Origin of the sequence: Rhodovulum iodosum (assembly GCF_041020385.1) — a bacterium.
GTDB lineage: Bacteria > Pseudomonadota > Alphaproteobacteria > Rhodobacterales > Rhodobacteraceae > Rhodovulum > Rhodovulum iodosum.
This window is the reverse complement of sequence record NZ_JBEHHI010000001.1, coordinates 1,106,682-1,162,093: the sequence shown is the minus strand read 5'-3', so window position 1 is coordinate 1,162,093 and position 55,412 is coordinate 1,106,682. Positions and strand designations below refer to the sequence as shown.

Sequence of the window (55,412 nt, the reverse complement as noted above, 5' to 3'; positions counted from 1 at the left end):
GGGATTTCGCGGCCGAAGAGGTCGGGCCGGGTCATGCCGAAATCGGCGGCGCTGTCGCGCACCTCCGGCAAAAGCGACATGGGAATATCCAGCAGGTCGCAGATATTGGTGCTCCATTCCCCTTTTCGGATGTCGTAGAGCATGGTGCGCGCGGCATTCGTGGCGTCGGTGACATGAAGCTTGCCGCCGGTCAGCCGCCAGATAAGCCAGGTGTCGACCGTGCCGAAGGCCAGCTCGCCCGCCTCGGCGCGCGCCCGCGCGCCCTCGACATTGTCCAAAAGCCAGCGCAGCTTGGTGCCCGAGAAATACGGGTCGAGCAACAGGCCGGTGGTTTCCGTCACCATCGGTTCGTGCCCGGCGGCCTTCAACTCGGTGCACAGGTTGGAGGTGCGCCGGTCCTGCCAGACGATGGCGTTGTGGATCGGCTGCCCGGTCTTGCGATCCCAGACCACGGTGGTTTCGCGCTGGTTGGTGATGCCGACCGCCGCGATGTCGGCAGGCGCGATGCCGGCCCGTTCGATCGCCTCGCGGCAGGTGCCGGCGGTGGTCGACCACAGATCGGCCGCGTCGTGTTCGACCCAGCCGCTCGCCGGGTAATGCTGGGTGAATTCCTCTTGCGCGACGGCGGCGATCTTCATGGTCCGGTCGAACAGGATCGCGCGGCTTGAGGTCGTGCCCTGGTCGATGGCGAGAATATAGGTCATGGCAGGCCCTGTCGGTGTCGGTCTGGATCGGGCTGAGGGTAGGCGAGGCGGCGCAGCGGCGCCACCCCGCACGACCGGTCTACTCGGCCGCCCGCAAACCGGTGGCCCGCTCCGCGCTCATCCAGCTGTCCAGCGCGGCGACCTGCTCTGCGCTCAGCCGCAACCCCAGCTTGGAACGCCGCCAGACCACGTCTTCCGCCGTCAGCGCGTATTCGCTGCTCATCAGCCAGGTGACCTCGCGCGCCGTCAGCGTGGCGCCGAAATCGCGCCCAAGGTCGGCGACCTGCCGTGCCCCGGAAAGGATTTGGTGCGCCTCCGTGCCGTAAGCGCGCACCAGCCGTCGGGCCCAGGCGGCATCGAGGAACGGATAGGCCGCGCGCAGGCCGTCGATCTGCGCCGCCACGCCGTCGACGGGAAAATCGCCGCCGGGCAACGGCTCGCCGGCCGTCCAGGGGCCGGGCAGCCCGTCGAAATGGGGCGCGAGGCGAGCCAGCGCGCTTTCGGCGAGGCGGCGATAGGTGGTGATCTTGCCGCCGAAGACATTCAGCAACGGCGCGCCCCCGGTGGTATCGAGCTTGAGCACGTAATCGCGCGTCGCCGCCGTGGCCGACTGCGCCCCGTCATCGTAAAGCGGCCTGACGCCGGAATAGCTCCATACCACGTCGTCGGCGGTGATCTTGCGCTTGAAATAGCGGTTGGCGAAATCGATCAGATAATCGCGCTCGGCGGCGGTGCATTCCGGGCGCGCGGACGGGTCGGGGTGCTCGGCATCGGTGGTGCCGATCAGGGTGAAGTCGCTCTCGTAGGGAATGGCAAATATGATCCGCCCGTCGGTGCCCTGAAAGAAATAGCACCGGTCATGGTCGTATAGCTTGCGCGTCACGATATGGCTGCCGCGCACCAGGCGCACCCGGTCGGCGCCGTTGTCGCCGATCCGGGTTTGCAGGATTTCGCCTGCCCACGGCCCGCCGGCATTGACCAGCACCCGGGCGTGGTGGCGCTGGGTCTCGCCGGTCTCGACATCGCGCGTCTCGACCGTCCAGAGCCCGTCCTCGCGCCGGGCCGACAGCACCTCTGTGCGGGTCCGGATGTCGGCCCCAAGGCCCTCGGCGTCGCGGGCGTTCAGCACCACCAGGCGCGAATCCTCGACCCAGCAATCGGAATACTCGAAGGCCCGCTCGAACCGGTCGTCGAGCGGCACGCCGGCGGGGTCGCTGCGCAAATCCAGGCTGCGCGTGCCCGGCAGGTGCGCACGGCCGCCCAGGTTGTCGTAGAGAAACAGCCCCAGCCGGATCAGCCAGGCCGGACGGCGGCCGCGCATCCAGGGCATCAGCCGGCCCAGCAGCCGGCCCATGGGCGTCTGCCCCTCGAAGCGCATCGAGGGATGATAGGGCAGCACGAAGCGCATCGGCCAGCTGATATGCGGCATGGCGCTGAGCAGCGTCTCGCGCTCGATGAGCGACTCGCGCACGAGGCGAAACTCGAAATATTCCAGGTAGCGCAGCCCGCCATGGAAAAGCTTGGTTGACGCCGAGGACGTCGCCGAGGCCAGGTCGCCCTTCTCGGCCAGGCGGACCCTCAGGCCGCGCCCGGACGCGTCGCGCGCGATCCCGCATCCGTTGATGCCGCCGCCGATAACGAAGAGGTCCAGCGTCTCGTGGGTATCGGTGTCCGTCGTCATGCCTCGCTCCCTGAAATCGCGCGAAATCGAAGCATGTTGAGCGCGTTTCGGTCAATGAAATTGTTCGTTATCGTTCGTTATGAAGTCACTTTACCCTCAAACGTGTTCGTCGCGCCGGCCTGAATGTTTTTTCACGCGCATCAGTCCCCCGCGCCGCGCAGATGCTTGAGAAGTATTCTGTAAAGCTTTCTCGAGGATGCTCTTTGCGAGGTCCGCCGCGCGGGAGGACGCATTCCGGCAACAATTCTGGCCCCGAGGTAGCATTGATTCTGAAACGTGCAAAATGCCCGAAAAACGCTGCAATTATGCCCTGCTTCGCTATTCTCGCCGCAATTCCGCCGTATTGTGCAAACGGAGACATGCATGCCGCCAATCAGCTTGCCGACAGGGATTGACGATTGGGCGGAGGGGGCCACGCCCCTGGGCGCGTCGGCCTTTGGCGGACGCTTTGTCACCTATCGCAACGACGGCCGGTTCTTTTCCCAGGCCAACGACCTGGGGTTGATTGTCTGGCCCGGCGGGACGCTGGCCGAGTTGCGCCCGGACCGCTACGACTACCGCTTCGAGGGACTCTACAACCCCGACCTGCCACGTCCCGATCTGACGGCGATGATGGCCACCGCCGTGGCACAGGGGGCGGGCCTGTCGGTGGTGTTGCCCACCACCAGCTATCTCGCAAATCCCTCGGGCCTGGCCGAGGGTCTGCAGGGGTTTCTCGGGCGGCTGATGGGCGGTGCCTACGGCGAGGTGCCCGAGACGCTGATCCTCGAGGTCGGTTCGGAATTCTACGACAATTACGCGGGCAGGGTGAGCGGCGCCACCGCGACGGCCTATGGCCGCATCGCCGACGCGATGGTGCGCCAGATCGCCGGGGCGCTGGACGATCCGGCGGTCAACACCGCCGGCGTCGACCTGACCATCGCGGTGCAGACCGGCCGGGACCGGGCCGAAGACGCGCTGGTGCGTGCCGAGTTGAGCGATGCGGCGCTGGCGGCGACCGACATGGTGATCCAGCACCGCTTTCCCGGCGGGGCGGGTGGTGTCGACCGGCGCCTCGACGCGGCGGCGGCGATCATGGACGACTGGGCGGCGGATGCCGAGGCGGCGGGCGCTGCCGCGCCCGAGCTATACCTTTCGGCCTGGAACGTGGCCACATTCACCCGCCAGATGGTGGCCGACGATTACCTGGCCGAGATGCGGGCCGCGGGCATAGAGATGGACCGCGCCGCGCTCGACCTCGACGGCCGCAGCGACGCCGCGTTCGAGCGCTATTGGCAGGACCGGCTCGCCGCCGCCGATTACGGCCAAGATCACCCCGCCCTGATGCTGGAGCTGTTTTCCAGCTATGCCGCGATCGGCATGACGGCGGCCGGGGTGTACGGGCTGGACGTGATCCATCCGGGCCGGCTGAGCCTGCGGGGGGCCGATGGCGAGGACTACACCTTCGTCGGCGGCGAGATGCTGTCGATGATCTACGAAAGCGTCGGCGGCACCGTGCCGCTGGCCAGCGTGCTGGAGGTCTCGGAGGCCGACCCGGTGCGCGTCTACGGCTACGAAAGCGCCGACAAGCTGGTGATCTTCCTCGCCGCGGGTGACAGCGCGCCGGGCGAGGTCAGCCTGGCGCTGCCCGATCTTGGCACGGGCTATACCGCGCTTTGGGCCGAAAGCCTCACCGCAGAGGCGATGGACGATTGGCAAACCGTCTTCGACATCCCCGACACGCCCGGCGTGGACGAAACCCCCGAGGCCGAGACCTACGCCCTGCCGCAGCGCGCGGCGACCGCGGTGGAACTGACCGAGGCGGGTATCGACATGACGCTGTCCTCACCGGGCGAGGTGGTGCGCCTGACCGTGGCCAAGACCGGGGCCGGTGCCGCCGATGCCGCCGGCTGGGCCCTGGGCCCGCGGATCGAGCGGCTGGAAGGCGGCGCCATGGCGCTCTTTGCCGGGGATGGCGGCGAAACGCTGACCGGCGGCGCCGGCAACGACAGGCTGACCGGCGGGGCGGGCGACGATCTTTTGCAGGGCGGCGGTGGCGGCGATCTGCTGACGGGCGGCGACGGGGCCGACCTGATCGTCGGCGGGCCGGGGGCCGGCGACCGGGGCGATGTGGTCTATGCCGGATCGGGCGACGACCGGGTCGACGGCGGTGCCGGCAACGATCGGCTGTTCGGGATGGATGGCGACGACGTGCTGGCCGGCGGGGCCGGGGCCGACCATCTCTACGGTCAGCAGGGCTCGGACACGATCAGCGGCGGTGCGCTGTCGGACGTGGTCGAAGGCGGGGCGGGCGACGATTTCGTGACCGGCGGGTTCGGCCATGATCGGATCAGTGGTGGCGCGGGGGCGGATCGGTTTTACCATCTCGGCGTCGATGCGCACGGGGTCGACTGGCTGCGCGATTTCTCCAGCCTCGAGGGCGACAGGCTGGTCTTCGGGCAGGCGGGCGCTGCGGCCGAGGATTTCGTCGTGCATTTCGCCGCGACCGAGGGCGCGGGGGCGGCCGATGTCGACGAGGCGTTGATATCCTACAGGCCGACCGGCCAAACGCTGTGGGTGCTGATCGACGGCGCGGCGCAGGACGCGCTGACGTTGCAGATCGCCGGGTCGGGCGATCTGTTCGACCTGCTGGCGTGACCGCCGCCCGGCGCGCGCCGGCCTAGCCGCCGGCCACCCGCGCCTGTTTCGACAGTTGCACTGCCAGGATGCCTGCCATCACCACCGCCACGCCGGCCGCGTCCATCGTGCCCAGCCGCTCGCCCAACAGCAGCGCGGCGATGCTGACCCCGAAAAACGGGCTGAGAAAGTGGAACGTCGCCGCGCGGACGGCGCCGACCCGGCGGACCAGCAAAAACCAGATCAGCGTGGCGATGAGGCCCGGAAAGAGCGTGGTATAGGCAAAGGCCGCGCCCAGTTGCCACGACCAGTCGAACGCGAGCCGTTCGCCCGTCACCGCCGCCGCCAGCCCCAGCGCCGCCGCGCCCATCAGCATCTGCAGCCCCACGATCATCAGCACGTTGCCCCCGGAGGACGCACCGCGCACCGAAAGTGTCGCCGCCGTCAGCGCGACCACGCCCATCACGCACAGGCCGAGCCCGTAGAGATCGACGCCCTGCGAGATGCGGCTGCCCATGATGATCGCCACGCCCAGAAAGCCGACCACCAGACCGGCAACGCCCAGCGGCCGCACCCGCTCGCCCATCGCCAGCCATCCGAAGAGCGCCACCAGAAGCGGCATGGTCGAGGCGATGATCGCGGCCATCGAGGCCTCGAGCGTCTGCATCGCAACGAAGTTGAGGCCGAGGTAGAGCGCGTTCTGGCTGATTCCGAAGACAGCCGTCGCCCGCCATTGCGCGGCGGTCAGCCGCCAACTCTGGCCGAGGGCCAGCGCGATCCCCACGCCCAGCAGCCCCGAGATAAGGAACCGCAGCGACAGCGCGGTCAGCGGCGGCGCCGCGGCCACGATGATCCGCGCCGAGGAAAAGGCCGAAGCCCAGATGAAGGCGAAGGCCAGGCCCATCGCCAGCGCGCGGATATCCATGGCTCCTCCCGCAAAAGAACAGGGCCGCCCGAAGGCGACCCTAGACCATTACCCATGTCGGGCAAGCGGCGCGATCAGCCGTTAACGCTGTCCTTCAGCGCCTTGGCGATGGTCATCTTGACCACCTTGTCGGCCTCTTTCTTGATCTGCTCGCCGGTGGCGGGGTTGCGCACCATGCGTTCGGGGCGTTCGCGGCAGTAGATCTTGCCGACGCCGGGCAGCGTGACGGCACCGCCGCCGGCAACCTCGCGGGTGATAACGCTGGTGATCGCGTCCAGAGCGGCCGATGCGGCCTTCTTGTCGGCCTCCATCTCGTCGGCCAGCGCGGCAACCAGTTGCGTCTTGGTCATCGGTTTCGCCATTGTCGTCTCCTCGTTCCTGCCCTCTGTGGGGTCTTATCCACGCGATTTAACGTGATCTTGGTACAAGACACAACGATTAGTAGGGACTTTGCTGCTGTTTCCACGCATTTTGCGACCCTTTTGCCGCTAGAGGAAGGCGGTTTCCTCGAAGCTGCGCAACTTGCGGCTGTGAATGCGCTCCAACGGCATCTCGCGCAGCCGCTCCATCGCGCGCACCCCGATGGCCAGGTGCCGCGCCACCTGGGTGCGGTAGAAGTCGCTGGCCATGCCGGGCAGCTTCAACTCGCCATGCAGCGGCTTGTCGGAGACGCACAGAAGCGTGCCGTAGGGCACCCGAAAGCGAAAGCCGTTGGCCGCGATCGTCGCGCTTTCCATGTCCAGCGCGATGGCGCGCGATTGCGACAGCCGCTGCACCGGGCCGGACTGGTCGCGCAGTTCCCAGTTTCGGTTGTCGATGGTGGCCACCGTGCCGGTGCGCATGATGCGCTTGAGCTCGAACCCTTCCAGTTCGGTGATCTCCTCCACCGCCTCTTCCAGGGCCACCTGGATTTCGGCCAGCGGCGGGATCGGGGTCCAGACCGGCAGGTCGTCGTCGAGCACGTGGTCCTCGCGCAGATAGCCGTGCGCCAGTACGAAATCGCCCAGCCGCTGAGAGTTTCTCAGCCCCGCGCAATGGCCGACCATCAGCCAGGCATGGGGACGCAACACCGCGATATGGTCGGTCGCGGTTTTCGCGTTCGAGGGGCCCACGCCGATATTGACCAGGGTGATCCCCTGCCCGTCGGTGCGTTTCAGGTGATAGCTGGGCATCTGCGGCAGCTTGGCCGGCAAGGGCAGCGGCGCGTCGGGCGTGGCGATCTCGGCGTTGCCGGGGCCGACCAGCGCGACATAGCCGCTGGACGGGTCGGCCAGCGCGGCGCGGGCGAAGGCCTCGAACTCCTCGACATAGAACTGGTAGTTGGTGAACAGCACGTGGTTCTGGAAATGCTCGGCAGAGGTGGCGGTGTAGTGCGACAGCCGCGCCAGCGAATAGTCGATCCGCTGTGCGGTGAAGGGGGCCAGCGGCCGGGCCCCGTCGGGAAAGGTGAACCCGGTGCCGTTGACGATGTCGTCATGGGTGGTGGTCAGGTCCGGTACGTCGAACAGATCGCGCAGCGGGAAATCGAGCGCGCCCTCCTGCGGCACGGTCACCGGCGCGGCGCCGGCCGCCACCGCGAAATGCACCGGGATCGGCGTGGTCGACGCGCCGATGGTGACCGGCACGCCGTGGTTTTCCAACAAAAGGCCGATCTGCTGGCGCAGGTAGTTGGCGAAGAGATCGGGCCGCGTGATCGTCGTGGCAAAGACCCCCGGCTCGGCCACGTGGCCAAAGCTCAGCCGGCTGTCGATCTGGGCGTGGCTGGCCGTGGCCAGCCGGATTTCGGGGTAAAAGCCGCGATAGCGCACGCCCCCGGTGCCCGCGCTTAGGCAGGTCTTGAACCGCTCGCGCAGGAAATCCGTCGCCCCGTCATAAAGTTCGATCAGCCGGGCCACCGCGGCGGCGGCATCCGAAAACGCCTCGGCGGGGGGCAGGTCGGGGGTTTCGACCGGCAGATCGGGCGGGTGCGCGTACATCGAGGTCTCCTTGGCGGGCCGGGGCGGCCCCGTGACCCCTATGTGCGGGTTTCAGGCCGGGGGGGCAAGGCCGGGGCGCCGCTGTGATTGCGGGCTCGCGCGGCGGGCCGACGCCCGCGCCGCCTTGCGGCGGCTGCGCTGTCGCGCCATGCTGCGGCCATGGCAGGTACGCTCCTTTCCATCGGGCATGGCTACACGGCGCGGGCGCTTGCGCGGCGTCTGGGGCCCGACTGGCAGGTGATCGGCACGACCCGTTCGTCTGAAAAGGCCGCGAGGCTGGCGCGCGCCGGGGTCGAGCCGCTGGTCTGGCCGGGGGCCGACCTGGACCGTGCGCTGTCGCGCGCCAGCCATCTGCTCTGTTCCGTCGCGCCGGGGCCCGAAGGCGACCCTGTGCTGGCCGCCGCGGGGGCGACGCTGGCCCGCGCGCGCCAGTTGCGCTGGGTGGGGTATCTCTCGACCACGGGCGTCTATGGCGACCATGGCGGCGGCTGGGTCGACGAGGAGACGCCGCTGACACCCGGCACCGCGCGGGGCGAAGCACGGGTCGCGGCCGAGGCCGATTGGGCCGCGCTGGACCTGCCCATGCACATCTTCCGCCTTGCGGGCATCTACGGCCCCGGCCGTTCGGCGCTGGACCAGGTCCGCGCGGGCACGGCGCGGCGCATCGTCAAACCCGGGCAGGTCTTTTCCCGCATCCATGTCGAGGACATCGCCGAGGTGCTGGCCACCTCGATGGCCCGGCCCGCCGCCGGTGCCGTCTACAACGTCGCCGACGACCTGCCCGCGCCGCCGCAGGATGTGGTCGCCTGCGCGGCCGAGCTGCTGGGGGTCGCGCCGCCTCCCGAACTGGCGTTCGAAGACGCCGATCTCAGCCCGATGGCGAAAAGCTTTTATTCCGAATCCAAGCGCGTCTCGAACGCGCGGATCAAGGAGAGGCTGGGCGTGAGCCTTGCATATCCCGACTACCGCGCGGGGCTGGCTGCGCTGCTGAAGGCGGGCTTTTAGGCCCGCTTCGCCGCCGCCTCTGTGCCCAGCACTTCCATCACCTTGGTCTCGATGTCGGGGGCGTTCAGCCCGGCGGTGGCATACATGTCGGCGGGGTTTCCGTGGTCGATGAACGTGTCGGGCAGCACCATCGAGCGGTATTTCAACCCGCCGTCGAACACGCCTTCCTCGGCCAGAAGCTGGGCCACATGGCTGCCGAAGCCGCCCACGGCGCCTTCCTCGATGGTGATCAGCGCCTCGTGCTCGGCGGCCAGCCGCAGGATCAACGCGCGGTCCAGCGGTTTGGCAAAGCGCGCGTCGGCGATGGTGGGGGTGATCCCCTGGGCCGCCAGGGCCTGGCCCGCCTCTTTCACCTCTTTCAGCCGGGCGCCGAAGTTCAGCAGCGCCACGCGGCGGCCCTCCTGGATCATCCGGCCCTTGCCGATTTCCAGCGGCACGCCCTTTTCGGGCATCGGCACGCCGACCCCTTCGCCCCGCGGGAAGCGGAAGGCGATGGGGCCGGCATCATGGGCCGCCGCGGTGGCGACCATGTGCACAAGCTCGGCCTCGTCGGCAGCGGCCATGACCACGAAACCGGGCAGGTTGGCGAGATAGGCGATGTCGAAGGCGCCGGCATGGGTCGCCCCGTCAGCGCCCACCAGCCCGGCCCGGTCGATGGCAAAGCGCACCGGCAGGCGCTGGATCGCCACGTCATGCACGATCTGGTCGTACCCGCGCTGCAGGAAGGTGGAATAGATCGCGACGAACGGTTTCTGGCCTCCGGCGGCCAGCCCGGCCGAGAAGGTCACGCCGTGCTGTTCGGCGATGCCCACGTCGAAGCAGCGGTCGGGAAAGCGTTCGGCAAAGAGGTTCAGGCCCGTGCCGTCGGGCATCGCCGCGGTGACGGCGACGATCTTGGTGTCCTGGTGGGCTTCCTCGATGAGGCTCTGGGCGAACACCTTGGTATAGCTGGGTGCGTTGGCCGGCGTCTTTTTCTGCTCGCCGGTGGCGATGTCGAACCTGGCCACGCCGTGCCCGCAGTCGGGGGCGGACTCGGCCGGTGCGTAGCCCTTGCCCTTTTGCGTGATCGTATGGATCAGCATCGGTCCGTCGGCCCGTGCCTTGACCGTGCGCAGGACCGCCAGCAACTGGTCCATGTCGTGCCCGTCGATGGGGCCGACATAGGAAAAGCCAAGCTCTTCGAACATCGTGCCGCCGACGGTGATGTGTTTGATCAGGTCCTTGGCGCGCCTTGCGCTTTCCTGGAACGGCGAGGGCAGAAAGCTGACCGCGCCCTTGGCGATCGACTTGAACTCCTGGAACGGCGCGCCGGCATAAAGCCGGTTGAGATAGGATGACATCGCGCCCACCGGGGGCGCGATCGACATCTCGTTGTCGTTGAGGATCACGATCAGCCGCTTGTCCAGGTGCCCGGCATTGTTCATCGCCTCGTAGGCCATGCCGCCCGACAGCGCCCCGTCGCCGATCACAGCGATGGCGTCGCCGATACCTTCTTCCGGCGCGCTGCCCAGTTCGCGCGCCATGGCAAAGCCCAGAGCGGCCGAGATCGAGGTCGAGCTGTGGCCAGCGCCGAATGGATCATACGGGCTTTCGCTGCGCTTGGCGAACCCCGACAGCCCGTCCTGCTGGCGGATCGTGCGGATGCGGTCGCGCCGGCCGGTCAGGATCTTGTGCGGATAGCACTGGTGGCTGACGTCCCAGATCAGACGGTCGCGCGGCGTGTCGAACACCGCGTGCAGCGCCACGGTCAGCTCGATCACGCCCAGCCCCGCACCCAGGTGCCCGCCGGTTTCCGAGACCGCCGACACCACCTCGGCGCGCAGTTCATCGGCCAGGGTCGTCAGCTCGCTGTCGCTCAGCTCTTTCAGGTCGGCGGGGCTGCTGACGCGGTCGAGAAGCGGGGTGAAGGGGCGTTGGGTCAAATTTCTGCCCTCCCGGGGCGTGGCTCGTCAGGTGTCGCGCGAGATAACGAAGTTGGCCGCCTGCCGCAAGATATCGGCCCGCGCGCCAAAGGGGGCGAGCGCGGCCTCGGCCTCGGCCACCAGCTCGCTTGCGCGGGTCTTGGCGCCCTCGAGGCCCAGCAGCGAGACGAATGTCGCCTTGCCGGCATCGGCGTCCTTGCCGACGCGCTTGCCCGTCTTTTCGGCATCGCCCTCGACGTCCAAGATGTCGTCGGCGATCTGGAAGGCAAGGCCCAGCGCCGTGGCATAGGCCGACAGCGGCGCGATATCGGCCTTGCCCAGCCGCGCCCCCGCCTCGGCCGACCAGCGGATCAGCGCGCCGGTCTTGTTGGCCTGCAGATCGGTGATCTCGTCCAGGCTCAGCGGGCGGCCGGCGGTCTCGGCGGCGATGTCCTGGGCCTGGCCCAGAACCATGCCCTCGATGCCCGACGCCTTGGCGAGCGAGGCCACGAGGTCGACGCGCACGGCCGGGTCGGGGTGGGCGGCCTCGCGCGACAGCAGGTCGAAGGCCAGCGTCTGCAGCGCGTCGCCCACCAGCACCGCGGTGCCATCGTCCCATTTCACATGCACCGTGGCCTGGCCGCGGCGCAGATCGTCGTCGTCCATGCAGGGCAGATCGTCATGGACCAGCGAATAGGCGTGCAGCGCCTCGACCGCGGCGGCGGCATGAACCGCCTGCTCGGGCGCAAGCCCGTAAAGCGCGGCGCCCTCGATCACCAGAAAGCCCCTCAGCCGCTTGCCGCCCGCGACCGCATAGCGCATCGCGTGGCTGACCGGCTGGTCGGCGGCATCAGCCAGCGCGTCCATCAGGCACGCCTCGATCCGCCCGGCCTGCGCCGTCAACGCCTCCTTGAACATCGCTCAGAGCCCTTCGACGGGCTTGGTGCCGGTGGGGTTGCCCTCGGCATCCAGCGTGATCGTGGCGACCTTTTCCTCGGCCTCTTTCAGCTTGGCCTCGCAGTGCTTTTTCAGCGCCGCGCCCTTTTCGTAGAGCGCGATGGAATCGGCCAGCGGCACATCGCCCCGTTCGAGTTGGCCGACGACCTCTTCCAGCGCCTGCATCGCCTGTTCGAAGCTCATCTCGGCCACAGGTGTGTCGCTCATGCCCCCCGCTCCATCAGCACTTGCACATGCGCCGCGACGCTCGCGGCCAGGGCATCCAGATCATATCCGCCTTCGAGTGTCGAGACCACGCGCCCGCCCGCATGGGCGTCGGCGATGTCGCACAGGCGCCCGGTTATCCATGCGAAATCGTCCTCTGACAGGTTGATCTGGGCCAGCGGATCGGCGGAATGGGCGTCGAAGCCGGCCGAGATCAGCACCAGTTCGGGCGCGAATGCGTCGAGGCGCGGCAGGATATGGCCCTCGTAGGCGGCGCGGAATTTCGCGCTGCCGTCGCCCGGCGCCAGCGGCAGGTTCAGCACGTTGTCATGGGCGCCGCGTTCCCCGGGCGCGCCGGCGAACGGGAACAGCGGCATCTGGTGGGTCGAGGCGAACAGCGTGCGCGGCTCGTCCCACAGGATCGCCTGGGTGCCGTTGCCGTGATGTACGTCGAAATCGACAACCGCGACGCGCGACAGGCCGTGGATGTCCAGCGCGTGCCTGGCCGCGATGCCGATATTTCCCAACAGGCAAAAGCCCATGGCGCGGTTCGGTTCGGCATGGTGGCCCGGCGGGCGGACCGCGCAAAAGGCGTTGGCCGCCTCGCCCGCCATCACCCGGTCGACGGCCGCGAGGTTGGCCCCGAGCCCGCGCAGCGCGGCCTTGATCGACCCGGCCGAGACATAGGTGTCGGGGTCGAGGGGCAGGGTGCCGTTGTCCGGGATCTCGGCCTTGAGGATGTCGAAATAGATCTGCGGATGAGCGCGCAGAACGTCGGCCCGGCCGGCCAGCGGGGGCTCGACATGGACAAGCGGCGCGAAATCCGGTGCGGCCAGCCGGGCCGAAATGGCCTGTAGCCGGGCTGCGCGCTCGGGGTGGCCGGGCGGCGTGATGTGACCCAGGCAATCGGGGTGCGACAAAAGGATCGTGCTCATGGCCCGAGGCTAAGGAAGGCCGCCGCGGGCGGGCAAGAGCTAATCGGGCGCCAGCATATAGCCTGCGCCGCGCACGGTTTGCAGGTAACGGGGCTGCTTGGGGTCGGCCTCGATCTTGCGCCGCAGCCGGGTGATCTGGACGTCGACCGCGCGTTCCTGCGCCTGGCCGCCGTCGCGGCCCAGGTCTTCCACCAGCCGGGCGCGGCTTACGGGTTCGCCCGGGTTGGCCGAAAAGATGCGCATCAGCTGCATTTCCGTGGCGGTCAGGCGGATCAGCCGCTCGCCCTCCCACATCTCGCCGCGCGACACGTCATAACGCACCGCGCCCAGATGCAGGATTTTCGGCCCGGCCTCTTCGGGGGCGGGCTGGGGCTGGCGGCGCAGGATCGCGTTGATCCTGAGCAGCAGTTCCTTGGGCTCGAACGGTTTGGCGAGATAGTCGTCGGCCCCGGCCTCCAGCCCTGCGATGCGATCGCCCGTCTCGCCCCGCGCGGTGAGCAGCAGGATCGGCGTCCCGATTTCCTCGCGCAGGCTTTGCGTCAGTGCGATGCCGTCCTCGCCCGGCATCATCACGTCGAGCACGATAAGATCGAATTCGAGCCCCTCCAGTATCCGCCGCGCATGTGCCGAGTCGCGCGCCGCGCTGACCAGGAAACCGGCGCGCTGAAGGAACTTGCGCAACAGATCGCGGATCCGCTCGTCATCGTCGACAATCAGAAGATGGGCCTGCGGCTCCACGCTCATGACCCGCTGTCCTTGAGCCGTTTGAAGTGGCGGCGCAGCTCGGGCTCCATCATCGCCTCCAGGACCTGGCGAAAGCCCGCCACCGCCTCGGGGCCGGCGGCGCGGTAGGCCGCGCGCATCCGTGCCCTCTGGGCGTCCGACAGCTTGCGCTCCAGCGCATCGCCGGCCTCGGTGAGAAAGAGATGCCGCTCGCGCTTGTCGCGCTTGCCGACGCGGCTTTCCACCAGCCCGTCCACGATAAGCGTGCGCAACACCCGGTTCAGCGATTGCTTGGTAACGCCCAGGATGGCCAGCAGGTTGTTGACCGTGGTCCCCGGGCTGCGGTGGATGAAATGCAGCGCGCGGTGGTGGGCGCGGCCATAGCCGTATTCTTCGAGGATGCGGTCCGGGTCGGCGGTGAAGCCGCGATAGGCGAAGAACATCGCCTCGATGCCCTTCCGGAGCTGTTCGTCGGTCAGAAAGAGGAGGCTTTCGCCGCTTTGAACATGTGCGTGTGCGCCTTCAGGCATGATCTCTCACCGGAATTCTCATTTCGTCTAATTATTGAGCGATCTTATGTCAGCCTTGTTGACTTTCCAAGAATCAATTGATAGCGATTTGTGAATTTAACGCAACTTTATGTCCGTATCGGACCTAACGCGCGCAACTTTCGCAAACAGACGCCCTGCGCGGGCCAAATCGAAAGGACGAGGGCCATGGCTGGCTATGATGATCGCGACGGATTCATCTGGATGGACGGGCAGCTCGTGCCCTGGCGCGACGCCAACGTGCATATCCTGACCCATGCGATGCACTACGCCTCGTCGGTCTTCGAAGGCGAGCGCGCCTATCACGGCAAGATCTTCAAGTCGGTCCTGCATTCCGAGCGGTTGAAGCGGTCCGCCAACATGATCGATTTCGACGTGCCCTACACCGTCGACCAGATCGAAGAGGCCAAATACGCGGTGATGAAGGCCAACAACCTGTCCGACGCCTATGTCCGCGCAGTGGCGTGGCGCGGCGCGGGCGAGGATATGGGCGTCGCCTCGGCCCGCAACCCGGTGCGCATGGCCGTCGCGGTCTGGGAATGGGGCGCCTATTACGGTGACGCCAAGATGAAGGGCGCCAAGCTGGATATCTCCAAATGGAAACGGCCCAGCCCCGAAACCATCCCCAGCCACGCCAAGGCCGCCGGGCTTTACATGATCTGCACCATGTCCAAGCACGCCGCCGAGGCCAAAGGCTGTTCCGACGCCATGATGTTCGACTATCGCGGCTACGTGGCCGAGGCGACGGGGGCCAACATCTTCTTCGTGAAGGATGGCGAGGTCCACACGCCCAAGCCCGACTGCTTTCTCAACGGGATCACGCGGCAGACCGTGATCGGCATGCTGGCCGACCGCCAGGTCAAGGTGCACGAGCGCCATATCGAGCCCGCAGAGCTGGAAGGGTTCGAACAGTGCTGGCTGACCGGCACCGCGGCCGAGGTGACGCCGGTGGGCCGGATCGGCGATTACAATTTCGAGGTTGGCGCGCTGACCCGCGAGATGTCGGAAAGCTACGAGAAACTGGTGCGCGCCGACGGCTGAGGCCCATCGGCCGGACCGTCCCGCCGCCTACGCTTGCCAAAACGGGTCCGACCTCTTGCAGGGCGGGCCCGTTGAGTTTTTGGAAACGGTCTTTCCACCGATATCCACGTTAAAGTTCTCGGCGTTTTCGTGTTTTTTTCGTAGCGTGATTGTGTCAAAGGTATGGCGTCGGTTACGCCGTCATTCCGGTAAACCGTACTCGTTATGGAGATAAGTTATGAGAAAGTACCTTTTCGCGGCTGCCGTTGTCGGCAGTGTGGCCGGTACGACCGCCACCGCCGCGAGCCTGAACGGTGAGTTCTGGGACGTTCCCGCGAACACAATCGCCAGCATCGATCAGGCCATTGCTCAGGTCAACGGCGGGACCGACACACCGACCGCCACCTTCACCTCGACCGCGGTCAACTATGGTGAATCGCCGTGGACCATCGGCTCGCTGTCCGATTTCCTCAATGCCGACGCGGGCTCTATCGTTGGAACCGATCCGGCGAACATCCAGGAATCGGTGTTCCGCCTGACGGGCGATGTCGCGCTGACCACGGGCGACACGATCACCGTGACCTCGGATGACGGCTTCCGCCTGCTGGTCGGCGGCTCGACCTTCTCGGAGTTCAACGGCCTGCGCGGCCCCGGCGGCACCACGTCGGCTGTCTGGGGCGGCGCCACCGGCGTCTACTCGGCGACGCTGTGGTATTTCGAGGGCAACTTCACCCAGGCGCAGTTGATCTCGAACCTCGGCGACTTCGTCGCGCCCGTGCCGATTCCGGCCGGCGGGCTGCTGCTGCTCTCGGGCATCGGCGCGGTTGCCGCGATGCGCCGCCGCAAGGGCTGAGACGGGCTTTTACCGAGCCATTGAATGACGACAGGCGGCGCCCCGGCGCCGCCTTTTTCCGTTTCGGGGATTGATCCGGGCGGTGGATTTCACCCACCGTACGCTCCCACTCACGGTGAAATGTATTTGACTGTTATCCAAGCGACCAGGGCTGGAAACAAGACTGATAGAAGCAACGCCCCAACTCCTGTTTTCGCAAAATTCAATGCCCGAAATACTGGCTTTCTGCTTTGGAGAAAATCGTGACCCGCGGGCGTCAAAAAAACGTAGGTTTCCTTGTAGGGAGCGTCTGGGGCACCGCCTAACCAAGGTTCGTCTCCCTTAGTGGCCGAAATCTCCAAATATCCGCGACGGACGAGTTGCTTTATTTCGTAGCTTTCTTCATCAGTCCAGTCTGGCGTAGTTACTTCCTCACAGCCTCCTACAGGATGCGTCGAGTATTCCTCAAACTTAAGATAATACTCATCAGCCTCAATTTTCTTTAAGATGTCGAGTCGGCGCCGTGCAAGAGACTTCACCCACTCAACCCCCCATGCAGCGTCGGCATGTCGAGTGCGCTGAACCCGTAGTGCCTGAGCCACCGCAGGTCGGAATCGAAAAACGCCCGCAAATCCGGGATGCCGTATTTCAGCATCGCCAGCCGGTCGATCCCCATGCCGAAGGCAAAGCCCTGCCACTGATCGGGGTCGATCCCGCCCGCGGTCAGCACCTTGGGGTGCACCATACCCGAGCCCAAAATCTCCATCCAGTCGTCGCCCTCGCCGATCTTCAGCGTGCCGTCGGCCCAGGAGCAGCGGATGTCGACCTCGGCCGAGGGCTCGGTAAAGGGGAAATGCGACGCGCGAAAGCGCAGCTCGACCCCCTCGACCTCGAAAAACGCGCGGCAGAATTCCTCGAGCACCCATTTCAGGTTGGCCATCGAGATATCGCGGTCGATGGCCAGCCCCTCGACCTGGTGGAACATCGGCGTGTGCGTCTGGTCGTAGTCGCAGCGATAGACCCGGCCCGGCGCGATCACCCGGATCGGCGCGCCCTGCGCCCGCATCGCGCGGATCTGCACCGGCGAGGTGTGGGTGCGCAGCACGTGGGGCGGGCGGTCGTCGCCCGCCGCGCGGCTCATGAAGAAGGTGTCGTGCTCTTGCCGGGCGGGGTGCTCGGGCGGGATGTTCAGCGCATCGAAATTGAACCAGTCGCTTTCGATCTGCGGGCCCTCGGCCACGGCAAAGCCCATGTCGGCGAAGATCGCGGTGATTTCCTCGGTCACCTGGGACACCGGATGCACGGTGCCGCGCGGACGGGGCCGGCCGGGCAGGGTGACGTCCAGCCACTCGGCCTCCAGCCGCTCGTTCAGCGCGGCGTCTGCCAGCGCCTCTTTCTTCAAGGCCAGCGCGGAATTGATCTCGTCCTTCAGCGCGTTCAGCTTGGGGCCCATCACCTGGCGCTCTTCGGGGCTCATCTTGCCCAGTTCGCGCATCTTCAGGCTGATCTCGCCCTTCTTGCCGACCGCGGCGACGCGCAGCTCTTCCAGCCCCGCCTCGTTGGCGGCGGCGGCGATCGCGTCGAGATATTTCTGCCTCAGATCGTCCATCCTCGGGCCCTTCCGATCAACTGTCGCGCGGTCGATAGCACAGGGCCCGGGGATTGCAAATGCGGGGTCTGAACACAACAAACCCCCGGGCAGGGCCTCGGGGGTCGTCGCTTGGGGCGCAAGGGCCCCGGTTCGCCTGTCGACGGGCTTAGAGCAGCCCTTCGCGCTGGGCTTTCTTGCGCGCCAGCTTGCGGGCACGGCGGATGGCCTCGGCCTTCTCGCGCGCTTTCTTCTCGGAGGGTTTCTCGAAATGCTGCTTGAGCTTCATCTCGCGGAACACGCCCTCGCGCTGAAGTTTCTTCTTCAGCGCACGAAGCGCCTGGTCGACATTGTTGTCGCGAACGCTAACCTGCATGTGGTTGTCACCACCTTTCTAGTCTGGAATTTCAAGTCAAAGCAGGAGGTGGCCGTATAGCAAAGCGTCACTAGCTTGTCTATAGACCGACTCGATCACGAGGAGAGCCTTTCGATGACCGATCTGCCCAACGGAATGGACGAAATCAAGGACCGCCTGCTCGACGCCGCGCTGATGCACGTGCCCTTCGACGGCTGGAGCGAGGCGGCCTTTCGCGCGGCCATCGCAGACGCCGAGATAGAGCCGGCGCTGGCGCGTGCCGCCTGCCCGCGCGGCGCCGTCGACCTGGCGCTGGCCTACCACGCCCGCGGCGACGACGAGATGGTGCGCCGCCTGGCCGAGACCGATCTCAGTGCGCTCCGGATGCGCGACCGGATCGCCACCGCGATCCGCTTCCGGCTGGAAACCGTGGATGACAAGGAGGCGGTGCGCCGCGGTGCCACGCTGTTCGCGCTGCCCCAATACGCCGCCGACGGGGCCCGCGCGCTGTGGCAGACGGCCGACCGTATCTGGACGGTGCTGGGCGACAGCTCTGACGACGTCAACTGGTACACCAAGCGCGCCTCGCTTTCGGCTGTCTATAGTTCCACGGTTCTCTATTGGCTGGGTGACGAGACGCCGGGCGCCCACGCGACTTGGGAGTTCCTGGGCCGCCGCATCGACGGCGTGATGCGGTTCGAGAAATTCAAGGCGCAGGTGAACGGCGCCAAGCTGCTCAAACCCTTCCTGATCGGGCCGAACTGGCTGGCGCGCCAGATCAAGCCGCCGCACAAGCCCGCGCAGATGGGCCTGCCCGGCACGCTGAAGCCGCAGGGGGCGGAGTGACGTCAGACCTGCCCTCCGCCATGCGCGCGGTCGAAATCTCCGCTCCCGGCGGCCCCGAGGTGCTGCGGCTGACCGAACGCCCGGTGCCACGGCCCGGCCCGGGCGAGATCGTGATCCGCCTCGCCTTTGCCGGGGTCAACCGGCCCGATGCGTTGCAGCGGGCGGGCCTATACAACCCGCCGCCATGGGCCTCTGACCTGCCGGGGCTGGAGGGCGCGGGCGAGGTCGCGGCCATCGGACCAGGGGTCAGCGGCTGGGCAGTGGGCGACCAGGTCTGCGCGCTGCTGCCCGGGGGCGGCTATGCCGAGTACGTGGCCACGCCGGCGGCCCATGCCCTGCCGGTGCCCGCCGGGCTGGGCCTGAAGGCGGCCGCCTGCCTGCCCGAGACCTTCTTTACCGTCTGGTCCAACGTCTTCATGCGCGGCGGGCTCAAGGCCGGCGAACGCTTCCTCGTTCATGGCGGGTCGTCCGGCATCGGCACCACGGCGATCCAGCTGGCCCACGCCTTTGGCGCGCGGGTCTTTGCCACTGCCGGCAGCCCCGAGAAATGCGCCGCCTGCGCCCGTCTCGGCGCGGCGCGGGCGATCAATTACCGCGAGGAGGATTTCGTCGAGGTGCTGCGCGCCGAAGGCGGTGCCGACCTGATCCTCGACATGGTGGGCGGCGAGTACCTGCCGCGCAACGTCAAGGCGCTGGCCGACGAGGGGCGCCTGGTGCAGATCGCCTTTCTCCAGGGGCCGAAGGTTGCATTGAACTTTGCCCAGGTGATGATGCGGCGGCTGACCATTACCGGCTCGACCCTGCGCCCGCAGTCGGACCTGGCCAAGGCGCGCATCGCCGAACAGCTGCGCGCGACTGTCTGGCCGCTGATCGATTCGGGCCGAGTCGCCCCGGTGATCGACTCCGATTACCCGCTGGCCGAGGCCCAGAGCGCCCACGAGCGCATGGAAAGCTCGGCCCATATCGGAAAGATCGTGCTGTCGATCTGACGCAATCCCGCCCAGAGCCTGCCATCGTTTCGCCACAGGGGCATAGTCGGCCGCTGTTTTGTAACGCATTGGAAACACTCAGTTTCGGGGCGTTTCAGGCATTAACTCGGCGTAAATGTGGCGATAAGGTGTCAGACATGTAAGCACCTGCTCGTTTCGACATGACCAATTCCTAGGTTCGGGTGTCTGTCCATGTAGGTACCGCGCTATTTCGCGCGATTTTGGTGAGGGTAATGCCGAGCCCTGTGGCTGCCTGGTGCGGCAGCAGGCCAAGGCTAAAGAGGCCGGCCACCCAGGCCGGTGCGTAACCAGTGCTTGGGTAGGGCGGCGGGCGGGGTTTCCCCGTCCGCCGTTCGGTTTTTGGGGGTCAGTCGACCGGCGGCATCAACGCGCCGTTCAGGCGGCAATCGTCGTCGATATCCTCGCCGCAGCGCCGTGGTACGAGGTCGCGGGTGAGGCAAAGCCGCGCTTCCTGGATGCGGCCGTTCTTGCAGGTGATCGTCAGCATGTCCGCGGCCCAGCCGGGATTGGCCGCGAGGAACGCGTCTTCGACCACGCGCGCGGGCAGGCGCACGGTCTTTGGCAGCTTGCGAAACACCTCTGGCCGCGTCACCGCCTCGTAGGCGCGGCGGGCCGCGTCGAAATAGGCATCGGCGGTCAGCCCCGAGCAGCGGCCGTGCTTTTTCCACTGGTGCCAGGCCAGGCCCGCGCTGCCCATGATGTCGGTCATCGCGCGGGTGTCGGCCCGCGACGGGTCGCGCCGGGGCGTGCGGCAAAAGCTTGGCCAGCCTTCCTCGTATTGCGGCCAGAGGCCGTGCAGCATCCAGCCCAGCCCACGCCCCGGCGCGCATTGCGGCGCATCGCGCCGGGCGCCTTCGGACGCGCACCAGCCCGGCGACCAGCTGAGCGACAGCACGTAATAGTCGAACCGCCCGGCCCGCTCGTCCTCGGCGCGGGCGAGCGTGGCAGACAGGATCAGCAGCACCAGCCAGCGCATTTTCTCTTTTCTCCGAACTCCGGCGTGACTATATAGCCTGACAACCTCCCCGAAAACGAGGACCCGCGCCAGACCGGCGCAGCCGTTTTCCCGGCGCGGGAGAGATGTGGTCTAAAGGAGTAGCCCGATGAACAAGCCGATCATGGCGAAAGCCACCGCCGTGTGGCTGGTCGACAATACCACGCTGAGCTTCAGGCAGATCGCCGAATTCTGCGGCCTTCACGAGCTTGAGGTGCAGGGCATCGCCGACGGCGACGTGGCAACAGGCGTCAAGGGATTCGATCCGATCACCAACAACCAGCTTGAGCAGGCGGAGATCGACAAGGGCGAGGCCGATCCGGCCTACACGCTCAAGCTCAAGTTCAACCCCGCCGCGCTGGGCGAGGAAAAGCGGCGGGGGCCGCGTTATACGCCGCTCAGCAAGCGGCAGGACCGGCCCAACGCGATCTTGTGGCTGGTCAAGTTCCACCCCGAGCTGACCGACGGCCAGATCGCCAAGCTGGTGGGCACCACCAAGCCCACGATCCAGACGATCCGCGAGCGCACGCACTGGAACATCGCCAACATGCAGCCGATCGACCCGGTGGCGCTGGGCCTGTGCAAGCAGTCCGAGCTGGACGCGGCGGTGCAGAAGGCGGCGAAGAAGAAAGAGGCCGAAGGCGCGCTGATGTCGGATGACGAACGGCGCAAGCTGGTATCGACCGAGCAGTCGCTGGAGATGGAGACCGAACCGAAGATCCCGACCGCGATCTCGGGGCTGGAAACCTTCACGCTGGGTGGCAGCGACGACGACGAGAAGCAAGACGACCTGCCCGACGCCGACAGCCTGTTCAACCTGCCCGACAACGACGACGACGACGACGAGGACGAAGACAAGGGCGGCCGGTAAGCCCGGCCCCCCTCACAGCCCCTTTCGGGCCTTGAGAGCGGCGCTGATCGTGCCGTCGTCGAGATAGTCCAGCTCGCCGCCGATGGGCACGCCCTGGGCCAGCGACGTGACGCGCACGCCGGTGCCCTCCAACTCGTCGGCGATGTAATGGGCGGTGGTCTGGCCGTCGACCGTGGCGTTGAGGGCGAGAATGATCTCGCCGATGGCCTCGTCCCGCACCCGCGCGATCAGCTGGGGGATGCGCAACTCTTCCGGCCCCACCGATTCCAGCGCCGACAGCGTGCCGCCCAGCACATGGTAGCGCCCCTTGAAGGCCTGCCCCCGCTCCATCGCCCAGAGGTCGGCCACGTCCTCGACGACGCAGATCTCGCCGGTGGTGCGGCGCGCGTCGGCGCAGATATCGCAGATATCCCCGGTACCGATATTGCCGCAAACGGTGCATTCGCGCACCGAGGCCGCGACGGCGTGCATCCTGTCGGCCAGGGGCATCAAGAGCACCGCGCGCTTCTTGATGAGGTGCAGAACGGCACGGCGGGCCGACCGGGGCCCCAGCCCCGGCAGCCGCGCCATCATCTCGATCAGCGCCTCGATGTCGCGCCCTGCATCGGCCAATGCGTTATACCGGCAGGTCCATCCCCGCGGGCAGCCCCATCTCTTCGGTCAGCTTGCGGGTTTCTTCCTTGGCGGTCTCCATCGCCTTTTCCTGCGCGTCCTTGATCGCGGCGAGGATCAGGTCTTCGACCACTTCCTTTTCCTCGGCATTAAAGATCGACGAATCTATATCGAGGCCGGTCAGCGTGCCCTTGGCCGTCGCCGTGGCCTTGACCAGCCCCGCGCCGCTTTCGCCCACAACGGTCATGCGGGCCAGGTTATCCTGCAACTCGGCCATCTTGCCCTGCATTTCCTGCGCGGCCTTCATCATCTTGGCCATGTCGCCCAGGCCGCCCAATCCCTTGAACATCTCGCTCTCCTTTTGCGTTCAGCTGTCTTCGAACGGGTCCCATTCATCCTCGACCTCGGGCAGCGCCTCGGCGGCGGCCGCCTGGGTGAGGGCGTCGGGGGTTTTTATGTCGGTGATCCGCGCCTTGGGGAAGGCGTCAAAAACGGCGCGGACCAGCGGGTGCTCTTTTGCCTCGGCCTCCAGGCTCAGCCGCTCGGCGTCGCGGGTCTCGGCGATGGTGGGGCCGCCGCCCGTGGCCTCGACCGACACTGCCCAGCGATACCCCGTCCAGGCCTTCAGCCGGTCCGAGAGGCGCGCGGCAAGATCGCGGGGCGCGTCGGACGTGGGCTCGAACGCGATGCGGCCGGGCGAATAGCTGACCAGCCGCACCCCGGTTTCCACATCGATCAAGAGCTTGGGCTCGCGGTTGGCGCGGATCAACTCGACCACATGATCGAAGCTGGCGTAGTGGGCAAGCGCCGTCTCGGGCTGGGTGGCAAGCGCGGTGGCGGGCCCGCCGCCGCCCCTGGGCGCGCGGAGCGCGGCATGGCCCTGGGCCCCGGTGGGGGGGCTGCCGCCGGCGGGCCGATGCGCGCCGCCGCCACCGCCCGGCTGCGGCGGCGGAGCGTCCTGCAGCCGCCGCACCAGATCTTCGGGGGTGGGAAGCGTCGAGACATGGGTCAGCCGGATCACCGCCATCTCGGCGGCCATCATCGCGTTGGGCGCCATCGCGACCTCTTCCAGCGCCTTCAGCAGCATCTGCCACATCCGCGTCAGCACCCGCATGTGCAGCGCCTTGGCCATGGTCTGGCCGCGCGTGCGTTCGTCTGGCGAAACGGTGGGGTCGTCGGCGGCCTCGGGCGTGATCAGGATCACGCTCAGCCAATGGGTGATCTCGGCCAGGTCGCGCAGCACGGCCATCGGGTCGGCCCCGTCGGCATATTGCGCCGACAGTTCGGTCAGTGCGCCGGCGGTGTCGCCCTTGACGATCAGTTCGAACAGGTCCAGCACGCGGCCCCGGTCGGCCAGCCCCAGCATCGCGCGCACCTCGTCGGCCGTGGTCTCGCCCGCGCCCTGGGAAATCGCCTGGTCCAGCAGGCTCATCGCGTCGCGGACCGAGCCTTCGGCGGCGCGCGTGATCAGCCCCAGCGCCTCGTCCGAGATCGGTGCGCTTTCCAGCCCGGCGATCTGTTTGAGATGCGCGATCATCACCTCGGGTTCGATCCGGCGCAGGTCGAACCGCTGGCAGCGCGACAGCACGGTGACCGGCACCTTGCGGATTTCGGTGGTGGCGAAGATGAACTTCACATGCGCGGGCGGCTCTTCCAGCGTCTTCAAGAGCGCGTTGAACGCGCTCGTGGACAGCATGTGAACCTCGTCGATGATGTAGATCTTGTAGCGCGCCGAGGCGGCGCGATAGGCGACGCTGTCGATGATCTCGCGGATGTCGCCCACGCCGGTGCGGCTGGCCGCGTCCATCTCCATCACGTCGACGTGCCGCCCCTCGGCGATGGCCACGCAATGCTCGCAGTGCCCGCAGGGCTCGGTCGTCGGGCCGCTTTCGCCGTCGGGCCCGATGCAGTTCATGCCCTTGGCGATGATCCGGGCGGTGGTGGTCTTGCCCGTCCCCCGGATGCCCGTCATGATGAACGCCTGCGCGATCCGGTCGGCGGCAAACGCGTTTTTCAGCGTGCGCACCATCGCGTCCTGGCCGATCAGGTCGGCAAAGGTGGCGGGGCGGTATTTGCGGGCGAGCACCTGATAGCCGGTGCCGGGCGTGTCGGGCATGAGCGTTCTCGGATTCGCGGACCGGGGCTCAGGGTAGGGGGCGCGGCCGCCGGCGTCCAGCGGCAGGCGCATGTCCCGGCCGCGGTCAAAGTGTCTGGGTGGCGATGGCGCCGCCGTAGATCCCGAGGATCAAGAGGCTTTCGACCCCGATCCCGGCGGGGCCGTGGCGTTGACGGTAGAGCATTCCCAGGATCAGGACCGCCGTCATCATCATGCCCACGACCAGCCAGAAGAGGTCGGGCGTGCCGATGGCGTGGTAGATCGAGCCGTCGCGATAGCCGACATCCGAAAAGGTCAGAAACAAGACGTCGAACGTGTTGCCGCCGATGATGCCGCCGACGGCCAGTTGCAGCGCACCGCGCCGGATCGCGCCCAGCGTCGTGACGAGTTCGGGCAGCGAGGTGATGACCGCGGTCATCAGCGCCCCCACCATCGAGGCGTTGAGGTCGAAACGTGCGGTAAGTTCGGCGGCCCCCAGCGACAAGGCCCAGCCAGCGGTGGCCATCGCGGCCATGAGCCCGGCAAAGACCAGCACCAGAACGGCGGTCCGGCGCGGTTCGGGGTCATCCTCGTCGGGCACGTCCTCGCGGGTATCGCGGGTGCGGACCGGTCGCCACATCGGCGCCTCGCGCACCCGCTGGGTGGCAATACTGCCCACCGCGAATAGCACGACGAGCAGCGCCGAGACCGGATGCACCGACCAGAACGAAAGCTCGGGCAAGGTGTAGGCCGCCAACGGCAGCGTCAGCATCAGCAGCAGGAGCGCGCCTTGAAAGACATTTGCCAGCTCGGCCGCCGCGTGTTCCAGGTTGGCCTTGCGGTGCAGCAGGTCGGCCAACGCCAGAAAGGCGGTTTGCGCCGCGATGCCGCCGATGCCGTTGGAAAAGGCCAGCGAGGCGTGCCCATCAAGCGCGGCGGTCACCGATACCACCGTGCCGGACAACGACGTTGCCGCCCCTAGCAGGACGCCGCCCACCACCGCCTCGCCCAGCCCGCTGCGGTCGGCCAGACGGTCGGCGAGGGCGGTCATTCTGAGCCCGCATAGCAAAATGACGAGTGCCGCGGCGGCACAGACGCCCAAGAGCGCCCCGACAGGCAGGTCTGAAATCATCGGGATGAGCATAAGGCGTTCCGCGACGCGACCACAGTGGGAAATGCCTGCCTGGGGTGCGTCGCCGGACGTGTCGGGGAAAGGTGAGAGGTTGGACAGCGACCCGAACGGGGCTCGCTACGGCTGCTTCCTTCCGGACCTGACCGGGTTGGCGAGGCGCTCGCCCGCGCCAACCTCTCGAGCGGATACATAAGCGTCACGCCACGGATTCGCAAGCCTGGGGCGCGGCCAGCCGGGCGCGTTGCTCGCGCAGGATGGCGGCCCTCCTGCGCAAACCCTCTGCCCGGACAGAGGTGCGGCGCCTGTTTGTCACGTGGCCTCGCGCTCGGCCCAGCCGGCGAAGATGCGTTCGAGGAAGACGACCACGTAAAACAGCACGATCCCGAGGAAGGCCAGCGCGATCAGCACGGCAAACATCAGCGGGTAATCGGCGCTGATCTTGCCGCTGTCGAAGAGGTGGCCCAGCCCCTTGCCGTGGGGCTCGACGATTTCCATCAGGTTGGTGCCGATGAAGGCCAGTGTCACCGCAACCTTCAGCGCCCCGAAGAATTCGGGCAGGGTTTTCGGCAGGGCGATCTTCCAGAAGATCGTGAGTTTGGATGCCCCCAGCGACCGCAGGATATCGCGGTATTCGGGCTCAAGCGTCGACAGCCCGATGGAGACCGACACCGCGATGGGAAAGAACGAGATCAGGAAGGCGATCAGCACCGTGTTCATGTCATGCTGGCCCACGAACATCAGCGCGATGATCGGCACCACGGTCGCCTTGGGAATCGCGTTGAACCCGACCAGCAGCGGATAGAGCGCGTCGCGCATGGTGCGCGAAAAACCCATGACCATCCCGAGGCCCACGCCGAACACCACGGCAAGGCTGAGCCCCGCCACCGTGCGCCAGAGCGTCTGCCAGCCGTATTCGAGAAACAGCCAGCGGAATTTCCAGAACGCGGGCCAGAGATCCGACGGCGAGGCCATCTTGTAGTTGGGCCAGCCCTGCACCCAGACCAAGAGTTCCCACAGCACCAGGACGACGACCATGGCGATGGCCGGCACGGCGACCTTTCTCAGGCTCATGCGGCACCCTCCTGGGGCGCGCGCCCCTGGGCGATGCGGATCTGGTCGCGCAGGATGTGCAGCATATCGACCGCGCGGGGTTCATAGAGCACGTCAAGCGTGCGGTCCTGCGGCAGGCCCACCTTCAGCACGTATTGCGCCGTGGCCGGGCGCCCCGACAGCACCACCACCTCGTCGGCGAGAAACACGCTTTCGCGCAGGTCGTGGGTGATCAGAAGCGCGGTGAAGGGTTCCTTCATCCGCAAATCATGCATCGTCTGCCACAGATCTTCGCGGGTAAAGGCGTCGAGCGCGCCGAAGGGTTCGTCCATGATCAGCACGTCGGGCTTGTGCACGATGGCCCGGCAGAGCGAGGCGCGCTGGCGCATGCCGCCCGAGAGTTCCGAGGGGCGCTTGCCTTCGAACCCGTCAAGCCCCACGAGCGACAGCAATTCCTCCGCCCGGGCGATGCGGTCGCGCCGGGGCATGGACGGGGCCACGATTTCCAGCGGCAAGATCACGTTTTGCAGGATCGACCGCCATTCCAGCAGCACCGGGTTCTGAAACGCCATTCCCACGGTCTTGCGCGGGCTCGTCACCCGCTCGCCATGCAGCCATACCTCGCCGCGGTCGGGCTTCATCAACCCCGCGATCAGCCGGGTCAGCGTGGACTTGCCGCAGCCCGAGGGGCCCACCACGGCACAGAAATCGCCCTCCGGCACCACAAGGCTGAGGTCGTCCAGCACAGGCAGGGGGCCTGTAGCGGTCTGGTAGGCATGGGTCACGCCCTTGATCTCGATCAGCGCCTCGCCCATCGCGGCCTCGTGTGACTTTTGAAAATCGGCGCCTCCGGCGGCGCGATCCCGACATGACGAAGGGAGGAGAAGAAAGACCGAAACCACGGTCGCCGGAGGCAATCCCGAGCGGGGGAGAGAGGCACCCGCGCGGGAATTGGGTCAGTCGAGGGGGAAATTGCCCTCGGGCAGGTAGGCGTCGGTAAAATAGAGCGACGCGTCGGGCGCGTTCTTGAACACGTAGGTCTCGGCGACCTGTTCCAGCGCCTTTTCCATGCGCTCGGGGTCGATCCCGCCCATGCCGTTGGCCTTGGTGTAGTCGGTCACCACGTTGGCCGCGATGGCCAGCTCCAGCCGGCGCTGTTCCAGCGCGACATCCGCCGCGGGGTTGCGCGCGGCCACGGCCTCGGCACCCATTTCTGGGTCGGCGATGACGTCCTTCCAGCCCGCGGCCACGGCCCCGAGGAAGCCCTCGACCAGCTCGGGGTTGGCCTCGGCGAAATCGGTATTGACGATGATCGCGTTGCCGTAAAGCGCAAGGCCGTAATCGGCCATCAGGATGGTCGAGATGTCGTCCTCGGGCACGCCGAGACGGACGAGGTTGAGATAGGACGAGAAGGAAAAACCGGTGACGGCGTCGACCTTGCCCTCGGCCAGCATCGGCTCGCGGGTCGGAAAGCCCACCGGCTCGACCGTGATCTTGCTCATGTCCAGGTCGTTGGCGGTGGCGAAGGCCGGGAACTGGGCCCAGGCGCCGTCGGGCGGCGGCGCGCCCAGCACCTTGCCCTCAAGGTCTTTCGGGGCCTCGATGCCCAGCGACTTGCGGCCGACCACGGCAAAGGGCGGCTTGTCGTAGATCATCATGACGGCGATGACCGGGGCGCCGGGGTTCTGGTCGAGGAACTTGATCAGCGAATTGATATCGGCAAAGCCCATGGGGAACGCGCCGGTCGCAACCTTCGGGATGGCGTCGAGCGAGCCTTGGCCGGCCGATACCTCGACATCGAGTCCGGCCTCGGCGAAATGGCCATTGTCGATGGCGGCGAAATAGGCGGCCGAGGGGCCTTCGAACTTCCAGTCCAGCGCGAAGGGCACCTCGGTTTGTGCCAGCGCGGGTGTGGCGGCAAGCGTCGCGGCGGCGGCCAGCGCGGCCAGGGTCTGTCTCAGCATCGGGACCTCCTCGTCACTATTTGAGCCAGACTGCGCGAGCGGCCGGGCAAGCGGGAGGGGCGGCGCGCGCCGCCTGCGGGCCGGATGCGCAAAACAAGGCGGCGCGCCGTTGGATTGAGCGCGCCGCCTGTTATTTGGGCGAAAGTTGATCTAAAGCGCGATGCGGAACCGGGCAAAGCCGTCTGGCCCGTCGCCGGCGGGCTGGACGTTCAGACCCGGCACGCCGTCGGCATAGGCCGCCGCGCGCGGGCCGGTGTCGAACAGCACGGTGGTGCCCGGCATCGGGGCAAAGCGCCAGTTGCCGTCGGCGGCGGGGTTGATCGTCCCCTGTTCCACGATGAAGCGCACGATCACGTCGCGGTTGGTATCGGGGCCTTCGAAGATCACCGTGTCGCCCTTGGCGCCGGGGAAGTCGCCGCCGCCGCCGGCGCGGTAGTTGTTGGTGGCGATGACGAATTCCATGTCGTCGGTTACCGGCTGGCCCCGCCAGGTCAGGTTTACGATCCGGCTGGCCTCGGGGTTCAGCGGTTTGCCCTTGGCGTCGAAGCGCGAGGGCTGGCTGAGGTCGATCTGGTACTCGACCCCGTCGATCACGTCGAAATTGTAGCTGGGGAAATCGGGGTTCAGCAGCACCTGGTCCTGCGCGCCCGGCGTGATCTGGTTGAACATCCCCGCCGAGCGTTCCAGCCAACCCTTCAACTGCGCGCCGTTCACCCGCACCGCGCGCACCGTGTTGGGGTAGAGGTACAGGTCGGCCACGTTCTTGATCGCCACGTCGCCCACGGGCACGTCGGTGTAATAGTCCGGCCCGCCCCGGCCCCCGGCCTTGAAGGGCGCGGCGGCCGACAGCAGCGGCAGCCCTTCGTGCGCGGTGCCCTTCAGCATCTGGGCGATGTACCATGTCTGCGCGTTCGAGACGATCTGCACCGAGGGGTCATCGGCCACCAGCGCGAAATAGCTGTGCAAGGGGGCTGCCGTCTTGCCCACGGCGCGGCGGACATAGGCCAGCGTCTCTTGATGCTCTTTTGCCACCGCGTCCAGCACATGGGGCTGGCTTTCGACCAGTGGCGTGATCGAGCGGTCTTCGTTACGGCGCGCGATGGGGCGCAGCGCGCTTTCATGGGCCACGATCCGCCATGCGCCCCCGTCGCGTTCCAGCATAAGGTCGATCACCCCCAGGTGCGAGCCCCAGAAGCCGCCCATCACCGCGGGTTTGCCATGGATCGTGCCCTTGTCGGCCTCCACGCCGGGCAGGTCCGCGAAGGCGGGGCCGGGGAAGGGCAGGTGCTGGTGGCCGGTCATCACCGCGTCGATCCCGTCGACCGCGGCCAGCGGGATCGAGGCGTTTTCCTGCCCGGCCACATGGTCGGCCTCGCCGAGGCCGGAATGGCTGAGCGCGACGATGATGTCGGCGCCCTCTTCCTTCATCTGCGGCACCCAGGCGCGGGCGGTCTCGACGATATCGCGCGCGGCGACGCGGCCCTCCAGATGCCGCCGGTCCCAGGTCATGATCTGCGGCGGGACGAACCCGATCAGGCCCACCTTGATCGGGTGCGCGTTGCCGGCGCCGTCGGTCAGGGTCCTTTCCAGGATGATATAGGGTTTCACCAGCCCGGTATCGGCGGTGGGGCTTGCCCCCAGCGTCTTGGCGATATTGGCCGAGATCACCGGGAACGCGGCCCCGGCCAGCGATTTCATCAGGAAATCGAGCCCGTAATTGAACTCGTGGTTGCCCAGCGTCGAGGCGTCGAAGCCCACCGCGTTCATCGCCGCGATCACCGGGTGCAGGTCGCCCTCGCGCATCCCCCGCTCATAGGCGATGTAATCGCCCATCGGGTTGCCCTGCAGGAAATCGCCGTTGTCCAGCAGCATCGAATTGGCCGCCGCGGCGCGGATATCGGCGATATGCGCCGCAGTGCGGGCCAGCCCCACCGTGTCGACAGGCCTGTCCGCGTAATAGTCGTAGGGAAAGACATGCACGTGCAGGTCGGTCGTTTCCATCAGGCGCAGATGGGCCTGGTTGGCGGCAGCCAGGGCCGAGAAGGGATGCAGCGCGATCAAGGATGCCCCCGCGGCGGTGCCGGCCAGAAAGGCGCGGCGGTTGACGGTCGATGTCCGGTGGGTGGTCATTGGGTGCTCCTTCGGTGTGCGGCTGCCGAGCAGACCTAGAGTACCACCATCACGGGTGTTTGACATAGAGCAGGCGGCGGCGGCCGTGCGCGGGGCAAATCGTCCCCCCACGCGCGCCTCGGCGATTGCCCTGCGCCGCCCCCCGTGGCAGGGACAGGGAAGTCAGCGCGAGGGACAGGCAAGGGTGCGGGCGGCAGAGACGGTGACATTCGGGGGCGGCGGGCTGGATCGGGCGGCGCATCTGCGCAGCGACCCGGGCGCGCTGGCCCGGTCATGGTCCAACGCGGCGGCGCGGGTGCTGCCGCTGTGGCGCGACAAGCCGCTGTTCGCGGGCGGGGCGCTGGGCTGGATCGAACCGCGCCACGCGCTGGTGCGCGACCGGCGCAACGGCGCGATCTTTCTGGGCCTGGCCGGCGGGGCGGCCCGTTTCGCCATCGACATGTCCGACTGGCAGCCCGAAGAGATGCCCGACACGCTGGGCGCTTTTGTCGACATCTCCGAACAGCACCATCCGGACCTGCCCGACGACCATCGCTTTGCCGAGCTGCGCCGCGGGATGACCTGGCTGACGCCGCTGGAGGCAGAGCTTGCCGCCACCGCCCGCGGGCTGATCGCCTGGCAGAAGAGTCACCGGTTCTGCGCGCGCTGCGGGGCTGACAGCGCGCTGGCGCAGGCCGGCTGGCAGCGGGTCTGCCCGGCCTGCGGCGCGCATCATTTCCCGCGCACCGACCCGGTGGTGATTATGCTGATATTGAGGGGTAATTCGGTGCTCTTGGGCCGCTCTCCCGGCTGGCCCGAAAGGATGTATTCGCTGCTCGCCGGTTTCGTCGAGCCGGGCGAGACGGTCGAGGCCGCGGTGCGCCGAGAAGTGTGGGAAGAGGCGGGCATAAAGGTGGGGCCTGTCGATTACCTGGCTTCGCAGCCCTGGCCCTTTCCGGCCTCGCTGATGATCGGGTGCCGCGGCGTGGCGACGAGCGAAACCATCACCGTCGACCCGGTGGAGATCGACGATGCGCTCTGGGTCAGCCGCGAGCGGATGCTGGCGATCTTTGCCGGCGAGGACGACACGATCCTTCCCGCGCGCCAGGGCGCCATCGCGCGGTTCATCCTGTCGCACTGGCTTGCCGACCGGCTGAGTTGACGCGAAAACGGTGCGGGGGAAAACTCTGCATGCAAAGACGCCAAGGAGAGAAGGCATGAAATTCTCGACCCGCGAAGATATCGAGGCACCGATCGAAAAGGTCTTTGCGCATCTGTCCGATTTCGAGACCCACGAGCGTGCGGTGCTGCATCGCGGCGCCCAGGTGACGCGCATCGACTGCCTGGCCGCGCCCGGCGCCGGCATGTGCTGGCTGACCAGGTTCGAGTTTCGCGGCAAGCCGCGCGAAGTGGAAACCGAACTGACCGAATACACCCCCGACGAGGCGATGGAGCTGAAGGCCGAAAGCAGCGGCCTCGTCGGCATCACCCGGATCGACCTCGTCGCGCTGTCGCCGCGCAAGACGCGTTTGGCGGTCAGCCTCGATGTCAAGCCGCAGACCATCTCGGCACGGCTGGTTCTTCAGGGCCTGCGACTGGCCAAGTCGAACCTGAGCGATCGGTTCAAGACCGGCATTGCCCGCTACGGCCGCTATATCGAGGGGGCATAACGGCAGGGCCTGTGGCCCTGTCGCGGCGCGCAAAAATATGGCGCGCGCCCTACACGATTCGATCGAACCGTTTCAACTGAACTATCTGCGCTGGGCGGTCGCCGGAGTGATCCTGTTGCCGTTTACGATACGGCATTGGCAGCCAATCGCGGCGGCTTGGGCCACGCACCCGTTGAAGTTGCTGATCCTCGGCTTTCTGGCGGTCACGGCTTTTAACTGGCTGCTCTATTCTGGCCTTCAGCACAGCAGCGCCTCGGCGGGGGGCGTCATGTTCGCACTGTCCGCTGTCATCATCGTATTTTTTTCCAGGCTGTGGCGGGGTCGCCTATTGCGCCAACGCGACATTGCCGGCGCGGCGCTCGCGGTCCTTGGCGTCGGTCTTGCCATGCTTGATGAAATGGCTCGGCTTGCCTCGTCCCATCGGCTGTACGGGCCGATTTTTTTGTTTGCGGCCTCGACAGTCTGGGCGCTCTACACGGTTTGCCTTAGGCGATGGAGCATTCCGCTGTCGCCATCTGCCTGTCTGGCCACAACGGTCTTTTCGGGCCTTGTCATCATGACCCCCGCCGCCGTTTTCATGGAGATGCCGGATCCCCGCGCCCTGCTCGACCCGGCATTGGCGAGCGGGATTTTGTTTCTGGGTGCCGGGTCTTCGGTGGCGGCGTTCTGTGCCTGGCAGGCCGGCGTCGCCCGGTTTGGGGCCGCTCGCGCGGGTGTTTTCCTGAACCTCGTTCCGGTTTTCGCCGTTCTGCTCGGTCTGGTCTTTCTCGACGAGGCGTTGACCTTGCCCAAGGCGGCAGGGGTGGCCTTGGTTTTGACTGGCCTGACATTGAATCAAACGGGAAATCGGCCCCTGTAGCCCAGGCCCCGATGCGGGCGCGCGATGGGCTCTGATCCAAGTGGCATGGGATTGTGAACGGCAAGCGGGCCCAGGCCACGCTCGCCCATCGGGCTCAATGCCCGCATCTGCGGCCAAGATAACCGTCGGCCGCTGCCCTCAGCGTCGCTTCGGGTCGGCCGGGTAGACGCCCAGAAGCGCCATGTGCGAGGTGAAATAGTTCAGCTCTTCGAGCGCCAGCCGCACGTTGCGGTCGTCGGGGTGGCCTTCGATATCGGCATAGAACTGGGTGGCGGCGAAGGTGCCGTCGACCATGTAGCTTTCCAGCTTGGTCATGTTTACGCCGTTCGTCGCAAAGCCCCCCATCGCCTTGTAGAGCGCGGCGGGGATGTTGCGCACCCGGAAGACGAAGGTCGTCATCATCCCGGCCTTGCCGCGGCGCTTGAGGTCCATCTCGCGCGACATGATCAGAAAGCGCGTGGTGTTCTTGTCGTGGTCCTCGATATGGCGGGCCAGCACGTTCAGGCCGTAGATCTCGCCTGCCAGTTCCGAGGCCAGCGCAGCTTGGGACGGATCGCACAGATCGGCGATATGCTTGGCCGAGCCGGCCGTGTCGGCGGCGCTGACGGGTTGGATGCCGTATTCGCGCAGGAAATCGCGGCACTGGCCCAGCAGCACCGTGTGGCTGAGCGCACTGTGCACGTCCGACAGCCGCGCGCCGGGCACGCCGAGCAGGTTGATATGCACCCGCACGAAGGCCTCGTCGATGATATGCAGCCCGGAATCGGGCAATAGCTGGTGGATGTCGGCGACGCGTCCGTAGGTGGTATTTTCCACCGGCAGCATCGCCAGATCGGCCGCGCCCTTGCGGACGGTTTCGATCACATCTTCGAAGGTTCGGCAGGGGATCGCCTCGTGATCGGGCCGCGCCTCGCAGCAGGCCTGGTGCGAATAAGCGCCGGGCTCTCCCTGAAAGGCGATGCGTCCGGTCATGTTTCCCCCCTTGCTGTCGGCCGCACCCGGAGGCGCATCGGCCGGGTAAGTACACCTTGCCAAGTCGAAGGGGAAGCGCATAGGTATTACCCGGGAAAAGACGCCAACGGGAACGCGACATGTTCGACACAATGACCTTGACGAAGGTCGTGGGGGCCTTCTGCGGGGCACTGCTGATCTTTCTGCTGACAAGCTGGGCCTCGGACGGGCTTTACCACGTTGGCGGGCACGGCCACGAAGAGCCGGTTTATCCGATCCTTGCCGAAGACGACGGGGCTGAAGAGGCCGCCGAACCTGTCGAAGAGGTGCCGATGGCAGAGCTGCTGGCCGCGGGCGACGCCGGCGCAGGCGCTCGGGTTTTCGGCAAGTGCAAGGCCTGCCACAAGCTGGAAGAAGGCGCCAACGCCGTCGGACCGTCGCTTTACGGCGTCGTGGGCCGCGCGGTGGGCTCGATCTCGGGCTTCAACTATTCCGGCGCGCTCGACGGCACGGCCGAGGCCTGGACCCCTGAAGAACTGTACGCGTTCCTCGAAAACCCCAAGGCCTATGCGCCGGGCACGTCGATGAGCTTTGCCGGGCTGCAAAAGCCCGAGGACCGCGCCGACGTGATCGCCTATCTTCAGGCCGAGGGCAGCTGATCCTCCGGACGCGTTGAAACGGGGGCGCGCCCGGCGGGCGCCGCCCTTTTGCGGGCCTGCTCGCGCTTCGCTCACATATTCTCAACTTGAACACTCGACCTCGCGCTCTTTAGCTTACATCCCAAGGAAGGCCGGGCATTCGCCCCGGCAGATACAGGGGAGTGACGCCATGAAAGAGTGCCGTTCGGCCCGCGCCGCCGCGATGAGCCTGCCCGACATCAGGCCATGGACCGTTCTGGGGGCGCTGTTGCTGGCGCTCTGGGCGTCGGTGGCGGTTGCACAGGATGGCGTGACACGGGCGCACGGCATCTCCACCTTCGGCGATCTGGCATACCCGGCCGATTTCGCCCATCTCGACTACGTCAATCCCGACGCGCCCAAAGGCGGCGAGATCTCGGTCTGGGCCTTCGGATCGTTCGACTCGATGCATCCCTACACCACCAAGGGCCGTGCCGGCGGGCTGGCCACGGTGTTCTTCGAGTCGCTTCTGTCGGGCACCGCCGACGAGGTGGGCGCGGCCTATGGCCTGCTGGCCGAGGCGGTCGAATACCCCGATGACCGGTCCTGGGCGATCTTCGACATCCGCCCCGAGGCGCGGTTTTCCGACGGCAGCCCGCTGACCGCCGAGGACGTGGTGTTTTCCTTCGAGCTGTTCCGCGACAAGGGCCTGCCCAGTTTCCGCGTGCAACTGCGCGGCCAGGTGGAGCGCGCCGAGGCGCTGGACGAGCACCGGGTGAAATTCACCTTTGCCGACGGCGTGCCCACCCGCGACCTGCCGCAACTGGTCGGCAGCCTTCCGATCTTTTCCAAGGCCCATTACCTGGACAGCGGCCGCGACTTCGAGGAAAGCAGCCTTGAGCCGCTCCTCGGCTCGGGGCCCTACGTCTTGCAGGAGCTCGACGTTGGCCAGACCATCGTCTACGCCCGCGACCCCGATTACTGGGGCGCCGATCTGCCGATCAATGTCGGGCGCAGCAATTTCGACCGCATCCGCATCGAGTATTACGCCGACTACAACGCCGCCTTCGAGGGCTTCAAGGGCGGCACCTACAGCTTCCGCAACGAGGCGTCGTCAAAGAGCTGGGCCACCGGGTACGAATTCCCCGCGGTGCAAGAGGGCTGGGTGCAACGGGTGTCGCTGCCCGATGGCAGCCTTGCCACAGGGCAAAGCTTCGTCTTCAACCTGCGCCGGCCCCAGTTGCAGGACCCGCGGGTGCGCGAGGCGATCGGGCTGATGTTCAATTTCGAATGGTCCAACGAAAAGCTGTTTTACGGTCTCTACGAGCGCATCCATTCCTTCTGGGAAAACAGCCACCTTGCCGCCGAGGGCGTGCCCGGCGAGGCGGAGATCGCGATTTTGCAGCCGCTGGTGGCCGAGGGTCTGCTGCCTGAGACGATCCTGACGGAACCGGCGGTGATGGCGCCGGAATCGGGCGACCGGCAGCTCGACCGCCGCAATCTGCGCAAGGCGTCGGCGCTGCTCGAAGAGGCCGGCTGGGTGGTTGGCGACGACGGGATGCGCCGCAAGGACGGCAAGACCCTCAAGGTCGAGTTCCTCAACGACAGCCAAACCTTCGACCGGGTGATCAACCCCTATGTGGAAAACCTGCAAAGGATCGGCATCGACGCGGTGCATACACGGGTGGACAACGCCCAGGCGACCAACCGCGAACGGTCCTACGATTTCGACATCGTCACGACGCAATTCCCGATGGATTACGTTCCCGGCTCTGGTCTGCGCCAGTATTTCGGGTCGGAAACCGCCGATAGCTCTGTCTTCAACCTGATGGGGTTGAAGGACCCGGCGGTGGACCGGCTGATCGACACGGTGCTCGATGCGACCAGCGACGAAGAGCTGACCGTCTCGGTCAAGGCGCTCGACCGGGTGCTGCGGTCCAAACGCTTCTGGGTGCCGCAATGGTTCAAGGATACGCACACCGTCGCCTATTACGACATGTACGAGCATCCCGAGCCCCTGCCGCCCTACGCGCTGGGAAATCTCGATTTCTGGTGGTACAACGCGGAAAAGGCCAAAGACCTAAGGGCCGCCGGCGCGATCCGGTAGAAAAGCGAGCAGAACACACCCCATGGGCGCCTATATCCTTCGGCGATTGCTGCTGATTATCCCCACGCTCCTGGGGATCATGATCATCAATTTCACGCTCACCCAGTTCGTGCCGGGCGGTCCGATCGAACAGATCATTGCCCAGCTCGAGGGCGAGGGCGACGTGTTTCAGGGCATCGCCGGCGGCGGCGACGTGGGCGAGACCATCCAGGCCGGCGATAGCGATTACGTGGGCGCCCGCGGCCTGCCGCCCGAGTTCATCGAAGAGCTCGAGCGCGAGTTCGGCTTTGACAAGCCCCCGTTGCAGCGGTTCCTCAACATGATCTGGAACTACGCCCGCTTCGATTTCGGCGAGAGCTATTTCCGCTCGATCTCGGTGGTCGACCTGGTGCTGGAAAAGATGCCGGTCTCGATCACGCTGGGGCTGTGGTCGACGCTGATCGCCTATCTTGTCTCGATCCCGCTGGGCATCCGAAAGGCGGTGAAGGACGGCTCGCCCTTCGACACCTGGACAAGCGGCGCGATCATCGTGGGCTACGCGATCCCCGGCTTTCTGTTCGCGGTGCTGCTGCTGGTGGTGTTTGCCGGCGGGTCGTACCTGCAATGGTTCCCGCTGCGGGGGCTGGCGTCGGACAACTTCGACGATCTCAGCCTTCTGGGCAAGATCGGCGATTATTTCTGGCACATCACGCTTCCGGTGCTGGCCTCGACGATCTCCAGCTTTGCCACGCTGACGCTTCTGACCAAGAATTCGTTCCTGGACGAGATCAAGAAGCAGTACGTCATCACCGCAAAGGCCAAGGGGCTGGGCGAGGGGGCGGTGCTTTACGGCCATGTCTTTCGCAACGCGATGCTGATCATCATCGCGGGCTTTCCCGGCCTTTTCATCAGTGTTTTCTTCGGCTCGTCGATCATTATCGAGACGATCTTTTCGCTCGACGGGCTGGGGCGGCTGGGCTTCGAGGCGGCGGTGGCGCGCGATTACCCGGTGATCTTCGCCACGCTTTACGTGTTCGGCCTGATCGGGCTGCTTGTCGGGCTGTTGTCCGACCTGATGTATGTGCTGGTCGACCCCCGGATCGATTTCGAAAGCCGGGAGACCTGAGCGCATGTTCACCCTCTCGCCCCTCAACCAGCGCCGCTGGCGCAATTTCAAGCGCAACCGCCGCGCCTACTGGTCGCTGATCATCTTTTCCATCCTCTTCGGCCTGTCGCTTTTCGCCGAGGTGATCGCCAATGACAGGCCGATCTACGTGCAGTATCGCGGCGAGAGCTTCTTTCCGATCTACAGTTTCTACCCGGAAACCGCCTTTGGCGGCGACCTGCGCACAGAGGCCGTCTACCGCGACGTCGAGGTGCAATGCCTGATCGTCACCGGTGGCGTGCTGGATTGCTGGGACTATCCCGAAGAGCTGATCGAGGATGCCGAGGACGGGGTAATCGACGGCGAGGAAATCGAGAAGGGCCGCCTCATATGGCCGCCGATCCCCTACAGCTATTCCACCGTCAACGACATCGAGGGCACCGCGCCCTCGCCGCCCGATGACGAGCATTTGCTGGGCACCGACGACACCGCGCGCGACGTGGTGGCGCGGGTGATCTACGGCTTCCGCCTGTCGATCCTGTTCACGCTGATGGTCACCACCATCGCCTCGCTGATCGGGGTGGTCGCCGGGGCCGTGCAAGGCTTTTTCGGCGGCTGGGTCGACCTTGTGTTCCAGCGCGTCATCGAGATCTGGACCTCTACCCCGCAGCTTTACATCATCATCATTCTCTTCGCCGTGCTGGGGCGAAGTTTCTGGCTGCTGGTGTTTCTGACCGCGCTCTTCGGCTGGCCGGCGCTGGTGGGCGTGGTGCGGGCAGAGTTTCTGCGCGCGCGCAATTTCGAATACGTGCGCGCGGCACGGGCGCTGGGTGTTTCCAACTGGACCATCATGTTCCGCCACATGCTGCCCAACGCCATGGTGGCCACGCTGACCCTGCTGCCCTTCATCATCACCGGCACCATCGGTACGCTGGCCAGCCTCGACTTTCTCGGCTTTGGCCTGCCCTCTTCGGCGCCGTCGCTGGGCGAGCTGACCCTTCAGGCCAAGCAGAACCTCCAGGCGCCCTGGCTGGCCTTCACCGCGTTCTTCACCTTCGCCATCATGCTGTCGCTTCTGGTGTTCATCTTCGAGGGCGTGCGCGATGCCTTCGACCCGAGGAAGACGTTCCAATGAGCGCGGTTCTGAAGGTCGATAACCTCTCGGTCAGCTTCCGGCAGGACGGGCGGGACATGCCCGCGGTCAAGGGCGTCAGCTTCGAGGTGGGGCGCGGCGAGACCGTGGCGCTGGTGGGCGAATCCGGCTCGGGCAAGTCGGTCACGGCGCTTTCTACCGTGTCGCTGCTGCCGGGCAGCGCGACTGTCACAGGCTCGATCACCTACGAGGGTGAAGAGATGATCGGCGCCTCCGAGGCACGGCTCAGGGATGTGCGGGGCGACGATATCAGCTTCATCTTCCAGGAGCCGATGACCTCGCTCAACCCGCTGCACACCCTGCAAAAGCAGCTGGGCGAAAGCCTGGCTCTGCACCAGGGGCTGACCGGTTCGGCCGCGCAGGCGCGCATTCTGGAACTGCTGCACAAGGTCGGCATCCGCGACCCAGAAAGCCGGCTGAACGCCTATCCGCACCAGTTGTCTGGCGGCCAGCGGCAGCGGGTGATGATCGCCATGGCGCTGGCCAACGGCCCTGACCTCCTGATCGCAGACGAACCCACCACCGCGCTGGACGTGACCATCGAGGCGCAGATCCTCGAACTGCTGGCCGAGCTCAAGCGCGAAGAGAACATGAGCCTGCTTTTCATTACCCACGATCTGGGCGTCGTGCGCCGCATCGCCGACAAGGTCTGCGTGATGAAGGATGGCGAGATCGTCGAAAGCGGACCGACCGAGACGATATTCCAGACCCCCCAGCACCCCTACACCAAAATGCTGTTGGCGGCCGAGGCGGTGGGCGGGCCCGACGCGGTCAAGCCCGACGCACCCGAGATCGTGACGACCGAGGGTCTGCGCGTCTGGTTTCCCATTCAAAAGGGTCTCTTGCGGCGCACGGTGGGCCACGTGAAGGCGGTGAACGACGCCGACATCTCGGTACATGCGGGCGAGACGCTGGGGGTTGTGGGCGAATCCGGTTCCGGCAAGACGACGCTGGCGCTGGCGATCATGCGCCTTCTGTCCTCCGACGGGCGCATCGTGTTCCAGGGCCGCGACATCCAGGGGTGGAAGTCGCGCCAGCTCAGGCCGCTGCGCCGCGACATGCAGATCGTGTTTCAGGACCCTTACGGCAGTCTCAGCCCGCGCATGACGGTCGAACAGATCGTGGCCGAGGGTCTGGGCGTGCACGGGGTCGAACCGGGGCATTCCAAGCGCGAGGAGGTCGCGCAGATGCTGACCGAGGTCGGCCTCGCCCCCGAGATGATGCACCGCTACCCGCACGAATTTTCGGGCGGCCAGCGCCAGCGTATCGCCATCGCCCGCGCGATGATCCTGCGCCCGCGGCTGCTGGTGCTGGACGAGCCGACCTCGGCGCTGGACATGACGGTGCAGGTTCAGATCGTCGAGCTGTTGCGCGATCTTCAGCGGAAATACGACCTGGCCTATCTCTTTATCAGCCACGATTTGCGCGTGGTGCGCGCGCTCAGCCACAAGATGGTCGTGATGCGTCAGGGGGATATCGTCGAATCCGGCTCGGCGGACGAGATATTCGACGCGCCGAAAACCGAATACACCCGCACATTGATGCAGGCTGCCTTTGGCGTGCCCGGGGCTGCCCCAGCCCCGGGCGCCGCCTGAGGATCAGATCGCCGAGCTGTGCCCGGCCTTCGACAGGTCGTACGCGTCGAAGCCCCGTGCGATCATTCGCGTGAGTGGCCGGCCCGCCTCGGGGATGGAAAGGCCGTCGTTGGTCACGTCCACGAAGCCGGGGAAGGCGTCGGCCACCTCCTGGAACATCGCGTTCAGATCGGGCTTGGAGATCCCGAACGTCTCGGTGATCTCGGCGGTGTCGATGCGGAACTCGCACATCAACTGCTCGATCATCCGCGCCCGCATGTTGTCTTCATGGGTGAAGACATGGCCGCGGCCGGTGGCAAAGCGCCCGTCGCGGATGCGCGCGGTGTAGTCGGATGTCCCGCTGAGGTTTTGGGCGTAGCCCTGCGGAAACTTCGAGATCGACGAGGCGCCGAGGCCGATAAGCGCCGGCGCGGTGTCGTCGGTGTAGCCCTGGAAGTTGCGGCGCAATTCGCCCGCATCCAGCGCCACCGCCAGCCCGTCCTCGGGGCGCGAGAAGTGGTCGATGCCGATCTCGCGGTAGCCGTCCCACAAGAACAGCTTCTTGGCGGTCTCGTAGAGCTTGAGCCGCGTCTCGGGGCTGGGCAGTGCCTCGGCCGGGATCATCGACTGGCGCCGCGCCATCCACGGCACATGCGCATAGCCGTAGAGCGCCACCCGGTCTGGCGAGAGCGACAGCAGCTTCTGCACCGATTCCGCGATCCGCTCGTTCGACTGGTGCGGCAGGCCGTAGAGGATATCGGCATTCAGGCTGTCGATGCCCTTGGCGCGGATCATGTCGACCGCGTCGCGCGTCACGTCATAGCTCTGGATCCGCCCGATGACCGACTGGATTTGCGGATCGAAGTCCTGGATGCCGATCGAGGCGCGGTTCATCCCCGCGCCGGCCAGCACGTCGAGCCGGGCCTCGTCGATCTCGTTGGGATCGATCTCGACCGAGAATTCGCCCTCTTCGTGCATCGGCGCGATGGCGAAAATCGATTCGGTCAGCTCCTGCATCATGTCGGCCGCCAACAGCGTCGGCGTGCCCCCGCCCCAGTGCAGGCGCGACAATGTCACGCCCTCGGGCAGCCGGCGGCCCAGCATCGCGATCTCGGATTTCAGCGTATCGAGATAGGCGCGAACCGGCGCGTCCGAGCGGGTGCCCTGCGTGCGGCAGGCGCAGAACCAGCACAGCCGGCGGCAGAACGGCACATGGATATACAGCGATATCCGCGAACCGGGTGCGATCTGGTCGACCCACCCGGTGAAGTCTCCGTCATCTACCGATGCCGAGAAATGTGGTGCCGTTGGGTAACTGGTGTACCGTGGCACGCGCGCATCGAATAGACCGAGACGCGTGAGTTGCGATTCGGTGCTCATTGTTCTACGTTTAGCCGACCAACGGATCGCAACCTTGATCGAAGTCAAAACACCGGCGCCATGGCTCTGAGCGAACCCTTCATTAAGAATCATGACTGCGCCGATTGTCCCATTCGACATCGCGCCGTCTGCGCGCGTTGCGAAACCGACGAATTGCGCGAACTTGAGGAAATGAAGTTCTACCGGACCTTCGAGGCCGGCCAGACCGTGATCTGGTCGGGCGACCGGATGGATTTCGTCGCCTCTGTGGTCGAAGGAATCGCCACCCTGAGCCAGACCATGGAAGATGGTCGCACCCAGATGGTGGGCCTGTTGTTGCCGTCGGATTTCGTCGGCCGGCCGGGGCGCGAGATCGCCGCCTACGACGTGATCGCGACCACCACGCTGACCATGTGCTGCTTTCGCAAGAAGCCGTTCGAAGAGATGATGGCGCACACCCCCCATATCGGCCAGCGGCTTTTGGAGATGACGCTGGACGAACTGGATGCGGCGCGCGAATGGATGCTGCTGCTGGGGCGCAAGACCGCGCGCGAAAAGATCGCCAGCCTGCTGGCGATCATCGCGCGCCGCGACGCCTCGCTCAAGCTTGCGACCACGCGCCGCAAGATCGTGTTCGACCTGCCGCTTACGCGCGAGGCGATGGCCGATTACCTCGGGCTCACGCTTGAAACCGTCAGCCGGCAGATCTCGGCGCTCAAACGCGACGGGGTGATCGTGCTGGAGGGCAAGCGCCACGTCACCGTCCCCGATTTCGACCGCCTGCTGGGCGAAACCGGCGACGACGCCGACGGCGGTCTGCCGACCTGATCGCCGGCGCCCCGCCGCGGGCAAGGCGCCGGGGGCGTCAGTGGGCCATCAGCACCGGCACTTCGGTAAATTCCAGCATGTGACGGGTCGCGCCGCCGAGGATCGCCTCGCGGAACCGCGAATGGCCGTAGGCGCCCATCACGATCAGGTCCGCCTCGATGTCCTGCGCGTGGCGGCGCAGCACGTCGGACACGCGGGGCATGGTCTTGGCCAGAACAGAAATTTCCGCCTTGACCCCGTGCCGCGACAGCATTTGCGACAGCGCGCCGCCCGGGTCCGACCGGTCGGCGCCGTGCTGGGGCGGGTCGATCACCGCGATGTTCACCGCCTCGGCGGCTTTCAGCAGAGGCCGGGACTGCTTGATCGCGGCCAGCGACTCGGCGCTCATGTTCCACGCGACGACGATCTTCTGGCCGATATTGGCGGTGTCAGAGCCCTCGGGGACGATCAGAAGCGGCGCGTGCCCATCGAACAACACCGCCTCGACCGCGGCCTCGTCCTCGATCCCGCGGCCTTCGCCGTAGGGGCGCGGCATCACCACAAGATCGGAAAACCGCGAACGCTGAGCCACCAGATGGCTGAGACCCGCGATCTGCGCTACCGCGGCCTCGCACGCCCACGCGATGCCTTCGTGATCGAGCCGCGCCTTGACCGCGGTCTCCATCGCTTCAGAATCCTCCTGAGCCTTTTGCAGGGTCTCCTGCTGAATGAAGGCGTTGGTGCCGGCGTAGTAGTATCCGGTCTGGGTGCGATCGACGCCCAGGCACAATACGTCGAGATGCGCGTCCTCGCGCCGGGCGAGGGTTATCGCCGGCTCCAACGCCGATTCCTTGAGATCGGTATCGGTGAGGATGGTGAGAATGGTCTTGTACTCCACGAAAGGGCCTCCTTCCCGTCGGGGTGACGTCACCCGGCACAGTAGGGCTATGAGGATTCGCGGGGCTTTGACCTTGATCAACTTCGTTTTGGAACTATTCCAGCAAGGCTTGACTTGGATCAATGCGCATTTCTGCATACGATTGGATACGTCACGGTGTCGTGAGGGAGTCGGCCGAGTGCATTCGGCTCTGAAGTACAAAGGGATACTCCGAAATGTGGGACTACGCTAAGGTCGCCATGTTCGGCGTGATCGCGGTTTGCGCCGCAATCGCTGCGAACTATGCGCGCGACATGGCCTACCTCGTGCATGCGTTGATCATCATGCTCGTCGCGGCCGGTATGATGGTTTACACGCTGCGCCGCATGGGCGAAGCCAAGCCGGTCGTCGATACGACCGCCTATATGGACGACGTCATCCGCGCAGGCGTCATTGCCACGGCCTTTTGGGGCGTGGTGGGCTTTATCGCGGGCACGTTCATCGCCAGCCAGCTGGCCTTTCCTCAGCTCAATTTCGAATGGGCGCAGGGCTATGCCAACTTTGGGCGCCTGCGGCCGCTGCACACGTCGGCGGTGATTTTTGCCTTTGGTGGCAATGCGTTGATCGCAACCTCTTTCTACGTGGTCCAGCGAACGTCGGCCGCGCGCCTGTGGGGCGGGAACGCGGGATGGTTCGTGTTCTGGGGCTATCAGCTGTTCATCGTCCTTGCGGCCACCGGCTATCTGCTGGGCGCGACCCAGTCCAAGGAATACGCCGAGCCCGAATGGTATGTCGACTGGTGGCTGACCATCGTCTGGGTCGTCTACCTCGCGGTGTTCTTCGGCACGATCCTGAAGCGCAAGGAAAAGCACATCTACGTCGCCAACTGGTTCTACCTCAGCTTCATCGTGACCATCGCGATGCTGCACGTGGTCAACAACCTCAGCATTCCGGTGTCGCTCTTCGGCTCCAAGTCTGTGCAGCTCTTCGCCGGCGTGCAGGATGCCATGACCCAGTGGTGGTACGGCCATAACGCGGTGGGTTTCTTCCTGACCGCGGGCTTCCTGGGGATGATGTACTACTTCGTGCCGAAACAGGCGGAACGCCCGGTCTACAGCTACAAGCTGTCGATCATCCACTTCTGGGCGCTGATCTTCCTCTATATCTGGGCCGGTCCGCACCACCTGCACTACACCGCGCTGCCCGACTGGGCCTCGACGCTGGGGATGGTGTTCTCGATCATGCTATGGATGCCCTCGTGGGGCGGCATGATCAACGGCCTGATGACGCTGTCGGGCGCCTGGGACAAGCTCAGGACCGACCCGATCATCCGGATGATGGTGGTCTCGATCGGCTTCTACGGCATGTCGACCTTCGAAGGTCCGATGATGTCGATCAAGGCGGTCAATTCGCTGTCGCATTACACCGACTGGACGATCGGCCACGTGCATTCCGGTGCTCTGGGCTGGAACGGCATGATCACCTTCGGTGCGCTCTACTTCCTGGCCCCGCGGCTTTGGAACAAGGAGCGGCTCTACTCCTCCGCGATGGTATCCTGGCACTTCTGGCTGGCCACGATCGGCATCGTTCTCTACGCGGCGTCGATGTGGGTGACCGGCATCATGGAAGGCCTGATGTGGCGTGAAGTCGACGCCCAGGGCTTCCTGGTGAACAGCTTTGCCGACACCGTGGACGCCAAGTTCCCGATGTACGTGGTTCGCGCCGCGGGCGGGGCGATGTACGTCACCGGCGCGCTGATCATGTGCTACAACCTCTGGAAAACCGCGACATCCTCGCCCGCCCGCCAGGCGGCGCCCGTCGCGGCTCCGGCTGAATAAGGAGCCGAGCAATGGCAATTCTCGATAAACACAAGATCCTAGAGAAGAACGCCTCGCTGCTTCTGGTGTTCAGCTTCCTGGTTGTCACCGTCGGCGGTCTGGTCGAGATCGCGCCGCTCTTCTACCTCGAAAACACGATCGAGGAGGTCGAGGGCGTGCGGCCCTACTCGCCGATGGAGTTGGCCGGGCGCGACGTTTACATCCGCGAAGGGTGCTATGTCTGCCACAGCCAGATGGTGCGCCCGATGCGCGACGAGGTGGAGCGCTACGGCCACTACTCTCTCGCGGCGGAGTCGATGTACGACCATCCGTTCCAATGGGGGTCCAAGCGGACGGGGCCGGACCTTGCCCGCCTGGGCGGGCGGTATTCGGATGACTGGCACGTGCAGCACCTGCGCGACCCGCAATCGGTGGTGCCCGAGTCGGTCATGCCGAAATACGCCTTCCTCGAAAACCGGATGCTCGACGGCGAATACATCGGGGACCTGATGCGCACCCACGTGATGGTGGGCGTGCCCTATACCGAGGAGATGCTGGAAAACGCCAGGACGGATTTCCAGGCCCAGATCGACCCCTTCGCCGATGGCGTGGACGGTCTGCTCGAACGGTACCCGGGCGCGCAGGTGCGCAACTTCGACGGAAATGACGGCATCTCGGAGATGGACGCGCTGATTGCCTATCTGCAGATGCTGGGGACGCTGGTCGACTTTTCGACCTTCGAGCCTGACGCGAGCCGGTAAGAGGACGCAATGGACACATATTCCGCCATGCGCCACTTCGCCGACAGCTGGGCGTTGCTGGCCCTGACGGTGTTCTTCGTGGGCGTGGTTGTCTGGGTGTTCCGCCCGGGCAGCACGCCCCAACACCGGGACAGTGCGAACATCCCCTTCCGTCACGACGACAAACCCGCCCGCACCGAGACGACCCATGACGGTGCGACTTCCAACAAGGAGGCGCGGAAATGAGCGCGAACGACAAAAGAGACCCGGACGAGGTGGAAACCACCGGCCACCAATGGGACGGGATCGAGGAGTACAACAATCCGCTGCCGCGCTGGTGGCTGTGGACCTTCTACGCCTGCATCCTTTACGCGCTGGTCTACATGGTGCTTTACCCGGCCTGGCCGCTGGTCAAGAGCGCGACACCGGGCCTTCTGGGCTACTCGACCCGTGAAAACGTGGAAAAGGAAATCCAGAAAGTCGCCGAAATGAACGCCGATCTCGTCGCCCAGCTGGAGTCGGTCGAGCTCGACATGGAAGCGATCCGTGCCGACGATGCGCTTTACAATTACGCCGTCCAGGGCGGCGACGCGGTGTTCAAGACCTATTGCGCGCAATGCCACGGCTCAGGCGCGGCCGGTGTTCAGGCCTCGGGCTATCCCAGCCTGATCGACCCCGACTGGCTGTGGGGCGGCACGCTTGAGGAGATCTACTACACGGTCACCCACGGCATCCGGAACGAAGACGACCCTGACGCGCGCTGGTCGCAGATGCCGGCCTTCGGCGACGACTACCTGACCGACGAGGAAATCGACTCGGTCGTGCAGTATGTCCGGCAAATTTCGGGGCAGGAACACGATGCCGCATTGGCAAGCGCCGGAGAAACGGTATTCCTCGATAACTGTGCAGCCTGCCACATGGAGGACGGCACTGGAGACCGCTATCAGGGCGCCCCGAACCTGACCGATGCGATCTGGCTATACGGGGGCGATGTCGAAACGCTGACCGAGACGGTCCGGTATGCGCGTTTCGGGATCATGCCCTCGCACGCCGAGCGTCTGTCCGAGGCCGAGCGCCGAGCGGTTGCAGTGTACGTTCATACCCGTGGCGGCGGCGAGTGACACAACGACTTCCGGGGGCCGCAAGGCCCCCGGTCGATGGCACCGGCCCCCGTCCTGTTCGCGCGTTTCCAAGGGGGTCGGTGTCTATCTATACTTATTCTAAGTCGCCCGTCCAGCCCAAGCTGCCCATACCCCTTTTCCCGAAGCGTCCCGCCGCGATATGTGATCGGCCCGCCGCTTTCATTCCCGCCGGGTGCGGTCTATCACCACACCATGCGTCACACAGCGCGGCCCTGGCGCCCGGGGCCGGCCGACCAGTCCCGATCCTGAACGGAGTGAGCTTGTGAGCTCGACAGACCAGCCCCCCGATCGCCTCTATTCCGCCCGCGAACCGATCTTTCCGCGGCGTGTTTCCGGCAAGTTCCGCAATCTGAAGTGGTGGATCATGGCCGTGACGCTGGGTATCTACTACCTCACGCCCTGGATCCGGTGGGACCGCGGCCCCAACATGCCCGACCAGGCGGTGCTGATCGATCTGGCCAACCGGCGTTTCTTCTTCTTCTGGATCGAGATCTGGCCGCACGAATTCTACTTCGTCGCGGGCCTTCTGATCATGGCGGGTCTCGGCCTCTTCCTGTTCACCTCGGCGCTGGGACGGGTCTGGTGCGGCTATACATGCCCGCAGACCGTCTGGACCGACCTCTTCATCCTGGTCGAGCGCTGGGTCGAGGGCGACCGCAACAAGCGCGTCAGGCTGTGGAACGCCAAGTGGGATGGCCGCAAGACCCGGCTGAGGCTGACCAAGTGGATGCTGTGGCTGCTGATCGCCGTCGGCACGGGCGGGGCGTGGGTGTTCTACTTCGCCGATGCGCCGACGCTTTTGTGGAACCTTGTGACGCTTCAGGCGCACCCGGTGGCCTACACCACCATCCTTGTTCTGACGCTGACCACCTTCGCCTTCGGCGGGCTCATGCGCGAACAGGTCTGCATCTACATGTGCCCCTGGCCGCGTATCCAGGCCGCGATGATGGACGAGGATACCATCACCATCGGGTATCGTGACTGGCGCGGCGAGCCGCGCGGCAAGCATCGCAAGGCCGCGGGGGCCGAGGTGCTGGGCGACTGCATCGACTGTTATGCCTGCGTGAATGTCTGCCCCATGGGCATCGACATCCGCGACGGGCAGCAACTGGCCTGCATCACCTGCGGGCTGTGCATCGACGCCTGCGACGAGGTGATGGAAAAGATCGGCAAGCCGCGCGGCCTGGTCGACTACATCGCCCTGTCCGATGAGGCGCGCGAACGCGCGGGCCACGCGCCCAAACCGATCTGGAAGCATGTCTTCCGTTTCCGCACCATCCTTTACACCGTTCTCTGGGCGGCGGTCGGTGTCGGCCTTGTCGTCGCGCTGTTCATCCGCTCGGAAATCGACCTGACCGTGTCGCCGGTGCGCAACCCGATCTACGTGACGCTGCCCGACGGCTCGATCCGCAACGTCTACGAGGTGCGCGTTCGCAACAAGTTCGGCGAAGACCGCTGGTTCCAGATCGGCGTGACCCCGAACGACGTGTTCAGCGTCCAGGTCGAGGGCGCCGAGACCGGCCTCGTCTCGGTCCCGCCCGACGCCAGCGAATTGCAGCGCGTCTATGTCGTGGCGCCGGCCGGCAGCGACGCCGCCACGGCCCCGCGCACCGAGCTGCGCATCTGGCTGCACGATATCGAGGGTGACGACCGCGCCTTTGCCGATACCGTCTTCAACGGAACCGGAACGGGGAAATGAGCGAGAGAAAACTCACCGGGCGCCACGTGCTGATCATCACGGTCACGGCCTTCGCTGTCGTGATCGGGGTCAACCTGACGCTGGCCTTCCAGGCGGTCAGCACCTTCCCCGGCCTGGAGGTCGACAACAGCTACGTCGCCAGCCAGAAATTCGACGCCGCCCGCAACGCGCAAGAGGCGCTGGGCTGGCAGGTGGCGCCGCGCTACGAGGACGGGGTGCTCAGGATCACCTTCACCGACATGGCCGGCCGCGCGGTCGATGTGGCCCGGCTCGACGCGACCGTGGGCCGCGCGACCAACGTGCAACAGGACCAGGCGCCGGATTTCAGCGGCTACGCGGGCGATTTTTCCGCCCCGGTCGACCTGGCGCCCGGTTACTGGAACATCCGGCTGGAGGCCGAGGCGCCCGACGGCACCCTGTTCCGCCAGCGCCTGGAGCTTTACGTGAGGGGCTAGGCCCATGGGCAGCATCGAAACCTCCCGACCGGCCGCCTGCCCCGCCTGCGCCGTCGCGCCCGCTGCCGAAGAGCTGGCCGAGGGCAGGGCACCCGACAAGGCGCAGCTTTTCCTCTCGCTGCCGACGATCCATTGCGCGGGCTGCATCGCGGCGGTGGAACGGGCGCTGAACGCGATGCCCGGCGTGCGCGAGGCGCGCGTCAACCTTACGCTCAAGCGCGTGGCGGTCGAGGCCGAGCCCGACACGACCGCCGACGACCTGATCGCCGTGCTCGACCGGGTCGGCTATGAGGCGCACGAACTCGACCCCGGCATCATCGCCGCCACCGCCACCGACAAGGCGGGCCGCGATATCCTGATGCGCATCGCCGTGTCGGGCTTCGCCATGATGAACGTCATGCTGTTGTCGGTCGCCGTCTGGTCGGGGGCCAGCGACGCGACGCGCGACATGTTCCACTGGATCTCGGCGGCCATCGCCCTGCCGGCCATCGCCTTTTCTGCCCAGCCGTTCTTTCGCAACGCCCTGTCGGTGCTGAAACACGCGCGCCTCAACATGGATGTGCCGATTTCGCTGGCGATCCTGCTGGCCGCCGGCATGTCGCTGTACGAGACTGCCCAGCACGGGCCGCACGCCTATTTCGACGCCGCGCTGTCGCTGACCTTCTTCCTGCTGGCGGGCCGCTATCTCGACCACCGCACCCGCGCCGTGGCGCGCTCGGCGGCCGAGGAACTGGCCGCGCTCGAGGTGCCCCGCGCGCTGCGCCGCGCCGCCGACGGGCAGGAGGAAACCGTCGCCATCTCGCAAATCGCCGTGGGCGACGTGGTACTGGTGAAACCGGGCGCGCGGGTGCCCGTCGACGGGGTGGTGGCCGAGGGCCAGTCGGAAATCGACCGCTCGCTGCTGACGGGCGAGACGCTGCCAGCCTTTGCCGGCCCCGGCGCCCGGCTGAGCGCGGGCGAGGTCAACCTTACCGGGCCTCTTTCGGTCACGGTGACGGCGGCTGGCGAAGACAGCTCGCTGCACCGCATGGCCGACCTTGTGGCCGTCGCCGAAAGCTCGAAAAACCGCTACACGTCGCTGGCCGACCGGGCCGCGCGCATCTACGCGCCGGGGGTGCATCTGCTGGCGCTGGCGGCCTTCCTCGGCTGGCTGGCCGGCACTGGCGGTGACGTACGGCTGGCGCTGAATATCGCCGTGGCGGTGCTGATCATCACCTGCCCCTGCGCGCTGGGCCTCGCCGTCCCGGCGGTGACCACCGCGGCCTCCGGGCGGCTGTTCAAGAAGGGAATGCTGATCAAGGACGGCACGGCGCTGGAGCGGCTGGCCGAGATCGACACCGTTGTCTTCGACAAGACAGGCACGCTGACCCTGGGCACGCCCGAGCCCACCAACCTGGGCAACCATCCGCGGCGCGAGCTGGAAATCGCGCTGGCGCTCGCCGGTCCGTCCGCGCACCCGCTGGCCAAGGCGCTGGCCGAGGCCGCGCGCAAGGCCGGCATCCATCCCGCGCCGCTGACCGACGTGCACGAGGTGCCGGGGCACGGCGTCGAGGGGCGGCTTGGCGGGCAGATAGTGCGGTTTGGCCGCGCCGCCTGGCTGGGCGCCGAGGCCGGCCCCGAGACCGCCGCCTGGTTGCGCGTGGGGCAGGGGGCCCCGATCGAGTTCACCTTTGCCGACAGGCTGCGGCCCGGCGCCCAAGAGGCCGTGGCCGCGCTGCGCGCGCGGGGGCTCGAGGTGCGGCTCTTGTCGGGCGATGCCGAGGCGCCGGTGGCCGATCTGGCCGGCCGGCTGGGCATTTCCGAATGGATCGCCGGTGCCCTGCCAGAGGAAAAGGCCGAGGCCGTGGCCGCGCTCAGCCGCGGCGGCAGGCGGGTGCTGATGGTGGGCGACGGGCTGAACGACACTGCGGCGCTGGCCGCCGCCCATGTCTCGATCTCGCCGGCCACGGCCCTCGATGCCGCGCGGGTGGCCTCTGATATCGTGCTATTGGGGCAAGACCTGGCCCCCATCGCCGAGGCAGCGACCACGGCGAAAAAGGCGACCCGCCGCATTCATGAGAACTTTGCCATCGCGGCGCTTTACAACATGATCGCCGTGCCGATCGCGCTGGCGGGCTTTGCCACGCCGCTGGCCGCCGCGCTGGCGATGTCGGCCTCTTCGATCACCGTGTCGCTCAACGCACTCAGACTGAGGTGAACCGATGGAGATGCTGGCCTATCTGATTCCGATCTCGCTCAGCCTCGGCGCGCTGGGACTGGCGGCGTTTTTCTGGGCGCTCCGCTCGAACCAGTTCGACGACCCGGAGGGCGACAGCCGGCGGATACTCAACGACGAGTGGGACGACCACCCCAAGCCCTGACGCCTGTCAGGAGCGCGGGCCGAAAAGCTGGCATTCCGCGCCGCGGGACTTCAGCCGCCGGCAGGCCAGCGCAGCCTGATCCTCGGTCATTCCCACGAAATTGGCCTCGAAACCGCGGCTGTTCTGCACCACCTTGCGCAGCGCGTCGTCAAGCGTGCCAAGCTCGCGCAGGGCGGTTTTCAAAAGCACCCTCTCGGCCTGGTAGCGCGATCCGTAGCGGCCGACATTTATGCCCCAATGCCGCCCGCCGGACGACGACAGGCGCGTCACGATCTCTTGCCCGGCGTCGGGCTGGGCGGCGCCCTGGGCCGTCGGGCGCGCGCTGGCAAGCGACAGCGCGGCGGGGCGGGGCCTGGGCGCGACGGCGACAGGCACGGCCGCGGCGGTCGCCGTCGGTGCGGTGGGTGTCGGCGCGGGGGCCGTGGCGGCCTCTTCGACGGCCTTCAGGATGTCGTCTTCAAGCGCGGCGATCACAGTGCCGGCGGCGGGTGCCGCGCTGGGCCGTGGCGCCGGCCGCGGCGACCGGGTGACGGCGATATCGGCGCTGGCCACATGGTGGCCATAGGCCGGGCGGCGGGGCTTTTTCATCGCCACGCGCGACGGCGCGCGCTGAAAGCCGAGATCGAGCAACTCGGCCACGCGGGCGTTGCGCGTGGCCGACGAGCGCCCCCCAAAGACGGTGGCGATGATCCGCTCGTTGCCGCGCTCGGCCGAGGCGACGAGGTTGAAACCCGCCGCGCGGGTATAGCCGGTCTTGATGCCATCCGCGCCGCGATAAGAGCCCAGCAGCCGGCGGTTGGTGTTCGATACCGTGCGGATGCCCGCATCGGTCGAAATGCGTGAGAAGAGATTGTAATATTGCGGGTAGTCGAAAAAGAGGTGCCGCCCCAGCGTGGTCATGTCGCGCGCGGTCGACAGGTGCCCCGCTTCGGTCAGGCCGTGGGCGTTCTTGAAGGTCGTCCGCGTCATCCCCAGCGATTTGGCGGTGCGGTTCATGCGCCGGGCAAATGCGGCCTCGGACCCCTCGATGGCCTCGGCGATGGCGGTGGCCGCGTCATTGGCCGATTTCACCGACGCGCCCCGGATGAGATAGCGGAACCGGATCTGCTGCCCGGCGCGCAGTCCCAGCTTGGACGGCGGCTCGGCCGCGGCCTTTTTCGAAATGCGCACCATGGTGTCAAGCGATATCTCGCCGTTCTCCACCGCCTCGAAGGCAACGTAAAGCGTCATCATCTTGGTCAGCGATGCCGGGTGCAGCCGCGAGTCGGCGTTGCGCGAATGAAGCACCTCGCCGTTGCGCGCGTCGATCACCATCGCCGCATAGGGCGCTGCCTGCGCCTGGATTGCGCTGAGGGCCACAAGACCCGCGAAGTAAACGGAAATCAGCCCGATCCGGGCCGTACGCCCCAGGTTTTGCACCTTGCCTGCCTTTTCACTGCCTCGTTCCGCCGGGTTTTCCCGGTCGGTTGTTAGATTAACAGTACCACACCCCAAAGGCGCAGAAAACAATTCTTTTCAAGGGTTTTTGAGCTGTTCTTTCAGTCCAGATATGGGGCCGGGCCGGCATCTGTGCACTAGATGTCAGGCCAGTCGCCCGACCAGATCGGGCAGCCCGGCCAGATCGGTCAGTTCATGGAACCGGGGGTGGTCTTGGGGCACTTCGGCATGTTCCAGCGCCCAGGTCAGATCGTGGGGCACGAACACCCCCCAGGCGCCGGCGTCCAGCGCCGGGATCACGTCGGAGCGCAGTGAATTGCCAACCATCATCGCCCGTTCGGCCCCATCGCCGTGGCGGCCAAAGATCTCGCCGTAGCGCGGCGCGGTCTTGTCAGACACGATCTCGACCCCGTCGAACAGCTCGCCCAGCCCCGATTGGGCGAGCTTGCGCTCCTGGTCCAGCAAATCGCCCTTGGTGATCAGCACGATGCGGTGGGACGCCGCCAGCGCCTCGACCGCGTCGCGCGCATGGGGCAACAGCTCGATCGGGTGGTTCAGCATCTCCTGGCCCGCGCGCAAAAGCTCGTGGATCACCGAGGACGGGACACGCTCGTCGGTAACCTCGATGGCGGTTTCGATCATCGACAGCACGAACCCCTTGATGCCGAACCCGTACTGCCCGAGGTTGCGCCGCTCGGCCTCGGTCAGCCGCTCGTACAGGTGATCGGGCTCGGCATACTCGGCCAGAAGCGTGGCGAATCGCTCTTGCGTCATCTTGAAAAAGCGCTCGTTCTGCCAGAGCGTGTCGTCGGCGTCGAAGCCGATGGTGGTGACAGAGGCCGTCATGAACATCTCCTGCGGCGGGGCGCGCGTGACAATGCTACGCTGAGGCCCCTTTTCAGACCCCGGCCCTCGCATATATAAACAGATCGAGCCCAAGACCACCCAGATTGCCGGAGCCGAACGCCTTGACCGTCCGACCGCTGATGATGTCCGACCGCGAGGACCGCCCCGATGATGAAACCGGGGTGATCACAAAAACGCGGCCAAAGACCCAGCGGCCGCCGCTTTACAAGGTGCTGCTGCTCAATGACGACTACACCCCGATGGAGTTCGTCGTGCATGTGCTGGAGCGGTTTTTCGGCATGAGCCACGCCCAGGCGTTCGAGCTGATGCTGACCGTTCACAAGAAGGGCGTCGCGGTGGTGGGGGTGTTTTCCTTCGAGGTGGCCGAGACCAAGGTGGCGCAGGTAATGGATTTCGCCCGCCGTCACCAGCACCCGCTGCAATGCACCATGGAAAAGGAATAGGGCGTCGCGCCCGCGCTCCATGGCCGACAGCCGATTGTCCCTTGCGCTCGCCTCCGGTGCCGCCGTGCTGCCCGCCGATGGCACGATTTGCGTGGTCAATCCCGGCGCGGGCTCTGACCTGACCGCGCTGCCGGCCGAACGGGTGCGGATCGTCCAGCGGCGAAAGCCCGATCACGACGCCTGGGCGGCGCGCGGCTATCGCGTCGCGGCGGTGCCCGAGGGCGATTGCGCGCTGGCCGTCCTTTACCTGCCGCGCGCCAAGGACGAGGCGCGCGACCTGCTGGCCGATGCCGTGACGCGTACCCGCGGCGGCCCGGTGATCGTCGACGGGCAAAAGACCGACGGCATCGACAGCCTGCTCAAGGCCTGCCGGGCGCGGGGCCACGTCGGCGCCCCGCTGGCCAAGGCCCATGGCAAGCTCTTCGTGTTTGGCGCGGCGCCCGATGCAATGGCCGATTGGCGCGTCGCCGAGCCGGCGCCGATAGAGGGCGGCTTCGTCACCCTGCCCGGCGTGTTCTCTGCCGATGGCGTCGACCGCGCCTCGTGCCTGCTGGCCGACGCGCTGCCGGGGCTGAAGGGGCGGGTGGCCGATCTGGGCGCGGGCTGGGGCTATCTGGCCGCCCGGGCGCTGGCGGCCAGCCCAGATATCGCCGAGATGCACCTGATCGAGGCCGACCATGCCGCGCTGGACTGCGCGCGGATCAACGTGGCCGACCCGCGCGCGCGGTTCCACTGGGCCGA

General features: G+C 66.4%; 54 protein-coding genes and 1 other RNA gene (2 of these 55 cut by a window edge). 26 read left to right on the top strand and 29 right to left on the bottom strand.

Features of this window, described 5'->3' with window-relative positions:
• Nucleotides 1-704: the beginning of a glycerol kinase GlpK gene (gene glpK, locus Ga0609869_RS05675; protein WP_125405761.1), read on the bottom strand. The gene continues 784 nt to the left of window position 1, outside the view; only the first 704 of its 1,488 coding nucleotides appear in the window; the start codon lies at nt 702-704; the stop codon falls past the left edge of the window.
• Nucleotides 705-783: 79 nt separating this feature from the next.
• On the bottom strand, nt 784-2,385 hold the full coding sequence (gene glpD / locus Ga0609869_RS05670) for a glycerol-3-phosphate dehydrogenase (protein WP_125405764.1): 1,602 nt from the start codon (nt 2,383-2,385) through the stop codon (nt 784-786).
• A gap of 378 nt (nt 2,386-2,763) precedes the next feature.
• On the opposite strand from glpD, the gene Ga0609869_RS05665 reads away from it, so the two are divergent.
• The gene (locus Ga0609869_RS05665) at nt 2,764-5,022 is read left to right on the top strand and encodes a calcium-binding protein (RefSeq protein ID WP_125405767.1); all 2,259 of its coding nucleotides are present in this window, start codon (nt 2,764-2,766) and stop codon (nt 5,020-5,022) included.
• A gap of 22 nt (nt 5,023-5,044) precedes the next feature.
• Here Ga0609869_RS05665 and Ga0609869_RS05660 read toward each other — a convergent pair whose 3' ends face one another.
• The 3 genes from Ga0609869_RS05660 to Ga0609869_RS05650 form a co-directional block, all read right to left on the bottom strand.
• Nucleotides 5,045-5,926, bottom strand: a complete 882-nt coding sequence (locus Ga0609869_RS05660) for a DMT family transporter (RefSeq protein ID WP_125405770.1) — start codon at nt 5,924-5,926, stop codon at nt 5,045-5,047.
• A gap of 74 nt (nt 5,927-6,000) precedes the next feature.
• Nucleotides 6,001-6,288 (bottom strand): HU family DNA-binding protein, encoded by a 288-nt coding sequence (locus Ga0609869_RS05655; protein ID WP_125405773.1) that lies wholly within the window; start codon nt 6,286-6,288, stop codon nt 6,001-6,003.
• A 126-nt stretch (nt 6,289-6,414) separates the two neighbouring features.
• Nucleotides 6,415-7,902, bottom strand: a complete 1,488-nt coding sequence (locus tag Ga0609869_RS05650; RefSeq protein WP_125405776.1) for an AMP nucleosidase — start codon at nt 7,900-7,902, stop codon at nt 6,415-6,417.
• Nucleotides 7,903-8,061: 159 nt separating this feature from the next.
• On the opposite strand from Ga0609869_RS05650, the gene Ga0609869_RS05645 reads away from it, so the two are divergent.
• A complete protein-coding gene (locus tag Ga0609869_RS05645; protein WP_125405779.1) occupies nt 8,062-8,907 on the top strand; it encodes an SDR family oxidoreductase in 846 nt (281 codons plus the stop codon).
• On the opposite strand, the gene dxs is transcribed toward Ga0609869_RS05645, so the two are convergent.
• The 6 genes from dxs to Ga0609869_RS05615 are packed head-to-tail and all read right to left on the bottom strand — an operon-like array spanning nt 8,904 to nt 14,157.
• Nucleotides 8,904-10,829 (bottom strand): 1-deoxy-D-xylulose-5-phosphate synthase, encoded by a 1,926-nt coding sequence (gene dxs, locus Ga0609869_RS05640; protein ID WP_125405782.1) that lies wholly within the window; start codon nt 10,827-10,829, stop codon nt 8,904-8,906. The two genes, Ga0609869_RS05645 and dxs, sit on opposite strands and share 4 nt — an antisense overlap.
• A 27-nt stretch (nt 10,830-10,856) precedes the next feature.
• Nucleotides 10,857-11,726: a polyprenyl synthetase family protein gene (locus Ga0609869_RS05635; protein WP_125405785.1), complete on the bottom strand. Its 870-nt coding sequence runs from the start codon at nt 11,724-11,726 to the stop codon at nt 10,857-10,859.
• A 3-nt stretch (nt 11,727-11,729) separates the two neighbouring features.
• Nucleotides 11,730-11,972, bottom strand: coding sequence for an exodeoxyribonuclease VII small subunit (locus Ga0609869_RS05630; RefSeq protein WP_125405787.1), 243 nt, complete (start codon nt 11,970-11,972; stop codon nt 11,730-11,732).
• Nucleotides 11,969-12,904, bottom strand: coding sequence for a histone deacetylase family protein (locus Ga0609869_RS05625; RefSeq protein WP_125405790.1), 936 nt, complete (start codon nt 12,902-12,904; stop codon nt 11,969-11,971). Before Ga0609869_RS05625 ends, Ga0609869_RS05630 begins: the two co-directional genes overlap by 4 nt.
• 39 nt (nt 12,905-12,943) lie before the next feature.
• Nucleotides 12,944-13,648, bottom strand: coding sequence for a response regulator (locus tag Ga0609869_RS05620; RefSeq protein WP_125405792.1), 705 nt, complete (start codon nt 13,646-13,648; stop codon nt 12,944-12,946).
• A complete protein-coding gene (locus tag Ga0609869_RS05615) occupies nt 13,645-14,157 on the bottom strand; it encodes a MarR family winged helix-turn-helix transcriptional regulator (protein ID WP_125405795.1) in 513 nt (170 codons plus the stop codon). Before Ga0609869_RS05615 ends, Ga0609869_RS05620 begins: the two co-directional genes overlap by 4 nt.
• Before the next feature lie 186 nt (nt 14,158-14,343).
• Here Ga0609869_RS05615 and Ga0609869_RS05610 point away from each other — a divergent pair, with 186 nt between their 5' ends.
• Complete coding sequence (locus Ga0609869_RS05610; RefSeq protein WP_125405798.1) at nt 14,344-15,216, top strand: branched-chain amino acid aminotransferase; 873 nt, start codon at nt 14,344-14,346, stop codon at nt 15,214-15,216.
• A gap of 217 nt (nt 15,217-15,433) precedes the next feature.
• The gene (locus tag Ga0609869_RS05605; RefSeq protein ID WP_125405801.1) at nt 15,434-16,048 is read left to right on the top strand and encodes a VPLPA-CTERM sorting domain-containing protein; all 615 of its coding nucleotides are present in this window, start codon (nt 15,434-15,436) and stop codon (nt 16,046-16,048) included.
• Between the two features lie 110 nt (nt 16,049-16,158).
• On the opposite strand, the gene Ga0609869_RS05600 is transcribed toward Ga0609869_RS05605, so the two are convergent.
• From Ga0609869_RS05600 to rpsU, 3 genes are all read right to left on the bottom strand, one after another.
• Nucleotides 16,159-16,566 carry a hypothetical protein gene (locus tag Ga0609869_RS05600; RefSeq protein ID WP_125405804.1) on the bottom strand — a complete coding sequence of 136 codons (408 nt, stop codon included), beginning with the start codon at nt 16,564-16,566 and terminating at the stop codon, nt 16,159-16,161.
• The gene (gene pheS, locus Ga0609869_RS05595; protein WP_125405807.1) at nt 16,563-17,636 is read right to left on the bottom strand and encodes a phenylalanine--tRNA ligase subunit alpha; all 1,074 of its coding nucleotides are present in this window, start codon (nt 17,634-17,636) and stop codon (nt 16,563-16,565) included. The genes Ga0609869_RS05600 and pheS overlap by 4 nt, the downstream gene beginning before the upstream one ends.
• Before the next feature lie 148 nt (nt 17,637-17,784).
• Nucleotides 17,785-17,991, bottom strand: coding sequence for a 30S ribosomal protein S21 (rpsU, locus tag Ga0609869_RS05590; RefSeq protein WP_005614280.1), 207 nt, complete (start codon nt 17,989-17,991; stop codon nt 17,785-17,787).
• 114 nt (nt 17,992-18,105) lie between these two features.
• On the opposite strand from rpsU, the gene Ga0609869_RS05585 reads away from it, so the two are divergent.
• Nucleotides 18,106-18,816: a COQ9 family protein gene (locus tag Ga0609869_RS05585; protein ID WP_125405810.1), complete on the top strand. Its 711-nt coding sequence runs from the start codon at nt 18,106-18,108 to the stop codon at nt 18,814-18,816.
• An 8-nt stretch (nt 18,817-18,824) separates the two neighbouring features.
• The gene (locus tag Ga0609869_RS05580; RefSeq protein ID WP_125406338.1) at nt 18,825-19,805 is read left to right on the top strand and encodes an NAD(P)H-quinone oxidoreductase; all 981 of its coding nucleotides are present in this window, start codon (nt 18,825-18,827) and stop codon (nt 19,803-19,805) included.
• A 367-nt stretch (nt 19,806-20,172) separates the two neighbouring features.
• Here Ga0609869_RS05580 and Ga0609869_RS05575 read toward each other — a convergent pair whose 3' ends face one another.
• A complete protein-coding gene (locus Ga0609869_RS05575; protein ID WP_125405813.1) occupies nt 20,173-20,802 on the bottom strand; it encodes a ribonuclease T2 family protein in 630 nt (209 codons plus the stop codon).
• A gap of 127 nt (nt 20,803-20,929) precedes the next feature.
• Between Ga0609869_RS05575 and Ga0609869_RS05570 the strand changes: the two genes are divergently transcribed.
• Entirely contained in the window at nt 20,930-21,691 is a 762-nt protein-coding gene (locus tag Ga0609869_RS05570) for a DUF1013 domain-containing protein (protein WP_125405815.1), read from the top strand.
• A 12-nt stretch (nt 21,692-21,703) separates the two neighbouring features.
• Here Ga0609869_RS05570 and recR read toward each other — a convergent pair whose 3' ends face one another.
• From recR to Ga0609869_RS05525, 9 genes are all read right to left on the bottom strand, one after another.
• Nucleotides 21,704-22,303, bottom strand: a complete 600-nt coding sequence (recR, locus tag Ga0609869_RS05565; protein WP_125405817.1) for a recombination mediator RecR — start codon at nt 22,301-22,303, stop codon at nt 21,704-21,706.
• A 4-nt stretch (nt 22,304-22,307) separates the two neighbouring features.
• Nucleotides 22,308-22,652 carry a YbaB/EbfC family nucleoid-associated protein gene (locus Ga0609869_RS05560; protein WP_125405819.1) on the bottom strand — a complete coding sequence of 115 codons (345 nt, stop codon included), beginning with the start codon at nt 22,650-22,652 and terminating at the stop codon, nt 22,308-22,310.
• Nucleotides 22,653-22,670: 18 nt separating this feature from the next.
• Nucleotides 22,671-24,419, bottom strand: coding sequence for a DNA polymerase III subunit gamma/tau (locus Ga0609869_RS05555; protein WP_125405822.1), 1,749 nt, complete (start codon nt 24,417-24,419; stop codon nt 22,671-22,673).
• A gap of 85 nt (nt 24,420-24,504) precedes the next feature.
• Nucleotides 24,505-25,530 (bottom strand): sodium:calcium antiporter, encoded by a 1,026-nt coding sequence (locus Ga0609869_RS05550; RefSeq protein WP_125406341.1) that lies wholly within the window; start codon nt 25,528-25,530, stop codon nt 24,505-24,507.
• Between the two features lie 82 nt (nt 25,531-25,612).
• An RNA gene (ffs, locus tag Ga0609869_RS05545) (signal recognition particle sRNA small type) lies at nt 25,613-25,709 on the bottom strand.
• Between the two features lie 130 nt (nt 25,710-25,839).
• Entirely contained in the window at nt 25,840-26,601 is a 762-nt protein-coding gene (locus tag Ga0609869_RS05540) for an ABC transporter permease (RefSeq protein ID WP_125405825.1), read from the bottom strand.
• Nucleotides 26,598-27,395 (bottom strand): ABC transporter ATP-binding protein, encoded by a 798-nt coding sequence (locus Ga0609869_RS05535; protein ID WP_125405828.1) that lies wholly within the window; start codon nt 27,393-27,395, stop codon nt 26,598-26,600. Before Ga0609869_RS05535 ends, Ga0609869_RS05540 begins: the two co-directional genes overlap by 4 nt.
• Before the next feature lie 141 nt (nt 27,396-27,536).
• On the bottom strand, nt 27,537-28,544 hold the full coding sequence (locus tag Ga0609869_RS05530; RefSeq protein WP_125405831.1) for an ABC transporter substrate-binding protein: 1,008 nt from the start codon (nt 28,542-28,544) through the stop codon (nt 27,537-27,539).
• A gap of 150 nt (nt 28,545-28,694) precedes the next feature.
• On the bottom strand, nt 28,695-30,674 hold the full coding sequence (locus Ga0609869_RS05525; protein ID WP_125405834.1) for a bifunctional 2',3'-cyclic-nucleotide 2'-phosphodiesterase/3'-nucleotidase: 1,980 nt from the start codon (nt 30,672-30,674) through the stop codon (nt 28,695-28,697).
• Between the two features lie 184 nt (nt 30,675-30,858).
• Between Ga0609869_RS05525 and nudC the strand changes: the two genes are divergently transcribed.
• From nudC to Ga0609869_RS05510, 3 genes are read left to right on the top strand one after another with little or no spacing between them, the layout of a single operon-like run.
• A complete protein-coding gene (nudC, locus tag Ga0609869_RS05520; RefSeq protein ID WP_125405837.1) occupies nt 30,859-31,815 on the top strand; it encodes an NAD(+) diphosphatase in 957 nt (318 codons plus the stop codon).
• A gap of 55 nt (nt 31,816-31,870) precedes the next feature.
• Nucleotides 31,871-32,323 (top strand): SRPBCC family protein, encoded by a 453-nt coding sequence (locus tag Ga0609869_RS05515; RefSeq protein WP_125405840.1) that lies wholly within the window; start codon nt 31,871-31,873, stop codon nt 32,321-32,323.
• A 37-nt stretch (nt 32,324-32,360) separates the two neighbouring features.
• Nucleotides 32,361-33,182: a DMT family transporter gene (locus Ga0609869_RS05510; protein WP_125405841.1), complete on the top strand. Its 822-nt coding sequence runs from the start codon at nt 32,361-32,363 to the stop codon at nt 33,180-33,182.
• 138 nt (nt 33,183-33,320) lie between these two features.
• Here Ga0609869_RS05510 and Ga0609869_RS05505 read toward each other — a convergent pair whose 3' ends face one another.
• The gene (locus tag Ga0609869_RS05505; RefSeq protein ID WP_125405844.1) at nt 33,321-34,154 is read right to left on the bottom strand and encodes a prephenate dehydratase; all 834 of its coding nucleotides are present in this window, start codon (nt 34,152-34,154) and stop codon (nt 33,321-33,323) included.
• A gap of 119 nt (nt 34,155-34,273) precedes the next feature.
• Between Ga0609869_RS05505 and Ga0609869_RS05500 the strand changes: the two genes are divergently transcribed.
• The 5 genes from Ga0609869_RS05500 to Ga0609869_RS05480 all read left to right on the top strand — a co-directional run bounded on the left by Ga0609869_RS05500 (nt 34,274) and on the right by Ga0609869_RS05480 (nt 40,689).
• Entirely contained in the window at nt 34,274-34,792 is a 519-nt protein-coding gene (locus Ga0609869_RS05500; RefSeq protein ID WP_125405847.1) for a c-type cytochrome, read from the top strand.
• A 169-nt stretch (nt 34,793-34,961) separates the two neighbouring features.
• Nucleotides 34,962-36,857: an extracellular solute-binding protein gene (locus tag Ga0609869_RS05495; protein ID WP_245972290.1), complete on the top strand. Its 1,896-nt coding sequence runs from the start codon at nt 34,962-34,964 to the stop codon at nt 36,855-36,857.
• A gap of 22 nt (nt 36,858-36,879) precedes the next feature.
• Nucleotides 36,880-37,962 (top strand): microcin C ABC transporter permease YejB, encoded by a 1,083-nt coding sequence (locus Ga0609869_RS05490; protein WP_125405850.1) that lies wholly within the window; start codon nt 36,880-36,882, stop codon nt 37,960-37,962.
• 4 nt (nt 37,963-37,966) lie between these two features.
• Nucleotides 37,967-39,076: an ABC transporter permease gene (locus Ga0609869_RS05485; protein WP_125405853.1), complete on the top strand. Its 1,110-nt coding sequence runs from the start codon at nt 37,967-37,969 to the stop codon at nt 39,074-39,076.
• Complete coding sequence (locus Ga0609869_RS05480) at nt 39,073-40,689, top strand: ABC transporter ATP-binding protein (RefSeq protein WP_125405856.1); 1,617 nt, start codon at nt 39,073-39,075, stop codon at nt 40,687-40,689. Before Ga0609869_RS05485 ends, Ga0609869_RS05480 begins: the two co-directional genes overlap by 4 nt.
• A 3-nt stretch (nt 40,690-40,692) precedes the next feature.
• On the opposite strand, the gene hemN is transcribed toward Ga0609869_RS05480, so the two are convergent.
• The gene (hemN, locus tag Ga0609869_RS05475) at nt 40,693-42,048 is read right to left on the bottom strand and encodes an oxygen-independent coproporphyrinogen III oxidase (RefSeq protein ID WP_125405859.1); all 1,356 of its coding nucleotides are present in this window, start codon (nt 42,046-42,048) and stop codon (nt 40,693-40,695) included.
• A gap of 60 nt (nt 42,049-42,108) precedes the next feature.
• Here hemN and fnrL point away from each other — a divergent pair, with 60 nt between their 5' ends.
• Nucleotides 42,109-42,855 (top strand): transcriptional regulator FnrL, encoded by a 747-nt coding sequence (fnrL, locus tag Ga0609869_RS05470; protein ID WP_125405863.1) that lies wholly within the window; start codon nt 42,109-42,111, stop codon nt 42,853-42,855.
• Nucleotides 42,856-42,892: 37 nt separating this feature from the next.
• On the opposite strand, the gene Ga0609869_RS05465 is transcribed toward fnrL, so the two are convergent.
• A complete protein-coding gene (locus tag Ga0609869_RS05465) occupies nt 42,893-43,732 on the bottom strand; it encodes a universal stress protein (protein ID WP_125405866.1) in 840 nt (279 codons plus the stop codon).
• 215 nt (nt 43,733-43,947) lie between these two features.
• Between Ga0609869_RS05465 and ccoN the strand changes: the two genes are divergently transcribed.
• From ccoN to ccoS, 8 genes are all read left to right on the top strand, one after another.
• Complete coding sequence (gene ccoN, locus Ga0609869_RS05460; RefSeq protein WP_125405869.1) at nt 43,948-45,549, top strand: cytochrome-c oxidase, cbb3-type subunit I; 1,602 nt, start codon at nt 43,948-43,950, stop codon at nt 45,547-45,549.
• Nucleotides 45,550-45,560: 11 nt separating this feature from the next.
• The gene (gene ccoO / locus Ga0609869_RS05455) at nt 45,561-46,289 is read left to right on the top strand and encodes a cytochrome-c oxidase, cbb3-type subunit II (RefSeq protein ID WP_125405872.1); all 729 of its coding nucleotides are present in this window, start codon (nt 45,561-45,563) and stop codon (nt 46,287-46,289) included.
• A 9-nt stretch (nt 46,290-46,298) separates the two neighbouring features.
• Nucleotides 46,299-46,514 (top strand): cbb3-type cytochrome c oxidase subunit 3, encoded by a 216-nt coding sequence (locus tag Ga0609869_RS05450; protein WP_125405875.1) that lies wholly within the window; start codon nt 46,299-46,301, stop codon nt 46,512-46,514.
• The gene (gene ccoP / locus Ga0609869_RS05445; protein WP_125405878.1) at nt 46,511-47,389 is read left to right on the top strand and encodes a cytochrome-c oxidase, cbb3-type subunit III; all 879 of its coding nucleotides are present in this window, start codon (nt 46,511-46,513) and stop codon (nt 47,387-47,389) included. The genes Ga0609869_RS05450 and ccoP overlap by 4 nt, the downstream gene beginning before the upstream one ends.
• A gap of 283 nt (nt 47,390-47,672) precedes the next feature.
• A complete protein-coding gene (ccoG, locus tag Ga0609869_RS05440) occupies nt 47,673-49,109 on the top strand; it encodes a cytochrome c oxidase accessory protein CcoG (RefSeq protein ID WP_125405881.1) in 1,437 nt (478 codons plus the stop codon).
• Nucleotides 49,106-49,564, top strand: coding sequence for a FixH family protein (locus tag Ga0609869_RS05435; protein WP_125405884.1), 459 nt, complete (start codon nt 49,106-49,108; stop codon nt 49,562-49,564). Before ccoG ends, Ga0609869_RS05435 begins: the two co-directional genes overlap by 4 nt.
• A gap of 4 nt (nt 49,565-49,568) precedes the next feature.
• Entirely contained in the window at nt 49,569-51,761 is a 2,193-nt protein-coding gene (locus Ga0609869_RS05430) for a heavy metal translocating P-type ATPase (protein WP_125405887.1), read from the top strand.
• Nucleotides 51,762-51,765: 4 nt separating this feature from the next.
• A complete protein-coding gene (gene ccoS / locus Ga0609869_RS05425) occupies nt 51,766-51,924 on the top strand; it encodes a cbb3-type cytochrome oxidase assembly protein CcoS (protein ID WP_125405890.1) in 159 nt (52 codons plus the stop codon).
• A gap of 6 nt (nt 51,925-51,930) precedes the next feature.
• On the opposite strand, the gene Ga0609869_RS05420 is transcribed toward ccoS, so the two are convergent.
• Both Ga0609869_RS05420 and Ga0609869_RS05415 read right to left on the bottom strand, forming a co-directional pair.
• Nucleotides 51,931-53,283, bottom strand: a complete 1,353-nt coding sequence (locus tag Ga0609869_RS05420; protein WP_281273279.1) for a D-alanyl-D-alanine carboxypeptidase family protein — start codon at nt 53,281-53,283, stop codon at nt 51,931-51,933.
• A gap of 222 nt (nt 53,284-53,505) precedes the next feature.
• Entirely contained in the window at nt 53,506-54,207 is a 702-nt protein-coding gene (locus Ga0609869_RS05415; protein ID WP_125405893.1) for an HAD family hydrolase, read from the bottom strand.
• 140 nt (nt 54,208-54,347) lie between these two features.
• Between Ga0609869_RS05415 and clpS the strand changes: the two genes are divergently transcribed.
• Nucleotides 54,348-54,671: an ATP-dependent Clp protease adapter ClpS gene (gene clpS / locus Ga0609869_RS05410; protein ID WP_438826864.1), complete on the top strand. Its 324-nt coding sequence runs from the start codon at nt 54,348-54,350 to the stop codon at nt 54,669-54,671.
• Between the two features lie 19 nt (nt 54,672-54,690).
• A protein-coding gene (locus Ga0609869_RS05405; protein WP_125405898.1) for a class I SAM-dependent methyltransferase crosses the window boundary here: on the top strand, nt 54,691-55,412 show its 5' portion. The gene runs 283 nt beyond the window's last position; only the first 722 of its 1,005 coding nucleotides appear in the window; its start codon is at nt 54,691-54,693; the stop codon falls past the right edge of the window.

What these genes read in the sequence shown, in the direction of transcription:
- glpD (WP_125405764.1), bottom strand. Translation starts at nt 2,385, where the DNA reads ATGACGACGGACACCGATACCCACGAGACGCTGGACCTCTTCGTTATC.
- Ga0609869_RS05660 (WP_125405770.1), bottom strand. Translation starts at nt 5,926, where the DNA reads ATGGATATCCGCGCGCTGGCGATGGGCCTGGCCTTCGCCTTCATCTGG.
- Ga0609869_RS05655 (WP_125405773.1), bottom strand. Translation starts at nt 6,288, where the DNA reads ATGGCGAAACCGATGACCAAGACGCAACTGGTTGCCGCGCTGGCCGAC.
- Ga0609869_RS05650 (WP_125405776.1), bottom strand. Translation starts at nt 7,902, where the DNA reads ATGTACGCGCACCCGCCCGATCTGCCGGTCGAAACCCCCGACCTGCCC.
- Ga0609869_RS05645 (WP_125405779.1), top strand. Translation starts at nt 8,062, where the DNA reads ATGGCAGGTACGCTCCTTTCCATCGGGCATGGCTACACGGCGCGGGCG.
- Ga0609869_RS05635 (WP_125405785.1), bottom strand. Translation starts at nt 11,726, where the DNA reads ATGTTCAAGGAGGCGTTGACGGCGCAGGCCGGGCGGATCGAGGCGTGC.
- Ga0609869_RS05630 (WP_125405787.1), bottom strand. Translation starts at nt 11,972, where the DNA reads ATGAGCGACACACCTGTGGCCGAGATGAGCTTCGAACAGGCGATGCAG.
- Ga0609869_RS05625 (WP_125405790.1), bottom strand. Translation starts at nt 12,904, where the DNA reads ATGAGCACGATCCTTTTGTCGCACCCCGATTGCCTGGGTCACATCACG.
- Ga0609869_RS05620 (WP_125405792.1), bottom strand. Translation starts at nt 13,648, where the DNA reads ATGAGCGTGGAGCCGCAGGCCCATCTTCTGATTGTCGACGATGACGAG.
- Ga0609869_RS05615 (WP_125405795.1), bottom strand. Translation starts at nt 14,157, where the DNA reads ATGCCTGAAGGCGCACACGCACATGTTCAAAGCGGCGAAAGCCTCCTC.
- Ga0609869_RS05610 (WP_125405798.1), top strand. Translation starts at nt 14,344, where the DNA reads ATGGCTGGCTATGATGATCGCGACGGATTCATCTGGATGGACGGGCAG.
- Ga0609869_RS05605 (WP_125405801.1), top strand. Translation starts at nt 15,434, where the DNA reads ATGAGAAAGTACCTTTTCGCGGCTGCCGTTGTCGGCAGTGTGGCCGGT.
- pheS (WP_125405807.1), bottom strand. Translation starts at nt 17,636, where the DNA reads ATGGACGATCTGAGGCAGAAATATCTCGACGCGATCGCCGCCGCCGCC.
- rpsU (WP_005614280.1), bottom strand. Translation starts at nt 17,991, where the DNA reads ATGCAGGTTAGCGTTCGCGACAACAATGTCGACCAGGCGCTTCGTGCG.
- Ga0609869_RS05585 (WP_125405810.1), top strand. Translation starts at nt 18,106, where the DNA reads ATGACCGATCTGCCCAACGGAATGGACGAAATCAAGGACCGCCTGCTC.
- Ga0609869_RS05575 (WP_125405813.1), bottom strand. Translation starts at nt 20,802, where the DNA reads ATGCGCTGGCTGGTGCTGCTGATCCTGTCTGCCACGCTCGCCCGCGCC.
- Ga0609869_RS05570 (WP_125405815.1), top strand. Translation starts at nt 20,930, where the DNA reads ATGAACAAGCCGATCATGGCGAAAGCCACCGCCGTGTGGCTGGTCGAC.
- Ga0609869_RS05560 (WP_125405819.1), bottom strand. Translation starts at nt 22,652, where the DNA reads ATGTTCAAGGGATTGGGCGGCCTGGGCGACATGGCCAAGATGATGAAG.
- Ga0609869_RS05555 (WP_125405822.1), bottom strand. Translation starts at nt 24,419, where the DNA reads ATGCCCGACACGCCCGGCACCGGCTATCAGGTGCTCGCCCGCAAATAC.
- Ga0609869_RS05550 (WP_125406341.1), bottom strand. Translation starts at nt 25,530, where the DNA reads ATGATTTCAGACCTGCCTGTCGGGGCGCTCTTGGGCGTCTGTGCCGCC.
- Ga0609869_RS05540 (WP_125405825.1), bottom strand. Translation starts at nt 26,601, where the DNA reads ATGAGCCTGAGAAAGGTCGCCGTGCCGGCCATCGCCATGGTCGTCGTC.
- Ga0609869_RS05535 (WP_125405828.1), bottom strand. Translation starts at nt 27,395, where the DNA reads ATGGGCGAGGCGCTGATCGAGATCAAGGGCGTGACCCATGCCTACCAG.
- Ga0609869_RS05530 (WP_125405831.1), bottom strand. Translation starts at nt 28,544, where the DNA reads ATGCTGAGACAGACCCTGGCCGCGCTGGCCGCCGCCGCGACGCTTGCC.
- Ga0609869_RS05525 (WP_125405834.1), bottom strand. Translation starts at nt 30,674, where the DNA reads ATGACCACCCACCGGACATCGACCGTCAACCGCCGCGCCTTTCTGGCC.
- Ga0609869_RS05515 (WP_125405840.1), top strand. Translation starts at nt 31,871, where the DNA reads ATGAAATTCTCGACCCGCGAAGATATCGAGGCACCGATCGAAAAGGTC.
- Ga0609869_RS05510 (WP_125405841.1), top strand. Translation starts at nt 32,361, where the DNA reads ATGGCGCGCGCCCTACACGATTCGATCGAACCGTTTCAACTGAACTAT.
- Ga0609869_RS05505 (WP_125405844.1), bottom strand. Translation starts at nt 34,154, where the DNA reads ATGACCGGACGCATCGCCTTTCAGGGAGAGCCCGGCGCTTATTCGCAC.
- Ga0609869_RS05500 (WP_125405847.1), top strand. Translation starts at nt 34,274, where the DNA reads ATGTTCGACACAATGACCTTGACGAAGGTCGTGGGGGCCTTCTGCGGG.
- Ga0609869_RS05495 (WP_245972290.1), top strand. Translation starts at nt 34,962, where the DNA reads ATGAAAGAGTGCCGTTCGGCCCGCGCCGCCGCGATGAGCCTGCCCGAC.
- Ga0609869_RS05490 (WP_125405850.1), top strand. Translation starts at nt 36,880, where the DNA reads ATGGGCGCCTATATCCTTCGGCGATTGCTGCTGATTATCCCCACGCTC.
- Ga0609869_RS05485 (WP_125405853.1), top strand. Translation starts at nt 37,967, where the DNA reads ATGTTCACCCTCTCGCCCCTCAACCAGCGCCGCTGGCGCAATTTCAAG.
- Ga0609869_RS05480 (WP_125405856.1), top strand. Translation starts at nt 39,073, where the DNA reads ATGAGCGCGGTTCTGAAGGTCGATAACCTCTCGGTCAGCTTCCGGCAG.
- hemN (WP_125405859.1), bottom strand. Translation starts at nt 42,048, where the DNA reads ATGAGCACCGAATCGCAACTCACGCGTCTCGGTCTATTCGATGCGCGC.
- fnrL (WP_125405863.1), top strand. Translation starts at nt 42,109, where the DNA reads ATGGCTCTGAGCGAACCCTTCATTAAGAATCATGACTGCGCCGATTGT.
- ccoN (WP_125405869.1), top strand. Translation starts at nt 43,948, where the DNA reads ATGTGGGACTACGCTAAGGTCGCCATGTTCGGCGTGATCGCGGTTTGC.
- ccoO (WP_125405872.1), top strand. Translation starts at nt 45,561, where the DNA reads ATGGCAATTCTCGATAAACACAAGATCCTAGAGAAGAACGCCTCGCTG.
- Ga0609869_RS05450 (WP_125405875.1), top strand. Translation starts at nt 46,299, where the DNA reads ATGGACACATATTCCGCCATGCGCCACTTCGCCGACAGCTGGGCGTTG.
- ccoP (WP_125405878.1), top strand. Translation starts at nt 46,511, where the DNA reads ATGAGCGCGAACGACAAAAGAGACCCGGACGAGGTGGAAACCACCGGC.
- Ga0609869_RS05435 (WP_125405884.1), top strand. Translation starts at nt 49,106, where the DNA reads ATGAGCGAGAGAAAACTCACCGGGCGCCACGTGCTGATCATCACGGTC.
- Ga0609869_RS05430 (WP_125405887.1), top strand. Translation starts at nt 49,569, where the DNA reads ATGGGCAGCATCGAAACCTCCCGACCGGCCGCCTGCCCCGCCTGCGCC.
- ccoS (WP_125405890.1), top strand. Translation starts at nt 51,766, where the DNA reads ATGGAGATGCTGGCCTATCTGATTCCGATCTCGCTCAGCCTCGGCGCG.
- Ga0609869_RS05415 (WP_125405893.1), bottom strand. Translation starts at nt 54,207, where the DNA reads ATGACGGCCTCTGTCACCACCATCGGCTTCGACGCCGACGACACGCTC.
- clpS (WP_438826864.1), top strand. Translation starts at nt 54,348, where the DNA reads ATGATGTCCGACCGCGAGGACCGCCCCGATGATGAAACCGGGGTGATC.